The sequence below is a fragment of the Arthrobacter sp. R1-13 genome (genome assembly GCF_054161475.1).
The window spans coordinates 395,658-451,689 of record NZ_CP096420.1; the positions used below are offsets into that span (position 1 = coordinate 395,658).

Consider the following 56,032-nt stretch of genomic DNA (forward strand, 5'->3'; position numbering starts at 1 on the left):
GTCGTACTGAACACCGGCGACCGTCCCGTCCAGGTGGGCTCCCACTACCACTTTGCCGAGGCGAACAGTGCACTCGAGTTCGATCGCCAGGCGGCCCACGGACGGCGCCTGGACATTCCCGCCGGCACGGCTGCACGGTTCGAACCAGGCGACCGCCGGACTGTCCGGCTGATCGAGCTCGCAGGGCGCCGCGAGGTTTTCGGACTCAGCAACGCGGTTAACGGAACGCTCGACGCCGGCGGGCCAGCATCCGCTGCGAGAGCATCCACTGCTGGGGGAGCCGCGTGAGTTTTGAACTGTCCCGCAAGCAGTACTCGGACCTCTACGGGCCCACGACGGGCGACGCCATCCGCCTCGCAGACACAGAGCTGTTCCTGGAGATCGAGAATGACCTCACCCGCTACGGCGAGGAAGTGGTGTTCGGGGGCGGCAAGGTGATCCGGGACGGCATGGGCCAGAACGGCCAGCTCACCCGTGACGATATTGGTTCCGGCGGCGGTGTGCCGGACACCGTTATCACCAACGCGATCGTGCTGGACTACACCGGCATCTACAAGGCGGATATAGCCCTCCGGGACGGCCACATCTTCAAAATCGGTAAAGCCGGAAACCCCCAGATCACGGACGGCGTGGACATCGTCATCGGAGCGAGCACCGAGATCATCGCCGGCGAACGGAAAATCCTCACGGCCGGCGGCGTTGATTCGCACATCCACTTCATCTCCCCTGAACAGGTGCCCACGGCGCTGTGCAGCGGAGTGACCACCATGCTGGGCGGCGGAACCGGCCCGGCCGAAGGCACCAAAGCGACCACCGTAACGCCCGGCAAATGGCACATCCAGCGGATGCTCCAGGCCGCCGAGGGCCTTCCCATCAACATCGGACTTCTCGGAAAGGGACACGCGTCCGCGGTCGAACCCCTCGCTGAGCAGATCAGGGCCGGAGCGATCGGCCTCAAGGTGCATGAGGACTGGGGATCCACCACCTCCTCGATCGATACTTCCCTCAAAGTCGCCGACGAATACGACATCCAGGTGGCCATCCACACAGACACTCTCAACGAGTGCGGCTTCGTAGAGGACACCATCAGGGCAATCGACGGCCGCGTCATCCATACCTTCCACACGGAAGGCGCCGGGGGAGGGCACGCGCCGGACATTATCAAGATCGCCGGCCTCCCGAATGTGCTGCCCGCGTCCACCAACCCGACCCTGCCGTACACGCGCAACACCATCGAAGAGCACCTGGACATGCTGATGGTCTGCCACCACCTCAACCCGGACATTCCCGAGGACGTGGCCTTCGCTGATTCACGCATCCGTGCGGAAACCATCGCAGCGGAGGACGTGCTCCAGGACATGGGCATCTTTGCCATCACCTCCTCGGATTCGCAGGCCATGGGACGGGTGGGCGAGGTCATCACCCGCACCTGGCAGGTGGCCGACAAGATGAAGAAGCAGCGGGGAGTTTTGGAGGACCCCCAGAGGGACAACACTGGCGGTGTCCACGGTTCCGCCCGCAGCGACAACTTCCGCCTGAAGAGGTACGTGGCAAAATACACGATCAACCCCGCCATCGCGCACGGCATGGCGGACTCGATCGGATCCGTGGAGGAAGGAAAATTCGCTGACCTGGTCCTGTGGGATCCGGCATTCTTCGGCGTCAAACCGGAACTTGTGCTCAAGGGCGGGCAGATCGCCTACGCCCTCATGGGGGATGCAAACGCGTCCATCCCCACGCCGCAACCCCGGACCATGCGGCCCATGTTTGCCACCTTCGGCAAAGCGCTGCAGCAGTCCTCCATCACCTTCCTGTCTCAGGCCGCTATCGACGCCGGCGTACCCGAAGAGCTCGGCCTCCAGAAGGTGATCCGTCCCGTATCAGGGATCCGGAACCTCACCAAGGCCGACCTGAAGTACAACGACGCAACGCCGGACATCGAGGTGGACCCGGAGACCTACCAGGTGACGGTAGACGGGGAGAACGTCACGTGCGAACCCTCTGACGTACTGCCCATGGCCCAGCGCTACTTCCTCTTCTAGAACCCCTGGAGCTGACGTGATCATCGAGAAAGTCCTCGGCAACGTGCACGAACTGCCCGGCGGTGCGGCCGAAACCTACGCCGGCCTGCACCAGGAGAAGGTGGTGCTGCCCAGCGCCCAACTGGTTAAGCGCATCCAGAGGGTCACGACAGACCACGGCAAGGAGCTGGGCATCCGGCTGGCGGCCGGCTCCGTGGACCTTCGCGACGGCGACATCCTGCATGTGGCAGAGTCCAACATGATCGTGGTGTCGGTGCTGCCCACGGACGTCCTGGTGATCGCGCCGCGAACCATTTCCGAAATGGGCGTGGTGGCCCATTCCCTAGGAAACCGCCACCTGCAGGCCCAGTTCTTCGACTCCACCTCCGAGTACGGTGCCGAGGTCATGGTGTGCCAGTATGACCACACCGTTGAGGACTACCTCAAACACGTCGGAGTGCCTTATGACCGCCAGGAACGGGTGATGCCGGTGCCTTTCCGCCACGCTGAACACTCGCACTGATTGCATGAAAGCTACTCCCGGCTATCAGCTTGCATTGCAGCAGTTGACTGACTCCGCGTTGCCCACGGGAGCGTTTGCTCATTCATTGGGCTTTGAGACCTATATTGAGCGCGGGCTGGTGCGGGACGAGGCCAGCTTCGGGGTTTGGCTTTCTGCATTTGTGCGGCAGCAGCTTACATTCTCGGACGGCTTGGCCATCCGCCTCGTCTACGAGGATCATCCGGTTAGGGAGCTTGACTCCTTGCTGACTGCCCAGCTGTTGCCACGGCAACTGCGCGAGGCCAGCCTGAAAATGGGCGGTCGGCTGCTCGAGATTGGCGCTGAAGTGTTTCCCTCGCCGGAGCTCGAGGAGTACCGCGGGCTGGTGAGCGGCGGCCGTGCTTCCGGCCATCAGCCGCTGGCATTCGCCGTCGTCGCCCGTTCCCTCGGGGTCCCGTTGAACGAGGCGCTCGCTGCCTACCTTTTTGCTGCCGTCACGTCCCTGACGCAAAACGCCGTCCGTGCGGTGCCCTTGGGCCAGAACGCCGGGCAGCGGCTACTGCGCCAGGCGGCCGACGCCGTTGCTGCCGCCGTTGAGCGGGTGGGACAACTGACGCCGGACGATTTTGGGGCAGTAAGTCCAGGGCTGGAAATTTCGCAGATGCGGCACGAGCGGCAACGCGCACGAATGTTTATGAGTTAGTTGGATTGCACGGCTGGACTGTCAGGAGAGCAAATGTCTGAACCCATCAAGATCGGTATCGGCGGACCCGTAGGAGCCGGCAAAACGCAGCTCGTGGAGCGGCTCACGCGCCATATGAGCGCCGAGATTTCCATGGCGGCCATCACCAACGACATCTACACCATCGAGGACGCCAAGATCCTGGCGGCAAACGGCATCCTTCCGCTGGACCGGATCATCGGCGTCGAGACCGGCGGCTGCCCGCACACCGCCATCCGCGAAGACACCTCAATGAACACGGCAGCGATTGAAGAGCTCAAGGCGAGGCATCCTGACCTGCAGGTGATTTTCGTGGAATCCGGCGGCGACAACCTCTCGGCCACCTTCAGCCCGGAGCTGGTGGACTTCTCCATCTACATCATCGACGTCGCGCAGGGGGAGAAGATCCCGCGCAAAGCCGGGCAGGGCATGATCAAGTCCGACCTCTTCATCATCAACAAGACGGACCTCGCGCCGCACGTCGGCGCAGACCTGACAATCATGGAACGGGACTCCCGCGAATTCCGGGGCACCAAACCGTTCTGCTTCACCAACCTCAAAACGGACGAAGGGCTCGACGCCGTGATCGCCTGGATCCGGCGCGATGTCCTGATGCTCGATCTGGCGTCATGAGCACGACGGCGGTTGGGCTGGGTTCGAGTGTTCTCTCACCGCCGGCGGCTGATCAGCCCGAGAGGGGCCGTCTTGAACTAGTCGTCACTGACCGCAACGGACGGTCCATCGCCTCACGGCAGTTTCACGAGGGCGCTTTGAGGGTCTTGCGGCCGCATTACTTGGATGACAGCGGGCAGGTGTGTTTTGTTCTTGTGAATCCTGGTGGGGCTTACCTTGGGGCCGATCTTTATGTCATGGAGGTGGAGGTGGAGGATGCGGCCCGCCTGCTTCTGACCACGCAGTCCGCGACGAAGATCTACCGGACACCGGGATCGTTTGCTGAGCAACGGATGCGGTTGGTGCTGGGGGAAGGGGCACAGCTGGAGTTGGCTCCGGACCAGTTGATTGCCTACCGCGAGGCCAGCTACCGCCAAAACACCCGCGTAACCGTACGGCCAACATCAAGCCTGATCATGGCCGAAGTTGTCACGCCGGGATGGTCCCCGGACGGGACGGCGTTCCGGTATGAGGAGGTGCGCCTGCGAACCGAGATTACGGTAGATGCAGGGGAAGCTCGGCAGCTGCTGGCGCTGGACAACCTTCTGATCGTGCCCTCGGATGATGACGTGACCGGAACGGGGTTTATGGAGGGCTACAGTCACGTGGGTTCGCTGCTGGTGGTGGACCGGAGAGTGGATCAGGCGCTCGCGGACGAACTGCATGAGCTGACCAGGACGCACGAGGCGTACACAGGCGTTTCGCTGACGGCCAGCGTAGCCGGAACAACCGGGCTGGTGCTGCGCTCGCTGTCCGACAGCACCGAGGAACTCCAGCGCCTGCTGCAATCGTGTACTACCCTGCTGCGCAGACGTTGGTACGGGCAGCCTCCCCTGGACCTCAGGAAATACTGATGATCGGGCCAGCCGAAGCCCGGCAGCTTTACCGCGACCGTGAGCAGTTGCCGCTGCGTACGCGGCTGGCCTGCACATTGGGTGCGGTGGCTGCGCTCCATGCGGCCGCCGTCGTGCTCCTCTTGCTGGGGGCCGCGGAAGCGCTGGCGATTGGCCTGGTCATCACTGCCTATCTTGCCGGCATCAAGCACAGCTACGACTGGGACCATCTGGCCGCTATCGACAACTCCACCCGCAAATTCGTGGCCCAAAACCAGGATCCGGTGAGTGTGGGCTTCGCTTTCAGCTTGGGCCACAGTTCCGTCGTGATGCTGGCAGGGGTATTGCTGGTGGGTGGTGCGTCCGTGATGGGCCAGTTCTTAACCGGAGGCACTGGCGAAAATCTGGTGCTCGGGCTCATCGGCAGCGGAGTTTCGGGGATTTTCCTGCTGTTGATGGGCGCGTTCAACGGCTCGGCATTTGTCGCAGCTACGCGTTCTTACCTCAAGGCCCGTTCGGGATTGACCGTCACGGCACAGGAGTTGGAGGCCAAGGGTCTGGTGGCCCGGCTGCTGGCCAAACCGCTCTCACGGGTGAAACGGCCGCGGAATGTTTATGTGATCGGCTTCCTGTTCGGATTGGGCTTCGACACCGCCACCACCATTGCGCTGCTGATGATGGCCGTTTCCGCCTCCGTTGCAGGTGTTTCCCCGTTGGCCCTGCTGGCGCTGCCACTGGCGTTCACGGCAGCGATGACGTTCTGCGACACGATCAACGGGGCGGCCATGATGCGCATGTACCGCTCTGCGATCCGCCGTCCCCTGCAGAAGCTGGGATTCAACGCAGTGATCACCGGCATCTCTGCTGCGTCCGCCCTTTTCATCGCGGCGATAACGTTGGGCGGTTTCTTCAATGCCGCCTTCGGATGGGAAGATCCGCTCACCAGATGGCTGGGGTCAGTAGATCTTGGCGACGCCGGCCTGTTGCTGATTACCATCTTGCTGGGGGTGTGGGCGGTGGCGGCGCTGCATGCTCGCTTGAAGGCCCAAAACCAGCAGGATGAAGGCGTTGGTTGGGCAAGGGGCCGGGACTAAGGTTTGTGCCTGTGCCATGGGAAACCGCAACCCCGACGTCGACGCGTGGTTTGAGAAGTACGACAACCCTCAGCGCGAACTAGTGGGCAAGATCAGGGAATTTATCCTGGCCGTGGATCTGGCGGTGACCGAAGCAATCAAATGGCAGGCACCCACCTTTATGTACAAGGGCAACATCGCCTCCTTCTTTCCCCGTTCGAAAAAGAACGTGTCTCTGATGTTCCATCTGGGTGCGACCATCCCGGATGAACTGGGCCTGCTGGAAGGTGAAGGGGACGTGTCCCGGGTAGCCCGGTCCGTCGCAGGATCTTGACCATGCCGGCCGGCGTGGATAGCGTCGCGTTCATGGGCACCGTTTTCGGCGGGATGGCAGCCAGTCTTGACGGGTATATACGCTCGGATAGCGGCGACTTGTCGTGGCTGAACGATGCAACGTCGAAGGATGAGGACTACGGCTTTGAGGCGACAACACTAAGGACAGGTGCTTATGTCATGGGCGCCACTACCTACCGTGAGGTTGCTGGAATGGGTGGCCTGGGTTCCGCTGTTCCAACCTATGTTGTCACCCACGATGACACTATGGTCACGAAGGGAAATACCCGGCTGTTCTCAGGGGATCTGGCCGAATTAGTGGCGCGGATAAAGTCCTCCATCCCGGAGGATAAAGACATTTGTCTCTTTGGCGGCGGTGAGCTGGTGTCTGAGTTCATTGAGGCGGGGTTGCTGGATGAACTGGGGATCTCAGTGGCGCCCGTCATCCTTGGTGGGGGCGTGCCTTTCTTCCGGGGGATCAGACGGTGGACGAGGCTTGAACTACTGGAATGCCGCCCATTCCCCTCCGGCATAGTCCTGCTCAACTACAGGCTGAAGCCGATTCCACAATGAGCAGGCAGATCTTGGTCTGACAGTGGTGCCACCTCGGGGAATCCTTTTCTCTTTTTTCGATTCCCGTGAAACCTTTCCGGAGTTGCCGGACAATACAGGGCATGGGGAGTTCTGAGTCCGGCGAAGAGGCCTTGTGGCTGCGAAGCCTGAACGGCGACGGCGAGGCCTTCGGAAGGGTGTTCGATCGGCACCGCGGCCGGGTCTTTCGCCATGCCTACCGCCTCTGCGGGGAACGGCACGATGCCGAGGACGTGATGTCCGCAGCCTTCCTGGAACTTTGGCGGCGCCGGGACAGCGTGCGTCTTGTTGAGGGATCAGTTCTTCCCTGGTTGCTGGTCACGACGACGAACCTGGCACGCAACAGTAGACGTTCGGTATTCCGTTACCGCAGGCTCCTCAATTCGCTCCCCAGGACCGAGGACATTTCCCACGTTACGGGCGAATCTGTCTTCCTGGACGCCATGGAGAGTGACGTGGCAAATGCCCTTCGGACGCTGAATGCCTTGGACATGCAACTGGTGAGCCTTGTGGTCTTTGAGGACTACACCCTCGCGGCTGCCGCCGCCGTGCTGAACCTGACACCAGGAGCGGCTAAGACGCGTATGCACCGGGCACGCCAGCAGATGAAGAAGGCCATCATGAGAGAAGGCAAGCCTGTGCCCGCTCCTGAGCTGGAAGGAGAGCTGTCATGAGGCAGCCAGAGTTGGATGATACGTTCAGCGACGCGCTGCGGGCGGAACTGGTCTCCCGCGTCCAGAAAACAGCCTCCCGGCCCGAGAGACGCGCCCGGCCCTGGGCTGCGGTAGGGGTGGCTGCCGGTGTCCTGTTGCTCGGCGGCATGGGGGCCGGGGCTGCAGGGCTGTTTGCACCACCCGGCCAAGAGCAGGCCAGCCCTCAAAGTGTCGTACTCGCTTCCTATAAACCAGAGGACACTTTGGCAGCTTTCAGCGCCCAAACCCCTGAAAAAGCCCCCGGCCAAATCATTGGCCATGTGCAGGACTCCGGTTGGCAACCAACCACTGAGGCGCTTGCCAGCGTGAGCGGCGTGGTTGTCAAGGGAACCGTGGCGGGTATCCGGGAAGGAAGGACGGACACGAACGCCCTTGGCTCTATTGTCGTGGTTGTAGACATCGAAAACGTGGTCCAAGGAGCGATGCCAGAGGGCAATGACGGCAGGGTCTACGTTGAACTGCCCGCCATAGGGCATCCCCATCCGTCCGACTACGCCAAAGCGCTGCCCGACGGTGCCGCCGTCGTCGCGTATCTATTGCCGGCCCCAAATTCTCATCCCCCCGCTGGCCTTCCTGACGGGCAGGACTTATTCGTTCCTGCAGGGCAGCAAGGCTTCGCCCTTCAGGTAGGGGACCACGACGTCGTGTGGCCCCTGACAGGTGCACGAGAGCCGGGGGAGATTGCCGAAACGCTCCCTGGAGGGACACTGGTTGGATAAGCCGGGCCGATAGGTTTGGTCTGTGAAGAACCCCCGAGAACTGGAAATCGATTCCCTGCCGTTCGCTCTGCTCGGTGAAGGGCCGCAATCACAGGTTGCCCCGCTCCTTCAGGGACGGATGCTCACACTGACAGCCGATGCGGGCGCAGACATGTTCCTTGACCCCGCCGGATCCGCAGGCACAGCTGATGCCGAAAGATTTGTCTCGCCGGTAAAGGGCGACTTCCAGCTCAGCGCATTCGTGAGCCCCGTGTTTGTGAGTGACTTCGACTCCGGAGTCCTGATTGGCTACCTGGATCCGTTGAACTGGTTCAAGATCTGCGCGGAGCTGGATCCGAGCGGAACAACCAGAGTGGTCTCAGTGGTGACCCGCGACGGTAAGTCCGATGACTGCGACAGCTGGCCCATCGACACGGCGGGGACCTACCTGCGGATCTCCCGTCTGGGCCCGGCGTTCGCGCTCCACGCTTCGGTCGACGGAGAACGGTGGAACATGGTCCGGTACTTCGCCATGGGAGAACCGGCACCCGAGTCCGTGAAAATCGGGTTTGTGGCGCAGTCCCCTTCAGGAGAAGGCACGACGGCGACATTCAGCCATATCGCCTTCGATGCCAAGACGATCACTCAGGTGAGGGACGGCTCGTAGCCAACTCCGGAAGCGGCGTTACCTGATTTCCTGGATCGATGAGTTCCGCTAGATGGCTGGACGCACCGTTCGAGTGGTTATCAAGAACTTGCCGCACCTGCATGTGGCAGCTGAATCCGTCGGTCAGGATGGGTGTTCCGTCCGATGTTCCCTTCAGAGCCGGGGCGAGTGATTGCTCGGCGACTGCCATGCTTACGTCGTAGTGCTGTGCTTCGAAGCCGAAGTTTCCTGCGACGCCGCAGCAGCCCGTGGCTTCCTTGACCGTGGTGATGCCCAGCGCGGCCAACGCATTGGCCTGGGTTCCGGAACCGAAGACGGCGTACTCATGGCAGTGGGTCTGGACGGTCACCGCTGCCGGGACCGACGCCGGTTGCCAGCCTGTTTTGGTCTGCTCTATGACCGCTGTGGCAAAGCTCTGAATACGGTTGGCGACACGGTGTGCCGCTTCTGTTGGAACCAGTTCCGGCAGGTCCTTGCGGAGGGCAGCCGCACAGCTGGGTTCGATGACAACTATGGGCCTGTCCGTGCCGTCGTCCAATGCCTCTGCCGTCCGCGTGAGCATCTTGCGGGCTGTGTCCAGCTGTCCTGTTGAAATCCAGGTGAGGCCGCAGCACAGGTCCGCACTGCACTCCACGGTCCGCTGGGCGTCTTCGAGTACGCGCTTGGCTGCACCGGCGACTGAAGGGCGGAAGCCGCGGGTGAAGCTGTCGATGAACAGGACTGTATCGGCTGGAGCTTTTTCGGTACCGCGGGCAGGCTCGTTCCCGATCTCCTTCAGCAACTGCGCCCGGGAGGCGAAGTCCGGCATCCTGCGATGGGTGGTGATGCCGGAGATCCGTGCAATGAGGGGCCGCAGCGGTGATGCGAGGGCAGCGTTCACCAACGGAGCGATCCGACTGGTTATTTTCAGCCAGGTGGGCAGCCAGCCCAAGGTGTAGTGGGCTATGGGCCGCAAACGGCCTTCATAGTAATGATCGAAGAACTCGGATTTGTACGTGGCCATGTCCACGCCGGCCGGGCAATCGGTGGAGCAGGCCTTGCAGGAGAGGCACAGGTCCAGGGATTCCCGCACGTCTTCTGATTTCCAGCCTTCCTTCGCGCTGGCCGATCCGCTGATCATGTCCTGGAGAACCCGCGCCCGTGCCCGGGTGGAGTCCTTTTCGTCCCGTGTCGCTCGATAGCTGGGGCACATCACCCCGCCGCCCGAAGTGGTCCTGCACCTTCCCACGCCGATGCAGGTCTGGACGGCATCCGTGAACCCCTCCCGGCCTGAGTTGGCCGGTTCCAGGGCAAAGGACGTCCGGAAACCGCGGGCAGGGGCGGCTGCAAGGGCAAGGTCGGACATTACTGGAGCAGGGTCAGTGATGATGCCCGGATTAAGGACCCCGTCCGGGTCCCAGACCGCCTTGTAGCGGCCGAAGGCTTGCAGCGCTGCCGCGCTGTACATGATGGGGAGAAGTGCGGAGCGGGCCCGGCCATCGCCGTGTTCGCCGGAGAGGGATCCGCCGTGGCGGGTTACCAGGTCAGCAGCCGCGCGGAGGAATTTATCCATAACGGCTCTCCCGGACTCGGTCCGGGGGTCAAAGGTGATCCGGACGTGTGTGCAGCCGGCGCCGAAATGCCCATACATCACGCCACGGAGCTGATGCTCGTCAAGAAGCCGGGTGAAGTCGCCAAGGTAGGCGGCCAGGTTTTCCGGTGCGACGGCTGCGTCCTCCCAGCCTGCCCAGGACTGGACTCCACCAGCGAGTCGCGAGGACAGCCCTGCTCCGTCTTCCCGGACACGCCAGAGGTTGGCCCTGTCCACAGGATCGGAGACCACAACGCCGTCAACCACGTTGCCACGCTGCTTCAGCGTCCTCAGCAGATCGTGCGCCTTGGCCCGTACCTCCGCGGGATCGCTGCCGTCCAGGTCCACGTACAGGTAAGCCGTACCATCGGGCAATGCACCGACCGAGTCGGGACCGCGCCGCTCACGCATGGTCTGCACAATGGCGTCATCGATGCCTTCAACGGCCGCGGGGTTGAACCGCAGGATCTCCATCACATCGGTGGCCGCCGCGACGACGTCGCGGTATCCAAGGCAGACAAGCAGTGCCGCGGCAGGAACATCCACCAGCTTCACGGTGGCGGAGACGATGACAGCGCAGGTACCCTCGCTTCCGGCGAGCGCCTTGGCGGCATCAAAGCCGTTCTCGGGGAGGAGGTTGGCCAGCTGGTAGCCGGAGACCTGCCGGGCGATGCGACCGAATTCTGTGCGGAGGAGTCCGAGGTTCGCGTCCCTCAGCTGCTTCAGGCCGGCATCGATGCGCGCAGCTTCCGCGACGGCGGACTCGTCAGCCTGGTCAATGGCACGCACCCCATCAGGCCCGGCAGTCACAAGATGGCCCGACGCCGTCACCAGGTCCACAGAAACGACGTGGTCTACGGTCCGGCCGTATCTGACGGAGTGGTTTCCACAGGCGTCGTTACCGATGGCTCCGGCCACCGTCACCCTGCCCATGCTTGATGGATCCGGGGCAAAAGTCAGGGCTCCGCCGGTAGCGGCCTGCACTTGTTTCTGCAGCGTGGTCAGGACCATGCCTGGCTCGACTGTGACGGTCCGGGAGTCGCGGTCCAGGTGCAGGAGCCTGGACATGTAACGGGAGAAGTCGATAACGACGCCGCTTCCGATGGCATTTCCCGCCATGCTGGTTCCACCGCCTCGGCTGGTGAGCGGGATGCCGTAGCGTCGGCAGGCGCGGATGACTGCAGCGACGTCCTGGCTGGAGCGGGGAAAGGCCACAGCCATGGGGCGCACCTTGTAGTTCGAGGCGTCATAGGAGTACTCCGACAACCTGCGGCTGCTGGCATCAACCTCGACGCCGTCCTTCTCCAGGTCTCGCACGAGGCTTTCAGTTCCGGCACGGTTCATCTGGTTCAGCTTTCGTTTTCGGGCGAGGCGGACCAGGCGGCAGGCTTACTCGCTTTGTGCTTCCTGTCGAACCAGTTTACGGATTAATAAACACCGGAGTCTGGCATTATTAGTAAGGCATTGTTTCTTCAGGTGAAAGAAGGGCAACAATGGACCTGGCAACAGTGGATGACCTCGAGTTCTTTGAACAGATTTCCCGTTCGAGGAGCCTGACTGAAGCGGCGAGAATCTGGGGAATGTCTCTGCCCTCGGTCAGCAGACGGCTGACGCAGTTGGAATCGCGGCTGGGAGTCCAGTTGGTCCGCAGGAGCACGCGCAAACTCACCCTCACGCCGGAAGGGGAACACTATGCGGCCGGGGTGCTGGCGATCCTTCAGCAAAAAACGGATCTTGACGAAGGAATGTCACCAAAACACGGCGAGCTCCGCGGCCGGATTGCTGTGCACTCCACGGTCGGCCTGGGCCGCATCCATATTGCCCCGCTGCTGGGTGCGTTTATTCGTGAGCACCCGGGTGTTTCAGTCGACCTGCAGATGTCGGCGCTTCCGCTCAACATAGCTGCGAGTCATTTTGACATCGGGATCCGTGTGGGCAGCCTGGAGGATTCCCGGCTTAAATTCACGCGCCTGGCGGAAAGCCGCAGGGTGGTCTGCGCTTCGCCGCAGTATCTCGAAACCTACGGGACCCCACAGACGACTGCTGACCTGGAACAGCACAATTGCATCGTCCTGCGGCAGGACAACAGTGATTACGCGGTGTGGCGCTTTGGGACCGACGGCCGGGAACACACTGTCCGGGTGAAGGGAAATATGGTCAGCGACGACGGCGAAGTGGTTGCCGGTTGGTGCCTCCAGGGACTCGGGTTGATGATGCGCTCCACCTGGCACGTGAACCCGATGCTTCGCCGAGGCCTGCTGCAACAGGTTCTTGCAGATGTGCCAACCCCGGCCGCGGACATTCACGCCGTCTACCCCGCCGCGGTGCATACTCCCCGGCGGGTTACCGCCCTCGTAGACCACTTGCGGAGTGGGCTCGTGGAACACCTGGAAGACGACGACGTCGGCTACCAGCCTTCGTGACCGGCGCACCTGCCGCCAGGCTCATTCAGTGGCTTCGATGAGTTCCTTGATCCGGCGGAGGCTGTTCTCAATCATGCTCGGGTCGGGCGAGGTGTCCATAGCAGGAATGTCCAGATGAAAAGTCAGTTTTGTGCCGCTTCCGTCGACGGGATCCAATGTCGCCCGGGAATGGATTTCCAACGGCCCGTTGGGCGTTTGGTCAACAATTACAGCGCCGAAGGCGCGTGCGGGCTCGAACTCAACTATGTTCATCGTGCCTTCAATGGGAGGGCCCATGCGGGTCTGGCGGCGTTGTATTTGAGTGCCCACGCCAATAGGTCCAGCTGAAACCTGCTGCAGTTCCATATGTGGATCCCAGCGTGGATGGTTGTCCACATGGTTCACCGCGAAGAAGTCAAACACGACATCTGGAGGCCTGTTGATGACAGTCGAGAGCACGAGTTTCATGACTGGTCCTGTTGACTCCGGCAAGGGTGGACAAGGGCAGTCTATGCCTAGCCTTCTCGAGGCACCACCGCTAGGCGACTGCCTCTGACTCCTTCAGCCCGGCAAGCAACTCTTCAACCGTCGGGGGATTTGCGCCGGCCCTGCGGACAGTGATGGCAGCCGCCTTGGATGCCGTGCGTCCCAGAGATTCCAGGACCTCGGATGAAAGCCCGTCCACACCGCGTGAGAGCAGCCCGTAGATCAGCGCCGCCATATAGGAGTCACCGGCACCGATAGTGTCCGCCACCACTGAGGGGACTGATGGAATGTGGAGCTGGGTTGCCGGGGTTGCCAGAAGCGAACCTTCCGAACCCTTGGTGATGACTGCCAGCCCGGCGCCCAGCTGCAGGATGCGTGCTGCCGCTTCCTCCAGCCGTTTGCGCGGGTAGAGCCATTGCGCGTCCTCGTCGCTTAGCTTGACGACGTCGGTCAGGGGAACCAGTTCCTCGAACAGGGCTGTTGCTTCGGCCTGACCGCCCAGCAAGGCCGGGCGGATGTTGGGGTCGTAGGTGATCACGCATTCCCGATGGGCCTGCTCCAGCAGGGACCGGACCGCGGCTGCGCCAGGGGCCAGGAAGGTGGCGATGGAACCGGTGTGGATCACCTTGGGGAGGTATGAGGGCGGAACGGGCTGCAGTTCCCAGCTGATGTCGAACTCGTAGCGGGCTGAGCCGTCTGCGGCGAGCGTCGCGGTTGCAGACGCCGTACGCCCCTGATGCTTGGAACCGGGCAGCAGTGCGACTCCTGCCCTGCCGAGGTGCCGTTCGATCGCAGAGCCACGTTCGTCGTCGCCGATTGACGTGAGCAGCGCGGTACTGATTCCGAGGCGTCCCAGCCCGTAGGCAACATTCGCCGGCGACCCGCCGGGGTGCTCCACCGTTCCGTCGGAAGAGGCGACAACATCAATCAGGGCTTCGCCGATAACTACGACGTCGGAGTATGCTGCGGTCCCTGCAGGGCTGGGGGAGCTGGGCATGAGGAGGCCTTTCGTGGAGCCGTCCGCGGACCTTTGGCAGGTCCGCGGACGGAGTGCAGGACGGGATGGGTGGAATCGGGCTGCCGCCGGGATCAGGCGGTGGCAGCGCCGGTCATGATGGCCACGGCGTCGGTCATGGTGTGTGACTCGGGTGTGATGGTTGCCGCGCATTTTCCGAGGCGCTGGATATGGATCCTGTCGGCCACGTCGAACACGTGCGGCATGTTGTGGCTGATCAGAATCACCGGCAGCCCCCTGTCCCGCAGGTCCCTGACGAGCTGGAGCACCTGGTTGGACTCACGGACGCCGAGTGCCGCCGTCGGCTCATCCAACACCACTACCTTGGAGCCAAAGGCCGCAGCCCTCGCCACTGCAACAGCCTGGCGCTGACCGCCGGAAAGGTTCTCCACGGGCACAGTGACATCCTGCAGTGTGGAGATTCCCAAGCGGGTGAGCTCCTCTTTGGCCTTGCGCCGCATGCCCTTGGTATCCAGCATCCGGAAGATCGTGCCGAGGGGGCCGGCCAACCGCTCCTCCCGGCCCAGGAACAGGTTGGATGCGACATCCAGCGCCGGCGATACGGCCAGGTTCTGGTACACGGTTTCAATCCCGTGAACGCGCGCATCCTGGGGCCGCTTGAAATGCACCTGCTCGCCGGAAACGAAGAGCTCACCCGAATCCGGGATCTCCGCTCCAGTGAGGCACTTGATGAGAGTTGATTTGCCCGCACCGTTGTCGCCGATGATGGCAAGGACTTCGCCGGGGTAGAGGTCCAGGCTTACACCGTCCAGGCCCACCACCCTGCCGAAGGTCTTGACCAGGTTCCTGGCCTGCATGATGGGTTGGCGCACTTTGGTGGCGGTGCTCTCGAGATCTGCGGCGGTCATGATTTCACCTTTCGGATCCACTGGTCCACGGACACCGCAACGATGATGAGGACGCCGACAGCCAGGGTTTGGTACAGCACGTCGAGCCCGGCCAAGGACAGGCCGTTGCGGAAAACGCCCACAATCAGCGCTCCGAGGAGCGATCCCCAGATGGAGCCGCGGCCACCGAACAGGCTCGTCCCGCCAATAACGACGGCGGTAATGGAGTCAAGGTTGAGGTCGACGCCGCCGTTGGGGCTCGCGGCATTGGTACGGCCGATCTGGATCCACGCGCCAACGGCGAGGACCGCGCCGGCAGCCAGATAGACACTCATCAGGACGCGATTGACGGGAATACCTGCCAGCCGTGCGGCTTCCTTGTCGTCGCCGACGGCGTACACGTGCCGCCCCCAGGCGGTCTTGCCCAGGATGAAGGCCATGGCCACGTACAGCAGCAGCATCATGACGACGCCGATGGAGATGCGCACAGGGCCAACAGGGAACGTGCTGCCCGTCCAAGTCAGCATGTCGGGCATGCTGGACCCACGGACAGTGGCGCCGTTGGAATAAAGAAGAGTGAGGGCGACGAAGATATTCAGTGTGCCCAGGGTGACGATGAAGGGCGGAAGCTTGAGCCGGGTGACCAGGAAACCGTTCAGTGCCCCGGCCCCGAGGCCCATCACCAGCCCAAGCAGAAGTGCCAGCGGGGCCGGAATTCCGCTGCCAACTGCCAGTTGGGCCACCACCATGGAGGAGAGGATCATGACGGCGCCCACTGACAGGTCGATCCCGGCAGTAAGGATGATCAGTGTCTGCGCGATAGCAAGCGTTCCCACCACCGCAACCTGCTGGGTGATCAGCGATAGGTTCTCGACGCGGAGGAACCGGTCGTTGAGGAGCCCGAATACCACCACTGCGATGAGGAGGACCACCGCCGGGCTAAGGGCAGGGTAGCGGTGGAGGACGTTCCTGATCCGGCTGAGCGTGGTCTGGCGGTCAAGGAATTCCTCAGCCAGGTCTGTGCGTCCTGTAGCAGGGGGGCCTGCGGTCTGTTGTTGCGTCATGCTTACTTGCCCCAGCAGATGTCGGTTGCCGCCGTGGTGGTGATGCTCTTGACGCCATCGGCAGGCTTGTCCGTAACCAGCTCAACGCCTGTGTTGTAGAAGTCCAGGCCTTCGGAGTTGGCCGGCTTCTTGCCTGTTTTCGCGAGTTCAACGATGGCCTTGACGCCCAGTTCTGCCATCTTTACCGGGTACTGCTGGGCAGTGGCTCCAATGACGCCGGTTTTGACGTTGTCCACGCCGGCGCAGCCACCGTCAACGGAAACGATCAGGACGTCCTTTTCCTTGCCGGCCGACTTCAGTGCTTCGAAGGCACCGGCTGCGGCAGGTTCGTTGATGGTGTACACGACGTTGATGTTCGGGTTCTTGGAGAGCAGGTTTTCCATACCCGTACGTCCGCCGTCCTCGGCGCCCTGGGTGGCCTGGCTTCCGACGATTTCGTACTCCCCGCCCTTGCCGCCGGTGTACTTGCCGGTCTTGGCTTCGTCGCCGTTCTTCTTCGCATCAGCGGTGTCTACTCCAAGGCCGGACAGGAATCCCTGGTCGCGGTTGTAGTCGACGGACACCACCTTGTCGTCAAAGAGGTCAAGCAGTGCGATGGTGGCCTTCTTGCCGCCCAGCTGAGCCGCCGTCCACTTGCCGATCAGCTCGCCTGCCGCGAAGTTGTCGGTCGCGAAGGTGATGTCAGCGGCGTCGGCGGGGTCCGGCGGCGTGTCCAGGGCGATGACGAACAGCCCGGCGTCCTTGGCCTTCTTCAGCGCGTCAACAACTGCGGGGCCGTTGGGGGTGATGAGGATGCCCTTGTCGCCCTTGGAGATGGCGTTTTCGATGGCCTGGATCTGGGTGTCCTCGTCACCGTCGGCCTTGCCGGCCGCAAGTTTCAGGTCGACGCCGTCTGCTTCGGCGGCCTTTTTGGCGCCGTCCTGCATGGAGACGAAGAAGGGGTTGCTGGTGGTCTTCACGATGAGCGAGACGCCAATTTTCTCTGAACCGTCGGTGGAAGTGGCTGTTGAGCTCCCTCCGCAGGCACTGAGGCTAAGGGTGGCGAGCGTCAGGACGGCGCCTGCGGCAAGCGTACGGATGGCGGCTGAACGCGGAGCTTTGGAACTCAACATTGAATCTCCTGGGTTTGAGGCGTGGTGTCATGACAACGTTGTCAGCCCTCATGTAATCAGGATCACAGGGTAGAGTCAAGGGAAAGTCGATGATGAAGGACGAGGTTGTGACAACGATGTCTAATCGTTACCAAGCTGAAGTGGGGAAGAGCCGGCCCACGATGCGACACGTTGCGGCGCTGGCCGGCGTCGGAATAAAGACTGTCTCGCGCGTCATGAATAACGAGCCGGGTGTCTCCGAGGCCACCCGGCTGCGCGTCGTCGGTGCGTCCCAGCAGCTGAACTACCAGTTGGACATGGCCGCAGGAAGCCTGCGCAGGTCCGGACGGCAGACCCTCTCCGTGGGGCTGCTGCTGCCGAGCGTCTCCAACCCCTTCAGCAGTGAGATCCACCGGGCCATGGAAGATGCCTTGTCAGTGCGGGGCATCGCTGTATTCGCCGCCAGCTTGGACGACGACCCCGAACGCGAAAAGGCCCTGGTGGCGGCCTTCCTGGGCAGGCGCGTGGACGGGTTGGTGCTGACGCCCATCGCCCGGAGCCAGGCCTACGTTATTCCGGAACACTCCAGGGACCTGCCCACCGTCTTCATTGACCGGGAACCAGTAGGCGTTGAGGCGGACGCCGTGGTTACAGATAACGCTGCGGGAGCCGCAAAGGCAGCAGCCCATCTGATCAGCCGGGGGCACCGGAAACTTGCTTACCTCGGAGACCGGACGGACATCCAGACGGCACGCGAACGTCGTCGGGGATTTCTGGAATCTCTGGCTGCGGCGGGCATCGCGACGTCCGCTGTTCCCATCCGCGAGGGCCTCCACGACGAGGAGTCTGCCCGGCAGGCAACACGTGAGCTGGTTGGTTCTGACGATCCCCCCACAGCCATTTTCTCGAGCCAGAACCTCGTCACTTTCGGGGCGATGCGCGGGTTGAAGGAGCTGAACGCCAACAAGAGGATCGCCTTGGTCGGGTTCGACGATTTCGCCCTGGCGGACATGATGGACCCCGGAATCACGGTGGTTGCACAGCACCCGGAAAGGATCGGGAAACTGGCTGCGGAAAGAATTCTGGCCCGTATCGACGGCGACCAGTCGGCTCCGCAAACCTACGTGGTGCCCTCCGAACTTATTGTCCGGGGGTCTGGCGAACTCGCGCCTCCGGGCTTACCGGCCCCGCATCTCTGACAAATCAACTTTGCCTCACCCAGAAACCTCCAAGGAGAACATGATGACCAAAACCCTCTATGCCGAGTTCACCGTAAAGTCCGGAAGCGAGGTGCGGGTGGCGGAAATGATGCGCGAACTCACCGAAAAAGTCCGGCAGGAGCCCGGCAACCAGCTCTTCCTGCCGTACACCCGGCAAACGAATCCACGTGAATACTTCGTCTTTGAGGTTTATGCGGACGATGCCGCGTTCCAGGAGCACATCACCGCAGACTACGGTGCAAAGTTCAACGGAGAGCTCGCTGCACACATCGAGGAGGACCGCTCCGTGCTGACCTGGCTGGACGCTGTGGACTGACCGCCTTTGAAGCTGTGTAAATAGCTTGATCTGTCCTCTAGGATCGTGTCCATGGCGACTCCGGGGGAAGAAAGAGATGACGCGGGATGCCGCGTCATCGTCGGCCTCTACGATCAATGGTTCGATGCTTCCTGGCCCCTCATCGAGATGACAGCGAAATCGGAGCGGCTGGACTTTTATGCGAGGTTTGGTCTTGGCCGGTTTTTGGGTCCATGGCGCTTGGAGCGCGCGCAGATCAGGGCGATGTACAAAACCCGGACTTTCTTCACCTCTTCTATAGCTGTCGAGGGCGCCCACCGCCTCGGCTGGAGGATCGGCGCCTTCCATCCGGAGTCAGTGCTCCTCACTCTCGAGGAAATTGGTTATCCGGTGGATTGGCTCCGCCGCTTCTGACGCGAGCAAAGCCCTTGTGAGGTGGACCGTGAGGGGAACGCTGCATCATTTCTTTGGCCCCTGGAAGGTGAACAGGGGTGACGTCACCCTTGTCTATAGAGAGCTGAAGGGCTTGGACACCTTCCACGCCCTGGTGATTGTAGGGAAGGAAGGCCTCTGGTGGACTTTCTACACCTATGCGCCGGACCGTGTACTTAGCTATCTCGAGGAGCTCAGCTACCCCATCGATCCCAGGGCTCGCAATGGACAGGGGCGGTTTTCCGTACGCTAGCGGACGAACGACTGAAAGCGGCGGGCCGGACATTGTTAGGGTGGATGGATGAAACGTTCCCTTGCCTTGCTGTCCACGATCCCGCTTCTAGTCCTCGCCGTTGGTTGCGGCCAGGTGCAGGAAGCGGCCCAGAACGCCGCCAGCTCCGCAGTGACGGAAGTGGCCAGCGCTGCCGCCGACCAAGTGAAGGGGCAGGTGTGCGCGGTCATCGAGGACGGACTTATCAGCGTTGAGGATAAGAAGCTGCTCGTCGGCCTGGTCGCTGGAGCAGAGACCGCCGGAGTGCCAGCGGACATCACAGACCCCATGAAGCAGATCGCCGAGGCCGGCGAGGAAGTTCCCGCAGCCTCCGTCAGTGAGCTAAAGAAGGCCTGCGCGGCCTAGCAAGGGCGCAATTGGAGGGCTGGGATCCACTATACGGACCCCAGCCCTCCATTTTTTTGTTTGCGGTTACCTGACTGATGTCAGTTTGGCGTCATCCAAGACAGCGGCAGGGTTGTTGTGATTCTGCCGCGGGGAACCCCGGCCATGCCTTTGCTGCTCAGCTAGAGCATGGCGGTCATCAAGATCTGCTGACCAAGGTGTGGGCTAAGCCTCCTCAGGCGGAATGAGTATGCAATATATTGCATACCAAAGCAGGGGGGATGTAATATATTGGATATCACGCAGACCGCTCCCTAGAGATGACTCCAATGAAGACTCGGACCGCCCCGCAAAACGCATCTCCCGCGCACTTCTTTTCACTGCCGCCGCTTGGGGATCGCGGATTGAAAGCCAGCTCGCACCACCGCAGCGTCGTGGGGATCCTTGGAGGGATGGGTCCTGAAGCGACGGCCGATTTCTACCTCAAACTGGTGCACGCAACTCCCGCCACACGCGATCAGGAGCATCTTCAGGTCCTGATCTGGTCCGACCCCACGATTCCTGACAGGACAGACGCGCTGCTGACGCGAGGTGAGGACCCAACACCGGCCCTCATTGCCGGAGCCAGGCTCCTGAAAGAGGCGGGGGCGGGGATGCTCGCCGTTCCCTGCAACACGGCGCATGCCTTCCTCGCGGCCGTGCAGATGGAGGTCGAAATCCCCATCATTCACATGATTGAAGAGACGGCAAAGTACGTCCGGCAGCTCTCACCAACCGTTCAAAAGGTGGGACTGCTGTCAACGACAGGAACCCAGAAGGCCGGCCTTTACCAATCCTGGCTCGACAGGGAGGGCATCTCGGTCATCACGCCCGCAGCTGACAGCCAGGAGAATCTGGTGATGAACCCCATTCGCGCCATTAAAGCGGGAAACACCAGCGCGGCCCGGCCACTATTCATCCAAGCTGCGCGGGGTCTTATCCACTCTGGGGCCCAGGCAATTATCGCCGGATGCACGGAAGTTCCCGTTGGCCTGTCGGCCGACGATATCCCGGTGCCGTTCATCGATCCCGCGGAAGTTCTCGCCGTCACGGTGGTCCGCCTTGTCCTTGCTGAGCGGTGACGCAGAGTACTGTGTCCAATATGCCGCTAGTCCACACCAGCACCGTTGACCGACCGAAGATGAGCGACGCAGCTTATGACCGGCTCCGGGATGCCATTGTCCGGGGTGAGCTCGCCCCCGGCGAGAAAATCAAAGACTCCGATCTGGCAGAAATGCTTGGACTCAGCAGGACCCCGGTGCGCGAAGCCCTCACCCGGCTCGTTGAAAGTGGGCTCATAGAGGCCAAGCCGGGTGTTTACACAAGAGTCTCGACGCTAAATCAAGACGACATTGCCGCAAACCTTGCCGTTCTCAAGGCACTCGATTCCCTGGCCATGGAATCGGCGGTTCCACGACTGACGGACCGTGACCTCCACGTGATGCGCCAGGCCAACAAGAACTTTGCCGCCGCTGTGAAAAAACAGGACGTCTCCAAGGCCCTGGCCGCGGACGACGCGTTCCATAGTGTGATCATCGATGCCGCCGGAAACCCTGTCATCAAACGCATCATCGAACAACTCCACCCGCAACTCCACAGAATCCTTTACCGGAAGTTCTCCGGCCTCCTGGGTGGGGAGGAAACCATCAATCACCACGACCAACTCATCCTCGTCTGTGAACAAGGCGACGCCGAAGCGGCGGCCACCATGTCAGGGGAACACTGGTCACACCTCGGCGATCTCATCAGGGGACTCTTCGCTTCCAACGAGCTTTCCGCGTAGCTCCGTCCGTATCTTCCCTTGAAGCCGGGGACGGAGCATGCCGGATTACAACGTCAGAGGGCCGTCATGACGTGGGTGACATGGTCATACCGGAACGTCACCGGTCCGGCGTCGTGGTTGAAGGCGATATTGGCGCCGGCGGGCGCTCCGCCAGCCCCATAATTCACGTCCCAGGACCGGTTGAGCGCTGCCTTGAACTCGTAACTTCCCGCGGGAAGATCGGGAACAACCAGTTTCCACACCAGATCAGCCGGGTCCAAAGTCAACTGGGCCTGGTCGCAGCCGGGCATCCAATCCTCGGGGCACCCCAGTTCAGAATCGAGGCTTCCGGCCACAGCCACAGCGCCGGGCTGCTGCGAGGCGTAGACGGCGCTAATGATGTGTGTGCTGTGGTCATAGCGGAACGTGACGGCACCACCTGGATGCTCCAGCACGATGTTGGCACCGTTGAGGCTGCCGCCCGCACCGTAGTTCTCATCCCAGCTGCCGTTCAGCGCGGCCTTGTAATGGTAAGTTCCCGCGGGCAGGGACGGAATGGTGAGGCGCCAGACCTTGTCGGCAGGGTCAAGAGTCATGAACGCCGCCCCACAATCGGCCTGCCAGTCCCCGGCACAGCCCATTGCCGAGTTGAGGTCGCCGGCCACGGTGACCGAATCGGGTTGCGGGATCTCGCCCACCACTACGGTCCGGACGTCGCTGGTCACTGTTCCGGCGCCGGCTGCGTCCATGGTGGCCCGGTACCTCAGCTCGGTTCCGTCTGCCAGCCCCAAGGCCGCGACGTCATCGAACACCGTGTAGACGGGGGAGGAGCTGTCGCTGCCGATGGCCGTCCAGTCCCCACCGTCGATGCTCCGCTCAAATTCCACCACATGGTCGGCCTTTTCTGGGCTGGCGACGGCGCTGACTTCAACTCTCCCCTCGACGCTGCTTCCGGCCGCGGGCCTTTGCATGCTCAGGGCCGGAGCAGGAACAGTGCCGCTCTTCACTTCGCTTGTAGACGAGTGGCCTCCGTTGTCCAGCACCACGGCGCGGTACTCCACGGCGGTTCCGGTCTCCAGCGCCGCGACGTCATGGAACACCTGATACGGGGCGGTGTCATCGGTGCCGATCCGCTCCCATCCGGCGTCGGACTTCCGTGCTTCGAAGGTGACTTCATAGAACGAGGAACCGTCGACGTCGGCCGCTATCTGAAGGCGTCCATTGTCGCCTTGCGCGGGTTTTGGCTCCTGGAGGACGACGCCGGGAGCCGCCTTTGAGTGCGGAATGCGGCCTGAGGACTGGTACACCACGGCGGACAGCGGCGGAACAGTGACGGTGAGCCGTCCGTCCGGGCTGGTCTTGGACTCTGCGGCGGCGTCTCCATAAATCTTCGTGAAGGTGCGCTTGCCAAGGTATGTAGGAACGTTGGCCGTCTGGGGCTGCTCGCTGTTGTTCAGTGCCACCACGTATTCGCGCTGATCCTCGGCACCGATCCGGGAGAAGGCGTAGATGCCCGGGCCTTTGGAGGCATAGCGGTGCTGGTGTGCGCCATCGCGGAGTGCGGGATGTTCAGTGGTCAGGGCAGCGAGTTCGCTGATTTTGCCGTACAGGGGGTGGGCGGTGTTGAAGTTGTCGGTGCTGTGGGTGGCGTCGGTGCCTAGGAGGTCGTCGTCAAGGTACTCGGGGACCTTGCTGGCGAACAGTGTCTGCCGGGCATCCTGGTCTCCACCGGGGCCCGTGAAGCCCTGTTCGTCGCCATAGTAGATCACCGGGTTGCCGCGCGAGAAGTACATTAGCTCGTGCGCGAGGCTGTCGCGGGCCACTTTTTCGGCGTCGTCCGAACCCGGGTTGTCAGCACTGATGAAGCTGCCGATCCTGCCCATGTCGTGGTTTCCGAGGAACGTGGGCAGCTGATAGACGTTGGAGTCGGCGTCCGTGTACCAGTCGTCGCCGGCGAAGAAGCTTTCCAATTGTGCGGCGTCCTGGCTGCGTGAAGCGAAGTTGCGGGCCGCTTCCTGGAAGGGGAAATCGAGGACTGCCTGCATTTTGTTCCGGGTAGTGAACTGGGAGGTGAAGCTCTTGGTGGTATCGAATACCTCGCCGAACATGAAGAACTCGTCTTTGCCTTGTTCCTTGGCGTAGGCGAGCACATCCGGACCGAAGTCCTGCCAGAACTCGTCATTGACGTGCTTCATGGTGTCGATCCGGAAGCCGTCCACGCCGAAGTCACGGATCCACGTCTTGTAGATCTCCTTCATACCGTTCACCACCGTGGGGTGTTCTGTAAACAGATCGTCCAGGCCGAAGAAGTCGCCGTAGTAGGCGTCCTCCCCGGCGAAGGTGGTGTCACCCCTGTTGTGGTACAGCGTGGGATCGTTGAGCCACGCCGGGACCTTCAGGTCTTGCTCCCCGGCCTGGAGCTCGGGGGTGTAGGGAAATGAAGTGGCCGGATCCAGTTCCGGAAACTCCCCGGTTCCGGCGTAATCCCGGTCATCGAACTCCGCCCCGGCGGCGTTGACGTACGGCTCCACGTCCTTGGAGACGTACGCTGTGCGGTCGCCTTCCTCGTAGCCGATGACGTCTGCAGTGTGGTTGGTGATGATGTCGAAGTAGAGCTTCATGCCGCGGGCATGGGCGTCGTCGATCAGAGCTTTCAATTCGGCGTTGGTGCCCAGATGCGGATCAATCTGGGTGAAGTCCGTTATCCAGTAGCCGTGATATCCGGCCGATTTGTCCTCTGGCTGCACGGCCTTGTTCTTGAAGCTGGGGGTTAGCCAGATTGAGGTTGTGCCAAGCCCTTCGATGTAGTCAATCTGTTCCCGTAGGCCCTGGAGGTCCCCGCCGTTGTAGAAGCCCTTCTTGGTCGGTTCGAACCCGGACACCATCGGGTTCGCACCAAGGCCGCCGTCGTCGTTCTGGGTATTCCCGTTGCTGAAGCGGTCCGCCATCACGAAGTAGAACCGTTCGTCTGTTACCGGCGCCCTGAGGGAGTGGATCCCCGACGGCGACTGCGGATCTTCGGATTTCGGCCCGGCATGCGCTGTGCTCATGCCGGCAGCAGCAGTAGCGGCAGCCACGAGGAAGGTCATCCCCGTACGGAAGGCTATGCCCGTCCTTTGCTCGGATACTCGGTTTGGTCTGGGCTGCAAGAAGGGCAGGGAGCGGGAAAACACAATAGGGATCCTTCCGGTTAGCGGCGCTGCTGCAGCGAAGGGCAGAGTGAGACGACGTCGTTATGGAGACCGGCTACTGAGAGCCAACTCACACTGTAAGCGCTTGCACCGACAATTTCCAGCAATTCCCTAGCCGGTTGTGGGAGCCCCTATATTCTGGCGATCAAGTCTCACGTGGCGGATCATCAGACGCAGATGAACGCCGCCAGTCAGCCGTGCGGCCAGCCGGGGATATCCGGCTGGCCGCAGTGCCAGCTGGTCTCACGCAGAAGACACTCGCGTACCAGTGGCTTATAGGAAGTTTTAGATGTTCTTGCCGGGATCTACAGCCGGACCCTCGTCGCTGGAGGTGCCCAAGTTGGCAGTTTCCGGATGGGTGCTGTGAGCGGGGATACTGGTGTCGGTGACTGTGCCGCCGTCGGACTTGTGCCCGTTCGAACCGCCGGACTTCCCGTCATCCCGGTGCATGGCCGAACTGATGACCGTCCCTGCGCGCCTGGCTGCTTCCGTCAATTGGTCAGTAACCTCCGGCGCCTTTTCCTTAACTGCCTCGGTGGCCGCCGAAACTTTGTCCTGGACGGGCTTGCTGTCCCAGATACTTGCGGCCCGCGCCTTGATTTTTTCGTAGGCGGCGCGCCCTGAGCGTGAACCGAGAACGTATCCTGCGGCCATCCCTGTTCCGAAGAGAAGCTTTTTCTTCATGATGTACTCCTGCTCTGTGAGAAGGTTTTTGTACCTGGCCCCAGCGGCTGCTATCAGCCATGCTGAGCCTTAGCGAGAAAACCGGCCCCAGGATGGTTCCTGGAGCCGGTTTCAGGCCGCACCGTGATTAGCGGTGCGAGCGCTTGGTGATCATGCCGTAGACCAGCAGTACGATGAGCGCACCACCGATGGCCAGCAGCCACGTCTGCAAGGAGAAGAACTCCTGGAGGCCGGTGCCGAAGATCATTCCGCCGATCCAGCCGCCGAGGATGGCCCCAACAACACCCAGCAGCAGCGTGATGAAGATGCCACCACCCTGACGCCCGGGGAGGACTGCCTTAGCGATGGCGCCGGCAATAAGGCCCAGAATCAGAAATGCGAAAAAACCCATTTTATCGTTCCTTCTTCTTCTTAAGGAGGCACCCGGGTTGCCGGGTGCGCTTCATCCTTCTCCCCAATAGTAATCATGCTTAGTATTTTTTTGCCAGTCAGCGCTGCCTTAGTGGCCCTGGATATCTGAGTCCACCCCCGCGTCAGGCCCGGCGTCCAGTGTTGCAATAGCCTCGAAATCCCGGTCATCGAGTTCGAAGTCGAATACCTCGAAATTTTCGCGGATACGCTGCGGATTCGCCGATTTTGGGATCGCCACTAGCCCCTGCTGAACGTGCCAACGGAGCACCACCTGCCCAGGAGTTTTGCCATGTTTTTCCGAAATGCGTGCCAGCACAGGCGCGTGAAGGAGTTCGCTGCTGGCGCCAAGGGGGCTGTAAGCGACCGCCTGGATCCCCTGCCGCGCGTTGTAGGACCGTTCGAAGGTCCTGGGGATCGCAGGATTGATTTGAAGTTGGTTGACGGCAGGTACAACCGTTGTTTCGCTGAGGAGAATATCAAGATGCGTAGGCTTGAAATTTGAGACTCCAATGGAGCGGGCTTTCCCCGTCGCCTGAAGCATTTCGAACGTCTTCCAAGTGGAGACGAACTCACCGCGTCGAGGGAGCGGCCAGTGGATGAGGAGAAGGTCCACAGAGTCCATGCCCAGCCGTTCCAGTGAACCCTCCAATCCTTCGACGGCCCGCTCTTGTCCTTGGAATTCGCCGTCGAGTTTTGTGGTCACGTAGATCTCGGAGCGGTCGATTCCGCTTCTGCGAATACCTTCGCCGACTCCCGCCTCGTTGCCGTACTTCACCGCAGTATCAATGTGCCGGTAACCGGCCTCCACGGCGGACACGACGGCGTCGGCCACCTCCTCGTCATTCAGCGGCCAGGTGCCGAACCCCAACTGGGGGATTTTGGATCCATCATTGAGCTCAATCAGGGGTGAAAGTGACATTTGAGCAGTCTCTCCTATGGCATCGCTTTTGCACACCCCCGGTTCCTTCCGGGAACCGGGGGTGAATAAACAAACCTGCGCTTCGCTGCCTACCTGCCCAGCATCTTCAGAATTGATGAAGCGTGATGTGTCAGTGTCCCGCGGGCGCTCTCCGACACGTGATCAGTCTGTTTCCGCTGGTCCAGGAAGGCTACAAATCTTTCGACTGCCGGTCCCGCCTGCTCTTCATCGCCCCGGGCAACAGCCGCTACGGCAGTTTGAAGAACTGCTGAGAGCTGCTTGGCGACGGGCCCGCTCACTTCACCGGATCCAACGAGGGCTTGGAGCCTGGACTGCAGGCCGGTGACGCTTCCCGGAGTCCACAGCGAGGGCAACGGAACCTTCGTGAAGTCCATGTCGGACGCGAAGTAGAACCCGGTGTAGGAAGGCTGGTTGTAGGTGGTGTTCTGCCGTGCTACCTCCGCGCGGTACTGAGCATCGTGCATCAGCGTGTACAACTTGTGCTGGGTGACCTCGGTGCTGAGATACATCCGGATAGCTGAACTGTCTGCCGTGCGGACCAGCAGTTCCTCGCGCCAGTCACCCAGAACGTCCGCAACGAGGGACGGGGTACCTTTGGATCCGTTGTTGGTGCGTGTGCCGACGGCGGTGAGCAAAGTCCCGCGCTTCCAGTCCACAATCGAGGGGGTCTGGCCGCCCGAGCCGTTGATGATTTGCGTTGTCATGTCCGCGGCCCACTTGATGCTCATGTTGGTGCCCGGAGTGGCAGTCGGCGACAGCTTATCGCCGTCGGCCGACTGCATCCCGATAGCCCAGTTTTCGATGCCTCGGACGGCGGGATCAACATCGCCGATCATGCCACGCCCCGTGTCCTTCCCCGAGTAGGCGCCGAAAAGCACCTCTCCTGTAGCGGCATCACGCATGGCATAGCCGTAGGGCGCCCAAGAAGCGCCTTCATGGACGGTGAAGATTTCCTTGCCGGGCCTGTCCGGATCAATGTCGGTGACGTGCATCGCGTCACCGTGGCCGAGGCGTGCCTGTTCCCCGGGCGCTGCGCTTCCCGCCGGGAGCTGGTCGAAGGAGCTGTAGAGCAGCGAGCCGTCGTCGTCGATGGTTGCGGAGCCGTAGACGATCTCGTGCTTGCCATCTCCATCCACGTCGGAGGCGCTCAGCGAATGGAACCCCTGCGTGGTCAGTTTGCCGTATTCCGGATCGGTGCCGTCGCGGCCGTGAGGGGAATCGTTGAAGGGATTCGTCATGGGAGTCCAGCCGCTGTCAATGTTCCAGACTTCACTGATGTTCCGGCCGTCCCAGGTGTAGCTGGCGAGGGTGGTGCGGGTGTAGTAGCCGCGGGCAAAAACAGCTGCTGGCTTCTTACCATCCAGATAGGCGACACCGGCGAGGAATCGGTCCACCCTGTTGCCGGGTTCAATCCGGCCCATGGCGTAATCGCCCCACATCAGGCCGTCGTCGTGGCGGTCCGGTTTGTACGCCACTGTTTGCAATTCTTTGCCTGTGGCACCGTCAAAGACCGTCAGATATTCGGGACCGGACACAATAAAGCCTTCAAAGGCCCGCAAGTTGTTCTTGGAGCTGCGGGACGGGGCGTAGACGTCCATGAAGTAGTCGGTCAGGGCCTCAGCGTCGGATTCGGAGAGCGGGTACTGGTATTTGGGTGTCGTCCCGAAGGCTTCCTCAAGCGTCGAGGGCCAGTTGCCAGCCTTCACTTCGGGGTGTTCCGTCCAGTTCTGGAACGTTTCAACCATATGGCGGTAGTAGTCGTCGGCACTCATGCGATAGTCGTCGGCATGCGAGTAGCCGGCCTCTTGGTCTGCCTTGGGAAGCGAGATGAATTGTTCTTCCTTGACCGCTCCATCCTTGAAGGACAGAGTCTTGGTGCCAGGGGCGGTCTTGAACATCATCTCGGAACGGCCGTCGCCGTCGAAGTCGTTCACCAGCAGCTGCGTGTAGTGAGCGCCGGAGCGGATGTTGACGCCGAGATCGATCCGGTGAAGGAGCGTACCGTCGGCCGTGTACGTGTCCACGTAGGTGGGCCCTGTGTAGCCCACCTGTGAAACGTCCTTGGAATTGGAGGGGTCCCATTTGACGACGTACTCATACTGCCCGTCGCCGTCGACGTCGCCCACGCTCATGTCATTCGCGGAGTAGGTGTAAATCTCACCTTTGGGCGTTATTCCATCCGCGGGCTTCTTCAGCGGCAGGTCCTTAAAGTTGCCGGCCCAGGACGTGACGTCAGCGCTGCGGTCTACTTCATGGTTTCCACTGATGGCTGCAACAGAGTATTTAGAGGTGGCTGTTCCTGCAGGATCAAGGAAGTTGGTGCTGTCGGTGACGGTGGTAATTTTTCGGCCGTCCCGGTATACGGCGAAGTCCGTTCCCGTCAGGCCTGTTGCGGACGCACCGCTTGCTTCGTGGCCGAGGAGCCGCCAACTGAGGAAGACTCCCTCGGAAGTGCCGGCAGCCACCAGGCCGCGGTCGAGGTAGTCCAGTTGCACTCCGGAGGTGGCATGTGCGGAAGGCTCGACGGCGTTCGCGGGCACTCCCGTGCAGCCCAAGGCTAAGGCGCTGGTGGCAGCAAGGACCGATAGGTATCGCTTGGACTTTTTGCTCGGATTCATCAGTGAATCCTTTCAATTCGGAATCGGGAAAACGCTTCCCCAGTACCGTAATAGCGCCCGTGCTGCGGGTCAAGGGTTGCGTGGCCTCCTGGTCTGCTGTCCCGAACCCCCGGCTGCCGTGCCTTGCCTGCTGCTCCTGACGCTCCAGCCCAGTTACTTCATTTCAGGAGCCAATTTCGACGGCGGTTTGGCCGCAACACGCCTTATGCACGCCGGTAAGTGGGCGGGAACGTCCTCGAATGAGGCGGGTCAAGCCGAGCGCGGCCCCATGCAGTCGTCGTCGGGGTCGATGGCGTGGAGGATGCGGCGGCCGATGCTGGCCAGTTGATGCTTCTGGGCCTTGGTCAGGGGGTCAATGACCAGGGCGCGCACGGCCTCCACATGGCCGGGTGCGGTCTGAACTACCTTCTCCCAGCCTTCCTCCGTAAGGATCGCGAGGGTGCAGCGGCCATCGGTCGGATCGGGCGAACGGCGGATCCAGCCACGCTTTTCCAGGCGTGCAACAACCTGGGAGAGCCGGGGAAGCGAGCCTTCACAGATCGCCGCAAGATCACTCATGCGGATGGTGCGCTCCGGAGACTCGGACAATCCGGCCATTACCTGATACTCAAAATGGCTGATATCTGCGTCACGCTGAAGCTGGGAATCCAGGGCGGACGGCAGTCTCATCATGACTGCAACGAGGGCCATCCATGCTTGCCGCTCGTCACCGTCGAGCCAGCGTGGTTCCGGTGCGATTTCCATAGAAACAAGACTATCACTTCACGCATTAACCATTTTGATGTTACTAGTTGCTTGCACGTTTAAGTTAATACGTCTAACGTTCACTTAAACATTGAAGTAATTAGAGATAGGAACCATCATGGATATCACCCTTTGGATCATCGCGTCCGTACTTGCCCTCGCCTTCCTAGCAGCTGGCGCCATGAAGCTCATCCAGCCGAAGGAAAAGCTTGCGGCCGCGGGGATGGGATGGACCGAGGACTTCAGCCCCGGGACCATCAAAGCGATCGCTGGACTGGAAATTCTTGCTGCCCTTGGCCTGATCCTGCCGGCCGCTCTGGGGATCGCGCCCATACTGGCACCCCTGGCCGCGCTGGGCCTGGTCTTGATCATGGCCGGGGCCATCATCACCCATGCGAGGCGCAGGGAATCGCAGATGGTGATCGTCAACGTCGTCCTGCTGGTACTGGCAGGCGCAGTTGCGTGGGGTCGGTTCGGCCCTTACGCTTTCGCCGCGTAGGAGCGCTCACTGAAGTCGAGGCCGGAGGCTGAGCTTAAGTCGTCGCTCGGTGATTAGCTCCCTGACTTACCAGGCGTAATCTTCCGGAGCTGTGCGATGCCCCGGGAAGATGTCGTCGAGCCGTTTGAGGGCATCAGCGTCCAGCTTCACCTCCAAAGCGCGGAGAGCGGCGTCGAACTGCTGCTGGGTACGCGGACCCACGATCGGGGACGTGACCGCCGGCTGGTGCAGGAGCCACGCGAGGGCAACGTCACCTGGTTCATGGCCAAGGTCGTCCGCAAGGTCCTCGTACTGCTGGATCTTGTCCCGGTGTTTAGCCAAAGCCTGGGCGGCGCGGCCCTGGGTGCGACGAACGCCGTCGTTCTCCTTCTTGAGAACGCCACCGAGCAGACCGCCCTGAAGCGGAGACCAGGGAATCAGTCCCAGCCCGTATTGCTGGGCAGCGGGAAGGACTTCCAGTTCCACCGCGCGGGTGAGCAGGTTGTAGATGGATTGTTCGCTGACAAGTCCCGCGTAGTTGCGGCGGGCAGCGGATTCCTGCGCCTGGGCAATGTGCCAGCCGGCGAAATTGCTGCTGCCGGCGTACAGGATCTTGCCCTGTTGTACAGCGACCTCCATTGCCTGCCAGATCTCGTCCCAAGGCGTGTCCCGGTCAACGTGGTGGAACTGGTAAATGTCGATGTAGTCGGTCTGGAGCCGTTTGAGGCTCGCATCAAGGGCACGCCGGATATTCAGGGCAGACAGCCTGGATTCATTGGGGCGGTCGGTCATGGTGCCGTAGAGCTTGGTGGCCAGCACGGTCCTTTCACGCCGCTCGCCGCCCTGTTCGAACCAGCGGCCGATGATCTCCTCCGTCCAGCCCCGGTGCTCAGCCCCACCATAGACGTTGGCCGTGTCGAAAAAATTGATGCCGGAGTCAAGCGCGGAGTCCATGATGGCATGGGAAGCGGCTTCTTCAGTCTGCGGTCCGAAGTTCATGGTGCCCAGGCACAGGCGCGAGACTTTCAGGCCTGAACGGCCAAGGTGGGTGTACTGCATAGTCAGTTCCTTACATTTGCGTGAAGGCTGCGACGGCGGGATCGGACCCCATGCGTGCCCCCGCCTCCAAGGCGGTAATGGATTCCAATTCCGCCTGGGTCAGCGGGATGGACGTGGCACCAAGGTTCTCCCGCATCCTCGCCGAGTTGGCAGACTTTGGGATGACAATGGTGCCCTGGGCGAGATGCCACGCAAGGATGATCTGTGCGGGAGTGGCCCCATGGCTGGCGGCCAGTTCTCTCACCACCTGGGCTTCAAGGTCCGCTCCCTGGCCTAAGGGGCTGTAGGCCTCGGTGGCCATTCCCAGAGAGTTGCACTTGGCTGCCAGTTCCCGCTGCTGGTACGTGGGGTGGAGTTCGATCTGGTTGAGGGCGGGAACAACGTCGGCGTGGGCAAGGAGGGTGTCGATGTGCTGCGACAGGAAGTTGGAGATGCCAATCGCCCGCGCCTGGTTGTTGGCATAGAGCTTTTCCATCGCCTGCCAGGCGCTGACGAAGAGTCCCTGGGAAGGAACCGGCCAATGGATGAGGTAGAGGTCCACGTAATCAAGGCCAAGCGCTCTAAGGCTGTTGTGGAACGCTGCCGGGGCTTCCCCCTGCTCCCCGTTGCGAAGCTTCGTGGTGACAAACAGTTCTTCGCGCGGGACGCCCGAGGCTGCTATGGCGGCACCGACGCCGGCCTCGTTTCGGTAAGCGGCCGCCGTATCGATGTGGCGGTAGCCCGCTTCCAGTGCATCCTCCACTACCCGTTGAGTCACTTCCGGCGGGACCTTGAACACGCCAAATCCAAGTTGCGGGACCCTGACTCCGTTATTGAGAGCGATGTCCGGGATGAGGATTTCCCCTGTCTCGTGGGTCTGTGGGCTGTTTGCAGATTCTGACACTGTTGGGCTCTTTCCGATCGACGGCGGTCTGAGAAAGCGTTTTCGCTCAGGCTCTGTATCGAGCCTAAACATTTTCCGCCGTCCTGTCAGCAGGATCAGGCCCCGCAAATATGCCTGGTGCGTATTTGCGGGCCTGAGCCTTTCCTGCCGTCGTCAGCCTGGATGACCCTGCCGAGAGCGGCTATCCGACAGTCGCCAGCACCTTTGAGCGCCGCGTCGGAGCCGCAGCCACCGTGAGGGCCGCGATGGCCACAACGCCACTGAGGATCAGTCCAGGACGGTACTGGGTAAGCATTTCGGCAGCACTGGATTGGACATCGGTCCCGTGCCCGCTGATGACGGCTGTGGTGACGGCGAGTACCAGCGCTGCACCAACCTGGGTGCTGGTCTGAATCAGGCCGGCAGCCAATCCCTGCTCGGAGTTCCGGATGCCGGCCGTCGCCTGGACGTTGATGGAGGGAAATGCCAGGGCAAAGCCGACGCCGAGCAGAAGGATGGAGGGAAGGATGTCGATTGCATAGTTCGGCGTAGTTCCGACGCGCAGGAACAGGATGTAGCCCAGAGTCAGCGCAGCCAGGCCAACCACAATCAGCCGGGGAGCCCCAAACCTGTCAATGAATTTGTCAGCAAATGGCGCTGTGGCGACCACCAGGAGGCCTGCGGGCAGGAGTGCCAGCGCCATGCTCAGCGGGCTCCAGCCGAGGACCGACTGCAGGAACAGGGTCACGATGAACTGGAAGCTGAGGTAGGAGCCAAAGAGGCCTACAGCACTCAGGTTGGCGCGAGCCACCCATCCTTCCTTCAAAATACTGAAGCGGATAAGGGGATGGGCAACTCTCTTTTCGATCACGGCGAAGGCTGTCAGTATCGCGGCGGAGATTGCGAACCCGGCGATAGTTGCCACAGATCCCCATCCCCGCTCCGGTGCCGATACCAACGTGTACACCAGGCCCAGCATGCCCAAAGCCAGGGTCACCGCGCCCCAAATATCGTGGCCACTGTCCTGTTCCTGATCTGCCGGGTTGTCCTTCGGGATGAATCTGAGGCCCAGAAGAACGACGGCTATAGCGACCGGTACCGAGACCAAGAACGTCCAGCGCCAGCTCATGGTGGTCATGAGTCCGCCTACCACCAAGCCCAGCGAGAATCCGCTGGCACCGAACGTGGAGAAGATGGACAGGGCGCGGTTACGCTCCCGCCCTTCGGCGAAGTTGGTGGTGATGATGGAAAAACCGGTAGGTGCTGTGAAGGCCGCAGCCAGTCCCTTGATGAAGCGGGTAGCGATCAGGAGGGTGGGATCATCCACAAGTCCGCCCAGCAGGGATGCCGCGGCGAAGACTGTGAGGGCAATCAGGAAGATACGACGGCGGCCCAGGAGGTCGGCCAGCCGGCCACCCAGGAGCAGGAGACTTCCGTAACCCAGTACATACGCCGAGACGATCCACTGCAGGGAATCGGTGCCGAGGTTGAGTTCCTGGCCTATTGAGGGCAATGCCACGCCCACCATGGAGACGTCAAGGCCGTCGAGTGCAAGAACGGTGCAGAGAACCAGAAGCAGCATCCATTGTGCACGGTTCCAGCGGGCGGGTCCGGGCTGTTCTCCAGCTGATCTTTCAAGAGTGGAAAGTGAAGTCATAACGGCCAATCTATATGACGTGTCATCTAATGACAAGGAATATTATGACGTGGACATTATTTGCCTGATCTACTAGGATGGGGCCATGGAAATGGCACAGGATCGTGAGCTGGTGGAGCAGTGGCGCAACATTCAGAGCGCCTACTTCCGCACGGCCGGGGCCATCGACCGCGAGCTTGAGGCGAAGTTCAACATCGGGCTCAATGAGTTCGAGATCTTGGACCTCGTGGCCGACAACGCCGATGCCTGTCGTATGAAGCAGCTGGGGCAGCGCACGCCCATGACCCAAAGCGCGTTGTCCAAGGTGGTTGACCGCCTGCAGAAAGCCGGCCTGATAACCCGGCACTCCTGCGAGGATGACAGGCGGTCACTGTTCCTCGAACTTACTGATGCCGGCCGCGCCTTGCATGCGGATGCCGCCGTCGCTCACCGGACCCTGCTCCAGGAAAACCTGAGTCAGCTCAGTTAACGAAGCAGCCCCCGCAGTTGTCTCCTCCGCGGGGGGTGGATTTATGGCCGATGAAGCCCGGGAGCTGCCTAGCGCTCCAAGCGGAATCCGAGCTTGATGGTCACTTGCCAATCGGCAACGGCGCCGTTTTCGAGGTGGCCCCTGATTTCTTTGACCTCAAACCAGTCCATGTTGCGCAGTGTTTTGGCAGCCTCAGCGAGGCCGTTGCGGACGGCATCATCGACGCCTTCAGTGGATGTTCCGACAATTTCAGAAATGCTATAGGTGTGGTTAGGCAACGTAGCTCCTCGTGATCCTCGTCGATACCCGGGCCGGCCGGGCCGTCTCTGCAGAGTATCGGACGGAGGCGAGTCCAGCTAGGCCTATGCCGGGGTTGCCTGGGCCTCGAGGACGTACGTTTTCAGATCGTTGAGGGTTTGCTCCATGTGGGCATCCATCGCGTCCCGGGACTGCATGGGGTCGCGGGTCTCAAGGGCATTGGCGATGTTCTGATGGTGGTCGATTGCGTGGGCCTGGATCTCAGGTACACGCGACGTCTGCGTCCGTCGCTTTTGGAGCACGCGGTGAAGGGGTTCAAAAAGCACGGCCACAAAGACGTTTTCCGAGGCGTGCAGAATCAGGTCGTGGAAGGCCAGATCGGCTTCAACGAAGGCTGCGACGTCGTTGATCTTGTGGGCGGCGCGCATGGCGGCAACATGGCGGTGAAGGGTTTGGACATCGACATCGCTGATACGCATGGCCGCCAGTTCACAGGCCCCGGATTCGAGCATCCGGCGAAGTTCGATCAGTTGGACGGCGGCTGCAGCGTCGTCCACGCCTTCTGACGCAGCGCGCAACACGGCCTCCAGGGAGGACCAGCGGCTCAAGGGGTTCACGAATGTTCCCCTCCCGCGTTCCACGCTGAGGATCCGTTGGGCTTCCAGGGTCTTCATGGCTTCGCGTACCGTCATACGGCTCACTTCATGCTTAGCGCTGAGCTCGAGTTCGCCAGGCACGCTGGTGCCTGGCGGAAACTCGCCGGCGATAATCCGGTCCAGAAGCTCGTCTGCCACCATCTCGACGAGTGATTTCCGTGCCATTTTGCCCCCTTGCGGCGTTTGCCAACGTATTGGTCAAGCCTACTTGCGTCTTTTGTGTGCCTTATGCCACACTATCAGCAGATGCAAGATGTCTGACATCTTACAAATGTCCCAACAGTAGCGATTACCCACACAATGGAGTGCAAAGTGCCCCTTGAAGCAGATGTGCTGGCTGCCTACCCGGCAGAGGTCCAGATTCCCGCTCAGCTCGTTGCCGAAGCTGTGGCCGCTTCCGCCGCTGTCACTCCGCAGGTGCTGGTGGTGCTCGACGACGATCCAACAGGCACGCAGTCGGTCTCGGACCTGCCCGTGCTGACCCGGTGGGATGCCGCCGATTTCACCTGGGCTTTCGCCCAGGGCAAGCCCGCCGTCTATGTCCTCACAAACACCCGCAGCCTGGACCCGGCCGAGGCTGCTGCCCGGAACGAGGAAATTGTCCGTAATGCCCTCCTCGCAGCGGATAAGAGCGAGTTCCCCCTCCGCGTGGGCTTCGTCAGCCGCGGAGATTCCACACTGCGCGGACATTTCCCCCTGGAACCCGACACCATCGCCGCTACGCTGGCGGCTTCCAGCGGCGAGGTTACCGACGGCGTCGTGATCGTTCCGGCTTTCCCGGATGCAGGCCGCGTGACCATCGGCGGAGTCCATTACATGCGCGGCACCGGTACCGAAGCAGGGCGGCTGACCCCTGTTTCAGAGACCGAGTTTTCCAAGGATGCCAGCTTTGCGTTCGCCAAATCTGAGCTCGCTGAGTACGTGGCCGAGAAATCGCAGGGCCGCTATCCGGCCAGCTCCGTCATTGTCCTGGACCTGAACATCATCAGGGCCGCCGGCCCGGACGGCGATCCCCAGGTTTCAGCGAAGGCCATCGCCGACGCGATCGCACCGGCCAGCGGATCGACGCCCATCGTGGCGGATATCGTGACTGAAAATGACCTCCGCGCGCTGGCCTTGGGACTGGAAGAGGCCGAACGCCGCGGCAAGAAGCTCCTCTACCGGGTAGGCCCGCCCTTCGTGCGTGCCCGCATCGGCCAGGAGATCCGCAGCGAACTCAGCGGTGAAGAGGCCTATGCAGGCAACACGCCCTCCCTTGCGGGGGGACTGATCGTGGTGGGGTCACATGTGAGTGTCACAACCCGCCAGCTCAAAGTCCTCACCGACCAGCACAGTTCGGCAAAGATCGTGGAGGTCGACGTCGAAAGGCTCCTGGGCTACGAAGCCGAGGCATACCTTGACGCCACTGTCGGCGCCGTAGCGGAGGCACTCCGGCAGGGAGACGTCATTGTTCACACCAGCCGCCTGCTCATCAAGACGGACGACGCCGCCGACAGCCTGAGGATCGCGCGGACTGTTTCCGCCGCCGTCGTTGCTCTCGTGAACCGGACCCTCAAAACCTTCCCGCCGCGCTTTGTAATCGCCAAGGGCGGCATCACCTCCTCCGACGTCGCCGCGCACGGGCTGGAAATCCGCCACGCCATTGTGCGGGGCCCCATGCTCCCAGGAATCGTCAGCCTCTGGGAACCGGTGGACGGACCTGCCAAGGGCATCCCGTACATCGTGTTTGCCGGGAACGTAGGCGATGACCAGTCCCTGGCCCAGGTCACCCGCAAACTCAGCACCACGTTTTAGTCCCACCATTCAACGGAGAACATCATGAGCGACCAGTACACCGTCACCGTCCTTGGCCTCGGAGCCATGGGCCTGCCAATGGCCACCCGCCTCGCATCAGAACTGACCGTCCACGGCTTCGACATCGCGGAGGCGCGCCTGCAGCTTGCTGCCGAGGCCGGAGTCCACACTTTCACAACGGCCAAGGAAGCTGCACAGGAAACCGATGCCCTGCTGCTCGCCGTCCGCAACGGCGAACAGCTCAATGACGTTCTCTTCGGCGAGAACGGCGTGGCCTCCGTGCTGAAGCCGGGCGCCGTAGTGATCCTGACCAGCACCGTCGGCACTGAAGCCATTCCTGCAACTGTCGAGCGGCTTGCCGAATTCGGCGTGGCGCTGGTAGACGCGCCCCTCTCCGGCGGCCCCAAGCGTGCCGGCGAGGGCGATCTGCTGATCGTCGTGGGCGCCGACCCCGCAGCCTACGAAGCTGCCCGCCCGGTCCTGGAACTCCTCGCCTCAACCTTGACTGTTGTCGGTGACAAGCCAGGTGACGGCCAGGCCCTCAAGACCGTCAACCAGCTGCTCTGCGGAGTGCACATCGCGGCCGCTGCAGAGGCCATGGCCCTGGCCGATGCCCTTGGCCTGGACCAAGCCAAGACCCTGGCGGCACTCGAGGCCGGGGCAGCGGGTTCCTTTATGCTTTCCAACCGCGGCCCCCGCATCCTCGAGGCCTACACCGAGGAAGGTGCCGAAGTGCTGAGCCGCCTGGACATTTTCGTCAAGGATATGGGCATCGTGGGCAAGGCCACCCGCGCCGCTGGACTCGCAGCTCCCGTCGCCGCCGCTGCAGAACAGCTGTACCTCCTGGGCCAGGCCCAAGGCCTCGCCGCCGCAGATGATTCTGCCGTCATCAAAGTTGTCGCGCCCACCAAGCGCACTGTCTAGGTCCAAGACCCAAAGGTCCTGACCCCCTAAGATCCGGCGACGGCGGTCCCCCTCCGCCGTCGCTGTTCCACCCACAATCAGCAAGTTCCCCGTATCCCCACCGCCGGTCTGGAAGTAGGCTGGCTTGTCAAAGGAGACACACCATGAGCGCACTCGCTCTCCTGGCCATAGCAGTAGCCGGCGTTGTCCTGCTGCTCGTGGCCGTGATCAAGTTCAAGATCCCAGCCTTCCTGGCGCTGCTGGTAGTCAGCGTCGCTGTGGCGCTGGTAGCCGGAATCCCGCTGCAGGACATCATCAAGACGGTCACGGAAGGCATGGGCGGAACGCTCGGATACGTCGCCATCCTCGTGGGCCTTGGCGCCATGCTGGGCAAGATGATTGAAATTTCCGGTGGAGCGCAGGCCCTGGCCGGCAAGTTCACCTCCATACTTGGTCCGCGCCGCGTGATTGCTGCCCTCACCGCGGCAGCTTTCCTGCTGGCCATCCCGGTATTCTTCGACGTCGGATTCATCATCCTGATCCCCATCATCTACGGCTTCTCTAAGGCAGCCGGAGTCAACCCGGTCAAGATCGGCCTCCCCGTCGGCGCCATCATGCTGGCCATCCACGTTGTTGTCCCCCCGCACCCCGGAGTAGTGGGCGGCGCCGGAATCCTCAAGGCGGACATCGGCTGGGTCACCATCATCGGCCTGCTGATCTGCATCCCCGTCGGCGTCTTGGGCTACTTCATTGCCCGCAAGCTGAATCGCCGCGAATTCACGATGCTGCCTGCCACGGCCGAGCAGTTCCGCCTCTTCGGTTCCGGCAAGTCCGAGGTGGAACAGGATGCAGCAGGCGGCGGCTCCAGTGTTGCAACCAAGACCCACGTCAAGGCGCCTCCGAGCCCTGCCATGATTATCACGTTGATCGTCCTCCCCATCCTCATGATCATGGTGGGAACGGTGGGGGCAGTCATCCTGCCCAAGGACAGCTTCGCGTCAAGCCTTGTTGCCTTTATTGGCGCCCCGCTCATCGCCCTGCTGACGGCCTTGGGCATGGCGTACTACTTCCTGGGCATTCGCCGCGGCTGGTCATCACAGCACACCGGTGAAGTCATGGACTCCGCCCTGGCTCCCACTGCCATCGTTATCCTCGTCACCGGCGCTGGAGGCGTCTTCGGTAAGGTCCTGACTGTCTCCGGCATCGGCAAGGCACTGGCCGAAGGCCTGCAGACCGCTGGTCTTCCGGTAATCCTGATGGCCTTCGTCCTGGCTGCCATCCTCCGCGCTTCCCAGGGTTCAGCCACCGTTGCGATCATCACAACGTCTGGCCTCCTGGCAGCGTCCGTGGCCGACGGCGGATTCTCACCGTTGCAGACCGCCCTGATTCTCCTTGCCATCGGCTTCGGAGCCTTCGGCCTGAGCCACGTGAACGACTCCGGCTTCTGGATTGTCACCCGGTACCTGGGGTTGTCGGTGGCCGATGGGCTCAAGACCTGGACCGTGCTCACCACCATTCTGGGCGTCGCAGGTTTCATCCTCACCTACCTGGTATGGATCCTGGCGGGAGGTCTTAGCGTCTGATGCGCACCCGACTCGATCACCTGGTTGTTTCAGCGTTGCAGAAGGGCGCAGCAATTCCCGCCTTCACCTGCTACGACTTCACCACCGCACTGGCAGTGGTGGCCGCGGCCGAGGAGGCAGGATGCGGAACCATTCTGCTCGTGGCACCCAAGACGGCTGCCACCCCGGACGGCCTCCGGCTGATAGCCGCACTGCGAGGTGTTGCTGACTCCGCTGCGGTGCCGGTGGCTGTCCAGCTGGATCACGCCACGGACGTCCAGGTGATCGTCGACGCCGTCAAGGCAGGGGCGGATTCCGTCCTTGTGGACGGTTCAGCACTTCCTTACGAGGACAACATTGCGCTGGTCAGGGAGGTCCGGGCAGTCCTGGATGCCCAAGGCCGGGCCGAGGTTGTCATGGAAGCCGAACTTGGCGGACTCGCGGGCGATGAGGACAGGGCGTTTGGAGTCGAAGACCTATCCGCCGCGAATAGGATGGCCGGGCTCACCGATTCCGCTCAAGTGGAGGACTTCGTGGCCCGCTCGGGCGCCCAGCTCCTCGCTGTCGCCGTCGGGAACGTCCATGGGAAGTACATCGGCGAACCGGAACTGCGCTGGGACGTGCTGCAGGACATTGCCGTACGCACCCATATACCGCTCGTGCTGCACGGTGCGTCAGGCATTCCCGCTGAGGAGCTGGTGAAGGCTTCTGCCATGAACGTGGGCAAGGTCAACTTCAACACTGAACTCCGCACGGGGGTGCTTGCAACGCTGGAGGCGAACACCAGTGATTATCGGGCGGATGGAGAGAACCTCCAAGGCCTGCTAAGGCTATGGAACCAGTCAGCCAAGGACTTCGCGGCCGGAACACTGGCCACGCTGACACGCTGAAATCCGCCTCGCCGGCGGAGTTGAAATCAAAGGCGGGACAATCAAATATTTGAGGGGGGCTAGGATCAGCTAAATGATCCTGGCCTCCCTTATCTTCGCGACCATTGCAGCCCTTCTCCATGTCTACATCTTCACTATGGAGTCCCTTACGTGGACCCAGCCGGCAACCTGGAAGCGCTTCAGCATCACCTCCCAGGCTGACGCCGACACCACCAGGTTTCTCGCCTACAACCAAGGCTTCTACAATCTCTTCCTGGCCATTGGGGCATTCGCAGGCATCGCAGCCGTTGCCCTCGGCCAGCCCGTTGTGGGGTGGACCTTGATTTTCAGCAGTTGCGGGTCCATGCTGCTGGCCGCCCTCGTGCTGGCCCTAAGCGGGCGAAAGTATCTCCGCGCGGCCACAACACAGGGCGCAACGCCTTTCCTCGCCGTCGTGCTGGGAATCCTGGCCCTGCTGACTGCCTGAGACTGACAGTGCGGGTATCGGCGCTGGGCGCGGCGCTGCTGGTCCTTAACCCGCCCCGGGCGGAGAATGAGAGTAAGCAGTCGGGTTCTGAACCCGTGTTCATAGGGGAGCTCAATGGGCCTTCCAAGTGGGAAGCCGCAGGCCGGGGATCCGGGGGAAACGCCGCCACGTGACCTGGTGATCGATCTTGCCCGCTTCTTCTGCCTGGTACTGGTAGTGGTAAGCCACACCATGATGGTTAGCCCGGTCCTTCATCCCGATGGCACGGTGACCTCCGAAAACACCTTGGGAAACCAGGACTGGTTCGAACCCGTCATCTGGATCTTTATGGTCATGCCGCTCTTTTTCGTGGCCGGTGGCATCACCGGGCTCCAGTCCTGGCGCCGGCTGCGTAACCGCGGCGGAACGGGCCTCGAATTCGCCCAGGCCCGGTTGTTGCGTCTCATCCGCCCCGCGGCGGCCCTGCTGGCGGTGATGTTCACGGGCCTCTGGACCGCCCTGCTGCTCGGAGTGCATCCACAGGTGATCCAGCTTCTTGCCACGGGGGCGGGCATGCCGCTGTGGTTTCTGGCTGCCTACCTCGCCACGCAATTGAGCATCCCCGTCCTGGCCAGGCTGCATGAGCGCTCAGCATGGCTCACGCTCGGCGGCCTCGCGGCACTGGTGGTGACCGTCGATTGCTTCCGCGGCGTCCTGCCGCTCCTGGCCTACGCCAACATGGTGTTCCTTTGGTGCACAGTGCAGCAATTGGGATTCGTCATTGCCGACGGCCATGTCAGGAGACTGAGCCGTTCAATGCTGGTGGCCTTCATCGGCCTGAGCAATCTTCTCCTTGCCGTTCTGGCCGGGTTGGGCCTTTACTCGGGGAACATGCTGGTGAACCTGAACCCGCCGAACCTGACCCTGTTGCTGCTGGGTATTTCTCAGGCGGCTGCTCTTGAACTCTTCCGGCCCGGGCTCAGTTCGGTGGCTTCTGCAGCTTGGGTGCACAAGGTCCTGGCTGTTGCCGGCCGGCGGTCCATGACCGTCTACCTGTGGCACCTGCCCGTTCTTGCCGCCATGTCGGGCTTGTGGCTCCTGACGGATTTCCCTAAACCGGCGGGCGGAACGGCTGAGTGGTGGTGGTCCCGTTCAGTGGTGCTCTTGGGGTTGATCACGTTGCTGCTTCCGGTACTGGCGGTTTTTGGGCGGCTGGAGGATCGTCCGACGGCGCCCGTCCACGCCCGTCGTCGGCCCGCCGCGGCGGTGGTGACCGCCGCCGTCGTCGTCTTCATCCCGGTGACTGATGCTGCGTTCAACGGCCTCAATTTGGGACTTCTTGGTGGGGGAGCGGCCTGTTTTACCCTCGCCGCGCTCCTACTTGGCCGGGTTCCCGCCCGGGTGCCGGAAGCGAAGGGGACCGGCCGCTCGGAAACGGCATTGCCACCGCCGCCATTTAGTGCCAATGTCGAACCATGACGGAGAACATGGTATCCACCGAGGACACGTTCAGCCCGGACGTTTCAACCCTTCGCAACGACGCCCTGCACCGCTATGAGCTGCGGGTGGGCGGCAAACTCGCGGTTCAGACCCGCTTCATCGACCGCCCCGGTCACATCGACTTCATCCAGACTGAAACAGCCGAGGAGTTCAAAGGAAAAGGTCACTCCAAGGTACTGGCTCACTTCGCCCTGGACGACGTCCTGGCTTCCGGAAAACGGATCATTCCACACGACCCCTTCATCGCCGGCTACCTACGGAAACACGAAGCCTACGAACTTTTCATCGACTGGCCCGAGACACCGGCTGGCACCGGGTAATCCGTTCTTTGCCTAGGGTGTGAAATGCGTTGACGGCGCGGAGGCTGCAACGCTCTTCACCAGGTCCTCGGCAACCAGACGAAGCTTCTTGTTCCGCCCGCTCGATGCCTTTGCCAGGATTCTCAGCGCCTCCTCCTGAGTGCAGCGGTTCTGCGCCATGATGATTCCTGCGGCGAGGTCGATGGCTGTCCGCGACTCCATTGCCGCCCGCAGATCATCGGCCAGCTGCTGCCGCGTTCCGATTCGCACAGCGAGTCTCAGCGATTTTTCGGCGTGACGGGCAAAGGTTTCGGCGAGGCCGATGGCCGTGGCGTCGAAGGCATCGGGCACAGGCGCAAAAACATTGAGAGCGGCAGCGGCGCCCTCATCCAGCCCCAAGGGGACTCCGAGCACGCTGAACTGTCCAATTGCTGAGATGGTGGATCCGTATTCGGGCCAGCGCATGTCAGTTCGTGTGTCCCGTACGAGCACCGTGGTCCCGGTATTCATCGCGTGAAGGCAGGGGCCTTCGCCGAAATTATGCTGGATCTCGTCGCAGGCGCGGGAAGCCTCGCTGCTCCAGCCCGCAGTGGCGGTCCGGTGCCGCCTTTGCAGGGTGATGGCGCAAGTGACGTCCAGACCAATCGACTCGGAGAGGGAGGCAGCCGACAATTCACACAGTTCCGCGAGGAAGCTGCTCACGTCAGGGCTGTCAATGACAAGGTCCTGAAGACGTTCAGCCACTGAGGTATCAACCGCCATGTCGTCCATTAGCCAATTCTAGTTCCACTGGATGAAATGCACCGTAAGAATCAGGCCCTGACTTGTGACCCACAATACAAGCCTCATAGGGTGTAAGGGAGTTATGCAGTTGGCTCTTGGATGTTCTCTTGAAGTATCAGGTGGAGAAACCCGTGAACCACAAACTGCGTGTCACCGTTCGCGTTGATATTGACCCCGGACACGTAACCCTCGTCTCTACAGGTTGCCTTACACGGTTAAACTATCCGGTCCTGTTGCACATCATGCGTCGCGCCCAACAGCTTGCCAGCCGCTCTTCCATCCAGGTGGATCTGACCCAGGCCTCCCATCTCGATCTCGAAGTACTGGAGTACCTTCGGCACATGGAGGGCAGGGAAACAGAACTGAACCACAGCAGCGACGGGGATGACACCCCGTCCGCTCCCCATCCATTCCAGCTGACGCTGATCGAGCCCATAGAGCTGCCGGTCTGCCTTGTCCACGCAGGCATGGCCGGGGAGCGGATGGCCGGACTCGACGGCGAAATTCTTCCCGGGCTTGGCAGTGACAACATGTTGTCGCTTAATGAAGCCGCCTTCGGTGCGGTTTCCGGAAGCTCCCATGTAGGTCATGCAAAGCCTGCCTCGGAGGGCGGAGCAGACCTCTCCTTCTACCTCGAGGGCACTCTCGAACCCGCGTCGACGGTGGCCGCCATGTCGGACGAAAGCCTGGCGGAGCTGGCCGACACCCTGTACCGGCACCTGGACACCCGCAAGCCACTCTTCGGCGCCCATACTTGGTATGACTTTGCTGCCGACGAGTTGCAGCGGCGGCATGCAGAGGGCTCGGACGCCCCGCCGCAAGACGAGCTCGCCATGGGCTAGAGCAGTACGGGCTCGGCCGGGCCTGTTCGCTCTCCCTATTTTGGTGCAGAGTTCGAGTTCTCCTAGGCGAAGCAGGACGCCGGCAACAAGTGGACGCTGTTGTGCAAGAGGAGCGCCACCCAGGACACCGCAGGAAGCTAACGCGGACTTGCTGTCAGGGCAGGCCGTCCTGCTGCGTATGCCTCGAGGAGCTGCGACAGCGCGGCCAGCACGTCATCAGGGGTGCCACTGGCATCGAGTTTAAGAAAGTCCTGGTATTCCGGGAGCGAACGATAGGCCGCATCAAGGCCGCTCAGCTCCTCGAGCGATTCCGTGTCAGTGCCGCGCGCCAGGACTCTCCCGAGTGCCTGCTCCGGATCAACAACCAGGTGGACCACCATGTCCGGTTTCGGAAGCCTGCGTAGGAGGCAGGGCAGGAAGCGGCCGCGGGGAAGCCCTTTTGCCTGGCGTAGCGCCAGCTGGCAATACAGATGCCGGTCCATGACCACCAGGCCGGGCTGGTTCTGTGCACGTGCATGGGAAACCAGCACATTGAAGGTGCGGATAATGGTTTCAACAGCGTCAGCCAGGCGTGCATGGAAGCGGAGCCCAAATCTGGCTGCGAGCAGTGACATCCGGCGCCGGCCAGCATAATTGCTCAGCAGCAGCGCTCCTCGATCCCGAGCCAGGGCTTGGGCGGCGGTGGTCTTTCCTGAGCCGTCAATTCCTGTCAGCACAATCAGCAAGCGGTTTCCCTCCGTCATGAGTCATTAACCCTAACTTCCCGGCCGGCCCGAATGGGTGTGATGTCGCAGGTCTCACACTCACCCTGCTGGCACCTGCCGTGGCCGAAGCGGAATTCTGCCCTGATTTCTCCCGGCATAAAAGTCAATGACGGCTAAAGTACCCGCATTCCATTGTGTGAAATGAATTACATCACATGAGTTTGACGTAAAGGGGAACCTAAGTAAGGCTTACCTTGCCCTGCCACCCAACAATGCGATCAAAGGAAGACCACTGTGACGTTGCCGTCCCCTCTGGATGAAATGCCTGCCGACGTTCCGGCCAAGCCCGCTCAGGACTTTGGTTCCCGCCTCGAGTTGGCGCTTTCAGCCACAAATCAGCTCTTCAACGCCCGCAATTCGCCCCGGTATGTGGCCCAGGTCCTGCAGGGAGTCAACGCAGTCGCCACCAAACTGGACCGCACCACGCGGCCATTCACGGGCGTCCAGCCCGGCGAGTTGAAGCTGAGGGTGGACGGGGTGAACCTGGAACAGCCTCTCCCGGATACCGCTGCCGCCCTTGAGGAGTTGGAAGCGCTTTACCTGAGGGATGCGATCTACTTCCACGACGCCAAATACGCCGCACACCTTAATTGCCCCGTCGTGATTCCGGCGCTGGTCGGTGAAGCTGTTCTGTCCGCGGTGAATTCCTCCATGGATACCTGGGACCAAAGCGCAGGGGCCACCATGATTGAACGCCGCCTCATCGACTGGGCTGCTGAACGATTGCAGCTGGGACCTGCAGCGGATGGAATCTTCACCTCCGGAGGCAGCCAGTCCAACTTCCAGGCGCTTCTGATCGCCCGCAACCATGCAGCAGCCGAGCTTCGGCGTAACGCCGAGGGCGACGGAACCACAGCCCCGCGCCTTCCCGCTTTGCTCGACAAGATGCGGATTTTCACTTCGGCGGACAGCCACTTCAGCATCCGGAAGTCAGCTTCGATGCTGGGCCTCGGGTACGACGCCGTCGTGTCCGTTCCGTGCGATTCCGAACACCGCATGGATCCCACGGCTTTGGCCTCGGCTTTGGCGGAAGCGCACGACGCCGGACTGGTCCCCATGGCTGTTGTGGCCACTGCGGGGACAACTGATTTTGGCGCTGTTGACCCCTTGGCCGAACTCGCCGCGCTGGCCCGCGCCTACGGAGCCTGGTTCCACATTGACGCAGCCTACGGTGGCGGACTGATGGTGTCGGGCGCCTACCGCCAGCTTCTGGATGGAACAGGCCTCGCCGATTCGGTCACCGTTGACTTCCACAAAACGTTCTTTCAGCCGGTAAGTTCAAGTGCTCTCCTGCTTCGTGAGGCGTCCATGCTGGGCCACGTGACCTACTACGCCGATTACCTCAACCCGGAAAGCGCCGCACGCGCCGAAATTCCCAACCAGGTTGATAAGAGCATCCAGACCACGCGACGGTTCGATGCCCTCAAGCTGTGGCTCACCCTGCGGATCATGGGAGCGGACGCTGTCGGTGCGCTCTTTGACGAGGCGATAGACCTTGCTGCCCGGGTGGGGGAGGTGCTGGCGGAGGATCCCGATTTTGAACTGGCGGCCAAACCCCAACTCAGCACTCTTGTATTCCGCTACCGGCCGCTCCTCGCCGATGGTTCGCGCCTCCAGGAAGATACGGCTGACGTCCTCAACCCGGCCATCCGTTCAGCTGTGTTCGCATCGGGCAAGGCCGTGGTGGCCGGTACAACGGTGGCCGGCAGTCACTACCTGAAGTTCACTCTTCTCAACGCAGAGGCCACCCTTGAGGACATCGTGGAAATCATCAACCTGCTACGGAACACCGGTGAAAGCCTCCTGCCGGAGGTGCCCGCTGCCAACTTAGATGAATTGACGGCAGGGGTGCGCGCATGAACACGTCAGCCTCCGAAGTCATGAACCACAGCAATCCAACAGGACGCGTCTACGATTTCGCCGGGATCGGCGTCGGGCCCTTCAACCTGGGACTGGCCGCCCTGAGCGAGCCTGTTGATGGGCTCGACGGAGTGTTTCTCGAGCGCCGGGAGTCCTTCGATTGGCATCCGGGAATGATGCTCGAGCCCGCGCACTTGCAGGTACCGTTCATGGCAGACCTCGTGACGCTGGCCGATCCGACGTCGCAGTTTTCCTTCCTGAACTTCCTGAAGCAGACCGGACGTCTCTACCGCTTCTATATCAGGGAAAACTTCTACCCGCTGCGCGCGGAGTACAACCAGTACTGCCAATGGGTTGCCGGGCAGCTCGAGGCTGTACGGTTTGGCACTGATGTCCGGGAGATCACGTACGACGACGGCGTTTACACACTGTCGCTGAACGGTCCCCAAGGGCCCGAGGTGCTCCGGGCACGGCGGCTGGTGCTGGGGACTGGCACGTCACCTTATGTGCCGGAGTCCTGTGCAGGGGTGGTTGATGCCGGCGGACTTGTCAGCCACAACGCGGACTACCTGTTGAGGAAGAGTGAGCTGCAGTCCAAGGCCAGCATCACCATTGTGGGCAGCGGGCAGAGTGCGGCAGAAATCTACTACGAGCTGCTGCAGGAAATCGACGTCTATGGGTACCAGCTCAACTGGGTCACTCGGTCCGGCCGATTCTTCCCGCTCGAATACACCAAGCTCACACTGGAAATGACGTCGCCGGAGTATGTGGATTACTTCCACGAGCTTCCGGAGGAGCAGCGGGACGGGCTGATCAAGAGCCAGAAGAACCTCTACAAGGGCATCAACTCCGACCTCATCGACGCCATCTACGATCTCCTCTACACCAAGAGCCTGTCCGGGCTGGTGGATACACAGCTGCTGACTCATTCCGCGCTCACCGCGGCATCATGGGACACCTCCGCCGCATCGCACACTCTGCAGTTGCGGCACGAGGAGCAGGGCCGGGACTACACGCTGGAGACCGAGGCCGTGGTTCTCGCTACCGGCTACAGCTACCGCGAGCCAGGGTTCCTTGCCGGCATCCAGGACCGGATCGAACGCGACTCCCGCGGCCGGTTCGCGGTGGACCGCAACTACAGCACCGGCGTCGAACCCGCCGAAATCTTTGTCCAGAACGCGGAGCTCCACACACATGGCTTTGTGACCCCTGACCTCGGCATGGCCGCGTACCGCAACTCCTGCATTTTGCGGGAGATGACCGGCACTGAGGTGTACCCGGTGGAGCGGAGCATCGCGTTCCAGCAGTTCGGTGCCCCGGGACAAGACGTGTCAGGGCAGGGAGCCGCAGCTGAGCACGCGGCAGGTTCGCGTGCAGCGCGTCTGCCGGATGCATTGGCGGTCCGGGGATGAGTCTCACTTTCCGTTGCCTCGATGCTGTCCACGACGCTCCATTGCTTCACAGCTGGGTCACCAAGCCCTATGCCTCATTCTGGGGAATGCTGACAGCCACCCTCGACGACGTTGTGGAGGAATACTCCAGAATCCAGTCGAGCGGCCATCACCATGCGCTGCTGGGGCTCGACGGCGATGAGCCCGCCTTCCTTATGGAGGAATACCAGCCGGAAGCATCACCCCTTGCAGCCGTATACGCAGTGCAACCCGGTGACATCGGCATGCACCTTCTGGTGGCACCGCCCCCGGGTCAGCCGCAATCCGGCTACACCACTGCTGTCATGACGGCGGTATTGGAGCACCTGTTCCAGAAGCCCGGCATTGAGCGCGTGGTTGTTGAGCCGGATGCGGGAAACACCAAGATCCACGCCCTTAATGAGCGGCTGGGCTTCCAACCAGCAGGTGTCGTGGACCTTCCGGATAAGCAGGCGCTGCTGAGCTTCTGCACCCGCGCGGACTTCCACGCCGCGCGAGACCTCATCGAACACGACCTCCAGGGAGCCACCTTATGAGCACCATTGAACTCGAATCCGTACTGGCGGCAGGACATTCGGCCGCTCACCTTAAACCGGAACTGTGGGCAAAGGCCAACCGTCACCTGGTCCGCAAAGCGCTCGCCGAATTTTCGCATGAAAGAATCCTGTCCCCGGAGAAGGTCGCTCCTGCCATTGGTGCGGACGCCAAGGGAGCGGGGACGGCGCACTCCTACCGTCTCGTCAGCGACGACGGCCTTGCTGAGTACAGGTTTACGGCACGGCGACTGGAACTGGAGCACTGGTCCATTGACGGCACCACCATCGCCTGCACACGGAATGGCACTGAAGCAACCGTTGATGCCCTGACTTTCATCACCGAATTCCGGGAGACACTGGGTATCCGGGAAGAGATGCTGCCGGTGTATCTGGAGGAAATCAGCAGCACGCTCGCCAGCCATGCCTTCAAGCAATGGATCGGGCAGCCTTCCTCGGCCGAGCTTGCTGTTGGGGTCACGGGCGGAGCAAATCCGAGCATCGACTTCCAAACCATTGAGCGGAGCATGACCGAGGGGCACCCCTGCTTCGTGGCCAACAATGGCCGCCTTGGATTCGGCATTGCGGATTTCCGTGCATTTGCGCCGGAAGCTGGAGCGCCCGTTCAGCTCGACTGGATCGCGGTGCACCGAACCAAAGCGGTCTTCACGTCCAGCGAAGGGTTAGACTACCGCGAGCACCTCGAGGCGGAACTGGGCAGCGATGCCGCATTTTTCGACGCCGAACTCCGAAGCCAGGGCCTCGAACCGTCCAGCTACTTCCTGATGCCGGTGCACCCCTGGCAGTGGGAAAACAAACTGACCGTGACCTTCGCTGCCGAAATAGCGCAACAGCACATTGTGCATCTCGGGATCGGGGCCGATGCCTATCAGGCCCAGCAGTCCATCAGGACCTTTTTTAACACAACTGAGCCGGAAAAATGCTATGTCAAAACGGCCATCTCCGTGCTGAACATGGGCTTCATGAGGGGTCTCTCGCCGTATTACATGAAAGCGACCCCTGCCATCAATGACTGGTTGCAGGAACTGATCACCGGCGACGAGGCCCTCCAATCGCGGGGGCTGGCCGTGATCAGGGAAGTGGCGGCCATGGGCTACCACAATGGCTACTACGAGGCCGCCTCGGCCAAGGGCTCGCCCTACCGAAAGATGCTCTCGGCGCTGTGGAGGGAAAGTCCGCTTCCCTTGCTCAAGGACGGCCAGCAGTTGACCACTATGGCTTCGCTCCTTCACGTGGACAGCTCAGGAAAACCCTTCGTTTCTGCCCTTATCGGGCGATCCGGGCTTGCGCCGTCGGACTGGCTGCGCCGCTACTTCGAGGCCTATCTCATCCCGCTGGTGCACTGCCTCTTCCGCTACGAGCTGGCATTCATGCCGCACGGCGAAAACGTCATCCTGGTGCTTGAGGACGGGGTTCCGGTCCGCGCCATTATGAAGGACATAGCTGAGGAGATTGTGGTGATGGGGGAGAGGATGGAACTGCCGGAGGAGTTAAGCCGGGTCAAGGCTGACGTCCCCGACGGCGAGAAGGTCCTGGCAATCTTCACCGACGTGTTCGACTGCATCTTCAGGTTCCTCAGCGCTCTCCTGGAGGAAGATTCCGTGATGAGCCAGGAGACGTTCTGGCGCACCGCAGCCGAGGCCATCCGCGACTATCAGGCGGAGCATCCCGAACTCGCGGACCAGTTCTCCAAGCATGACCTCTTTGCGGATGACTTTCAGTTCTCCTGTCTGAACCGCCTCCAATTGCGGAACAACCAGCAGATGCTGGACATCTCTGATCCTTCAGGCGGACTCCAGATGGCGGGGCGCCTGAGGAATCCGCTGGCCACCTTCGCCGGCTGACCAGCCGCATCCACCCAGGAACGAGCCGGGCTGTTCAGGACCAGTGGTCCTTGGCCCGGCTCGGTCCCTGCCGCAAGTTAAGCCACCCGGTTAGTCTGGGACCATGGGCATGCCAACAGGAACAACAGCATTGATCACCGGCGCCACTGCTGGCCTGGGCGCGGAGTTTGCCCGCCAGTTGGCCGAACAAGGACATCACCTCGTACTGGTGGCACGGGACAGGGAACGGCTGGATGCTTCCGCTGGGGAGCTGGAGAACCTGTACAGCATCTCGACAGAGGTGATCGTGGCAGATCTTACGGACGACGGCGGGGTGGCAGCCGTCGTCGAACGCCTGTCCGACGACGAGCATCCGGTGGAGATCCTGGTCAACAACGCAGGGTTCGGGCTGCTCAAGTCATTCGAAGAGAATGACATCGAGGAGGAGAAGAGGCACCTGAAACTGCTGGTGGAGACGCCGATGGTGCTTAGCCATGCTGCTTTGAAAGCAATGCTGAAACGCGGCTCCGGAAAGATCATCAACGTGGCCAGCGTGGCCGCGTTCCTCCCTCGGGGAACCTACTCCGCAGCCAAAGGCTGGCTCGTCGCCTTCAGCCGCTGGGCCAACCTCGCCTATTCCCCGCAGGGCGTCACCGTCACGGCCGTTTGCCCTGGCCTGACCCATACTGAGTTCCACGACCGGATGGACATGGACAAGTCCGTGGCCCCTCCGTGGATGTGGCTGCACCCCGACCGGGTAGTCCGTGAAGGCCTTGCCGCGAGCGAGCACGGGAAGGCGGTTTGGATCCCCTCAAAGAGATACAGGGTCATGATGGCGGCGGCACAAATGTTGCCGGCGCGGCTGACGACGGGACCCCCTCGCAGGGCAAGATAGGGGCCACGGTGGAACGTGATATGCAGTTCTTCCGAAAACCCCTATACTGACGTCTGCCGCAATAAGCGGGGGGAGCGGTTATGCCGCCTTGATTGAAAGGCGGCAGCGTGCACAGCAACGCGTCGCGACGCATATTGGCGTCAATTTTATGTGGATGTTTAGCCTTAGTTGGCTTGGCGGGAGCGGGCGCTCCCGCCGCCGCGGACGGGTGGACCTTTTATCTTGAGGGACAGGTCTCTGCTCCTCCCGGCACCCGCATGAACCAACTCCGCGTCGCGCACTCAGACATTGACTCGCCCTCAGCGTGGGGAGAAGTCCCCGTTGATACAAGTGGACGCTTCCGGCTTCCCTACAGTTACGGTGTCGGACATACAGCCCTTCGAGTATTGCCCGGGGAAACCGGTCTGGCGGATACCTGGTTCGGGGATGCTCCGCGGCTGCAGGATGCAACCAAAATTTCGCTGCAGAGCAGGCATTACAGGGGCTTGAACATCACCATGGCCCCGGGCGCCATAATTTCCGGATCTGTATCGGTTCCTGCTGGCTTCGACGCTTCAAAACTCACGGTGGTCGCTGAAAGTACGCACATCACCGCCGTCCTTGAGAGAGCCGAAACGGAGCTGAAGAAATCGGTGCCTGTCTCGGTTGATGGAACTTTCCAGATCAAGGGCCTTTCTGCAAATGACTACAAGGTCCGGGTGGAGCCCGGTGAATCGGGTTTGTTGACCACTTGGTACGGCGGGGCCACCGAGGATGCCGCCGCCACTTCGGTGAGTTTGACTGAAGGTGAAACAAGAAGCGGCCTCGCCATTGATCTGAAAAAGCCTGCCTCAATCAGCGGGACAGTGGCCTTTCCCAGCGGTGTGGCCCCAGGTCCCGGAAATGTATCGGCCTCTTCGTCCCTGGGCAGCACCGTTTCCAGCGCGGCCTTCGACTCCAGCGGTATTTTTACCCTGACTCAACTGCCCCCGGGGCCGCTGACGCTCCGGTTCGGGTCCATGGATCCTGCCCTTGCCGGCACTACCTGGCATCCTGGGACTTTCGAGCGTGCAACGGCGGAAACGATCGTCCTGGCTGAAGGGGAACAGCGCACCGGTGTAGCGGCAACCATGCTCCAGGCGGGCTCTATTAGCGGCCACGTCGACGGAGGTAGGGCAGATCACAGGGTCCAATTGATTGACTCTCTTGGAAACATGCTCCAGCAGGCGCCAGTTAACTCCGCGGGAGATTACGTTGTCGCTAAGGTTGCCCCCGGCAGTTACAAAGTGCGTTTCACAGATACGAATCCTCTTCCCTCCGGACAGGTCGCACCCCAGTTCTATCCGGGAGTCGCCAATAGGGAGGCTGGTGCTGCAGTTGTAGTGACTGCAGGCTCCGCCACGGGCGGTATCGACTTCCAAGTCACACCCGGCGCGTCCATTTCAGGAACGGTGCTTGGTGAAACAGCTGTTCCGGTGTACGGAGCCATTGTCCGAGCCAGTCCCGTGAACGGCGGGCAAGACAGGGAAAGGCTGACTGACTACAAAGGGCGATTTCTGCTCCAAGGACTGCCGGACGGGGAATTCATCCTCAAAATAGTCGCTCGGCCGGAGATTATCCAAGGTGTCAGCTGGAGAACCATCTACTCCGGAAATGCGACTGAACGCAGCAAGGCTCAGGTGATAAGAATCCAAAGCGGACAGGCTGTTGACGTTGGAATATTGTCATTCGAGAGAATGGGGAATCCGTCTGAGGCGGCGGGAAAGTTCCATGCCGTGACGCCTACTCGAGTGCTCGATTCTCGCCAAACCTTGGGCCGACTCATCAATCGTGGAACCCAGGTGATTGACGTTGGAGGCCGCTATGGCATACCGGCCGACGTCAGTGCCGTCGCTGTAAACGTCACAGTCACTGAACCTTATGGGGGTGGCGTGGCATCCGCCACCGGCCTTGGCGCCATTGTCGACAGCACCTCCACCGTCAACTATGGCGACAGGGAGACAGTGCCGAATTATTCAGTGGTCCCCGTAATTGACGGGAAGATTGTCATCGGGATCGATTCTGGGTCAACCGGCTCGGCCCACGTGATCGCTGATATCGCCGGGTACTTTACCGGGGGCGGTTCGGCAGCTCTGCCGGGCACGTATTCGCCGCTGAGGCCATTCCGGGCGGTGGACAGCCGCAGCACAGGCGGTGTCGCGGGCGGTCAGACGCTGAACGTTCAGGTTGCAGGCGCTGGCGGGGTTCCCGCCGGTGCTGCCGCCGTCGTCGTAAACATCACCGCGGCCCGCTTTGGCTTTGACAGCCTGAATTACGGGCACCTCACGGCGTTTGCCAGCGGAACCAGCCGGCCGGGCACTTCCAACGTGAACTACGAACCCTTCAAGGACGTGCCGAATATGGCGGTGGTTCCTGTGGGTGCCGATGGCAAGATCAGCATCGCCAACACCTCGCCGGGAAGGACCGGGGTTGTGGTTGACGTGATGGGGTACTTCCTTCCGGGAGCCAGCACTGTTGAGGGAAGCTATCAGGCAATGGTGCCCACCCGGTTGAAGGACTCGCGCCTGGAGGCAGGGCCGGTGCATGCGTGGAGGGATGTGAGTATTCCGATTGGCGGGGCCCATGGCATTCCTGCCGGTGCGAAGGCTGCCATGGTGAACCTGACCGTCACCCAGCCCTCGGCTCCGGGCCATCTCACTGCCTACCCGTCCCGTACTGCGCTGCCGGGGGTCTCCAACGTGAACTTTACAAAGGGTCTGACGGTGGCCAACTTCGCCATCGTCCCCATCGGGGCGGACGGAAGGATCACCGTGCGCAACTCATCGACCGGGCCGATTCACCTGGTGGTGGACGTGTTTGGCTACGTCAGATAGCTGAATCCATCAGTGCTCCCTACAACCTCCGTGCGCTCCGGTTAACGCTGCAGGCCCGCTTTGCGTGCTTCCCCCAAGTGGGAGCACGCAAAGCGGGCCTAACAGTTTTTGATCAGACGCCTTTTGATCAGACGCCGACCGGGACCTTCTCCGGCTCCTGCTCTGATGCCGGAGGATCGAACGGCATGTCATCCAGGTCGATCAGCGGGTTCTCGTCCTGAGTGGCAACCAGTTCCCTGGCTTCAGCCGCCGTGTCCACGCTGGGCATAGACCCGGGCAGGGGACGCTGAGCGGACTCCTTCAGGAAGTAAATTGCTACCGCACCGATGGCCGAGGTGGCCATCAGATAGTACGCCGGCATCATGTCGTCGCCGGTGCCCTTGATGAGTGCTGCGACGATGAAGGGCGTGGTCCCACCGAAAATGGCCACAGCGAAGTTGTACGCGATTCCCATGGCTCCATATCGGCTGGCGGTGGGGAACTGCGCCGGGAGAGCTGAGGCGAGGTTGGCCACGTAGAACGCCACCGGGAAAGCGATCAGGGACAGGCCAGCGAGTGTCGACCAAGCTTCTCCGATTCCGATCAGCAGAAACGCCGGGGTAGCCAGGACTACTGTGCTGAGGGCGCCGATCCACAGAACCGGACGGCGTCCAATGCGGTCGGACAGCTTCCCCGTCAGCGGAATGCACAGGCTCATGATCACCAGGACCGGAATGGTCAGCAGCGTCCCGTGGACCGGGTCATAGCCCTTGGACTCCGTGAGGTAAGTGGGCATGTAGGAGGTCAGTGCATAACCGGCGGTGTTTGCGGCGGCAACCAGGATCATGGCAATTATGAGCGAGCGCCAGTAGGCCTTGATGATGCCTACAGGACCCTTGGCAGCGTCAACATCACCTGCTGCGGCATCCTTGCCCAAGGCTTCCTGGGCATCAAGGGTGGCCTGGAACTGGGGAGATTCCTCGATCTTGTTCCGGAAGTAAATGGCGATGAGACCCAACGGACCGGCCACCAGGAACGGTATCCTCCAGCCCCATTCCTCCATGGTGGATTGACCAAGAGTCAGTTGCAGGACCGAAACCAGCGCAGCGCCCATGGCAAAGCCCAGGTAGCTGCCCAGGTCAAGGAAGCTCGCGAAGAATCCGCGG

Annotated in this window: 56 protein-coding genes (2 of these 56 only partly in view); 36 read left to right on the forward strand and 20 right to left on the reverse strand. The window is 61.6% G+C overall.

The genetic code is table 11. From position 1 onward, the window contains the following. From M1D88_RS01930 to M1D88_RS01985, 12 genes are all read left to right on the forward strand, one after another. Window positions 1–288, forward strand: partial view of an urease subunit beta gene (locus M1D88_RS01930; RefSeq protein ID WP_458112942.1) — the 3' portion only. It extends 72 nt beyond the left edge of the window; 288 of the gene's 360 nt are visible here — the last part of the coding sequence; its start codon lies beyond the left edge, outside the window; the stop codon is at window positions 286–288. After that, window positions 285–2,042, forward strand: coding sequence for an urease subunit alpha (gene ureC, locus M1D88_RS01935; protein ID WP_458112943.1), 1,758 nt, complete (start codon window positions 285–287; stop codon window positions 2,040–2,042). The genes M1D88_RS01930 and ureC overlap by 4 nt, the downstream gene beginning before the upstream one ends. 16 nt (window positions 2,043–2,058) lie before the next feature. Further along, a complete protein-coding gene (gene ureE, locus M1D88_RS01940) occupies window positions 2,059–2,544 on the forward strand; it encodes an urease accessory protein UreE (protein WP_458112944.1) in 486 nt (161 codons plus the stop codon). 4 nt (window positions 2,545–2,548) lie between these two features. Further along, window positions 2,549–3,226 (forward strand): urease accessory protein UreF, encoded by a 678-nt coding sequence (locus tag M1D88_RS01945; RefSeq protein ID WP_458112945.1) that lies wholly within the window; start codon window positions 2,549–2,551, stop codon window positions 3,224–3,226. Window positions 3,227–3,259: 33 nt separating this feature from the next. Next, a complete protein-coding gene (gene ureG / locus M1D88_RS01950; protein ID WP_458112946.1) occupies window positions 3,260–3,877 on the forward strand; it encodes an urease accessory protein UreG in 618 nt (205 codons plus the stop codon). Next, window positions 3,874–4,770 (forward strand): urease accessory protein UreD, encoded by an 897-nt coding sequence (locus M1D88_RS01955; RefSeq protein WP_458112947.1) that lies wholly within the window; start codon window positions 3,874–3,876, stop codon window positions 4,768–4,770. The genes ureG and M1D88_RS01955 overlap by 4 nt, the downstream gene beginning before the upstream one ends. After that, window positions 4,770–5,843, forward strand: coding sequence for a HoxN/HupN/NixA family nickel/cobalt transporter (locus tag M1D88_RS01960; RefSeq protein ID WP_458112948.1), 1,074 nt, complete (start codon window positions 4,770–4,772; stop codon window positions 5,841–5,843). The genes M1D88_RS01955 and M1D88_RS01960 overlap by 1 nt, the downstream gene beginning before the upstream one ends. Window positions 5,844–5,859: 16 nt before the next feature. Next, window positions 5,860–6,156: a DUF1801 domain-containing protein gene (locus tag M1D88_RS01965; protein WP_458112949.1), complete on the forward strand. Its 297-nt coding sequence runs from the start codon at window positions 5,860–5,862 to the stop codon at window positions 6,154–6,156. A gap of 2 nt (window positions 6,157–6,158) precedes the next feature. Then, window positions 6,159–6,728 (forward strand): dihydrofolate reductase family protein, encoded by a 570-nt coding sequence (locus M1D88_RS01970; protein WP_458112950.1) that lies wholly within the window; start codon window positions 6,159–6,161, stop codon window positions 6,726–6,728. Window positions 6,729–6,829: 101 nt separating this feature from the next. After that, entirely contained in the window at window positions 6,830–7,420 is a 591-nt protein-coding gene (locus tag M1D88_RS01975; RefSeq protein WP_458112951.1) for an RNA polymerase sigma factor, read from the forward strand. After that, window positions 7,417–8,178 carry a hypothetical protein gene (locus M1D88_RS01980; protein ID WP_458112952.1) on the forward strand — a complete coding sequence of 254 codons (762 nt, stop codon included), beginning with the start codon at window positions 7,417–7,419 and terminating at the stop codon, window positions 8,176–8,178. Before M1D88_RS01975 ends, M1D88_RS01980 begins: the two co-directional genes overlap by 4 nt. A 22-nt stretch (window positions 8,179–8,200) precedes the next feature. Continuing rightward, window positions 8,201–8,824 carry a DUF1349 domain-containing protein gene (locus tag M1D88_RS01985; RefSeq protein WP_458112953.1) on the forward strand — a complete coding sequence of 208 codons (624 nt, stop codon included), beginning with the start codon at window positions 8,201–8,203 and terminating at the stop codon, window positions 8,822–8,824. Here the strand turns inward: M1D88_RS01985 and M1D88_RS01990 are convergent. Continuing rightward, window positions 8,799–11,738 (reverse strand): FAD-binding and (Fe-S)-binding domain-containing protein, encoded by a 2,940-nt coding sequence (locus tag M1D88_RS01990; protein WP_458112954.1) that lies wholly within the window; start codon window positions 11,736–11,738, stop codon window positions 8,799–8,801. The genes M1D88_RS01985 and M1D88_RS01990 overlap by 26 nt on opposite strands. Window positions 11,739–11,887: 149 nt before the next feature. On the opposite strand from M1D88_RS01990, the gene M1D88_RS01995 reads away from it, so the two are divergent. Beyond that, window positions 11,888–12,817, forward strand: coding sequence for a LysR family transcriptional regulator (locus tag M1D88_RS01995; RefSeq protein WP_458112955.1), 930 nt, complete (start codon window positions 11,888–11,890; stop codon window positions 12,815–12,817). Window positions 12,818–12,838: 21 nt separating this feature from the next. Here M1D88_RS01995 and M1D88_RS02000 read toward each other — a convergent pair whose 3' ends face one another. The 5 genes from M1D88_RS02000 to M1D88_RS02020 all read right to left on the reverse strand — a co-directional run bounded on the left by M1D88_RS02000 (window position 12,839) and on the right by M1D88_RS02020 (window position 17,321). Further along, the gene (locus M1D88_RS02000; protein WP_458112956.1) at window positions 12,839–13,264 is read right to left on the reverse strand and encodes an SRPBCC family protein; all 426 of its coding nucleotides are present in this window, start codon (window positions 13,262–13,264) and stop codon (window positions 12,839–12,841) included. 70 nt (window positions 13,265–13,334) lie between these two features. Further along, window positions 13,335–14,279, reverse strand: a complete 945-nt coding sequence (locus tag M1D88_RS02005; protein WP_458112957.1) for a carbohydrate kinase family protein — start codon at window positions 14,277–14,279, stop codon at window positions 13,335–13,337. Between the two features lie 92 nt (window positions 14,280–14,371). Then, a complete protein-coding gene (locus tag M1D88_RS02010; RefSeq protein ID WP_458112958.1) occupies window positions 14,372–15,166 on the reverse strand; it encodes an ATP-binding cassette domain-containing protein in 795 nt (264 codons plus the stop codon). After that, window positions 15,163–16,209, reverse strand: a complete 1,047-nt coding sequence (locus M1D88_RS02015; protein WP_458112959.1) for an ABC transporter permease — start codon at window positions 16,207–16,209, stop codon at window positions 15,163–15,165. Before M1D88_RS02015 ends, M1D88_RS02010 begins: the two co-directional genes overlap by 4 nt. Before the next feature lie 2 nt (window positions 16,210–16,211). After that, window positions 16,212–17,321: a substrate-binding domain-containing protein gene (locus M1D88_RS02020; RefSeq protein WP_458112960.1), complete on the reverse strand. Its 1,110-nt coding sequence runs from the start codon at window positions 17,319–17,321 to the stop codon at window positions 16,212–16,214. Between the two features lie 161 nt (window positions 17,322–17,482). On the opposite strand from M1D88_RS02020, the gene M1D88_RS02025 reads away from it, so the two are divergent. The 7 genes from M1D88_RS02025 to M1D88_RS02055 all read left to right on the forward strand — a co-directional run bounded on the left by M1D88_RS02025 (window position 17,483) and on the right by M1D88_RS02055 (window position 21,685). Then, a complete protein-coding gene (locus M1D88_RS02025) occupies window positions 17,483–18,499 on the forward strand; it encodes a LacI family DNA-binding transcriptional regulator (protein WP_458114604.1) in 1,017 nt (338 codons plus the stop codon). Window positions 18,500–18,539: 40 nt separating this feature from the next. Beyond that, complete coding sequence (locus M1D88_RS02030; protein WP_458112961.1) at window positions 18,540–18,836, forward strand: putative quinol monooxygenase; 297 nt, start codon at window positions 18,540–18,542, stop codon at window positions 18,834–18,836. Window positions 18,837–18,887: 51 nt separating this feature from the next. After that, complete coding sequence (locus M1D88_RS02035; protein ID WP_458112962.1) at window positions 18,888–19,229, forward strand: hypothetical protein; 342 nt, start codon at window positions 18,888–18,890, stop codon at window positions 19,227–19,229. Between the two features lie 28 nt (window positions 19,230–19,257). Next, complete coding sequence (locus tag M1D88_RS02040) at window positions 19,258–19,500, forward strand: hypothetical protein (protein WP_458112963.1); 243 nt, start codon at window positions 19,258–19,260, stop codon at window positions 19,498–19,500. 48 nt (window positions 19,501–19,548) lie between these two features. Then, complete coding sequence (locus tag M1D88_RS02045) at window positions 19,549–19,884, forward strand: hypothetical protein (RefSeq protein WP_458112964.1); 336 nt, start codon at window positions 19,549–19,551, stop codon at window positions 19,882–19,884. Between the two features lie 308 nt (window positions 19,885–20,192). Further along, complete coding sequence (gene cuyB, locus M1D88_RS02050) at window positions 20,193–20,984, forward strand: cysteate racemase (protein ID WP_458112965.1); 792 nt, start codon at window positions 20,193–20,195, stop codon at window positions 20,982–20,984. Between the two features lie 59 nt (window positions 20,985–21,043). Continuing rightward, complete coding sequence (locus tag M1D88_RS02055; RefSeq protein ID WP_458112966.1) at window positions 21,044–21,685, forward strand: GntR family transcriptional regulator; 642 nt, start codon at window positions 21,044–21,046, stop codon at window positions 21,683–21,685. 53 nt (window positions 21,686–21,738) lie between these two features. On the opposite strand, the gene M1D88_RS02060 is transcribed toward M1D88_RS02055, so the two are convergent. The 6 genes from M1D88_RS02060 to M1D88_RS02085 all read right to left on the reverse strand — a co-directional run bounded on the left by M1D88_RS02060 (window position 21,739) and on the right by M1D88_RS02085 (window position 30,252). Next, window positions 21,739–24,753 carry an alpha-amylase family glycosyl hydrolase gene (locus tag M1D88_RS02060; protein ID WP_458112967.1) on the reverse strand — a complete coding sequence of 1,005 codons (3,015 nt, stop codon included), beginning with the start codon at window positions 24,751–24,753 and terminating at the stop codon, window positions 21,739–21,741. Between the two features lie 387 nt (window positions 24,754–25,140). Continuing rightward, the gene (locus M1D88_RS02065) at window positions 25,141–25,539 is read right to left on the reverse strand and encodes a YtxH domain-containing protein (RefSeq protein ID WP_458112968.1); all 399 of its coding nucleotides are present in this window, start codon (window positions 25,537–25,539) and stop codon (window positions 25,141–25,143) included. A gap of 127 nt (window positions 25,540–25,666) precedes the next feature. Next, the gene (locus tag M1D88_RS02070) at window positions 25,667–25,930 is read right to left on the reverse strand and encodes a GlsB/YeaQ/YmgE family stress response membrane protein (RefSeq protein WP_309105793.1); all 264 of its coding nucleotides are present in this window, start codon (window positions 25,928–25,930) and stop codon (window positions 25,667–25,669) included. Between the two features lie 108 nt (window positions 25,931–26,038). Further along, window positions 26,039–26,869 (reverse strand): aldo/keto reductase, encoded by an 831-nt coding sequence (locus M1D88_RS02075; protein ID WP_458112969.1) that lies wholly within the window; start codon window positions 26,867–26,869, stop codon window positions 26,039–26,041. Window positions 26,870–26,958: 89 nt separating this feature from the next. Next, window positions 26,959–29,508: a rhamnogalacturonan lyase gene (locus M1D88_RS02080; protein ID WP_458112970.1), complete on the reverse strand. Its 2,550-nt coding sequence runs from the start codon at window positions 29,506–29,508 to the stop codon at window positions 26,959–26,961. Between the two features lie 249 nt (window positions 29,509–29,757). Further along, complete coding sequence (locus tag M1D88_RS02085; RefSeq protein ID WP_458112971.1) at window positions 29,758–30,252, reverse strand: MarR family winged helix-turn-helix transcriptional regulator; 495 nt, start codon at window positions 30,250–30,252, stop codon at window positions 29,758–29,760. Between the two features lie 118 nt (window positions 30,253–30,370). Here M1D88_RS02085 and M1D88_RS02090 point away from each other — a divergent pair, with 118 nt between their 5' ends. Next, window positions 30,371–30,751 (forward strand): DoxX family protein, encoded by a 381-nt coding sequence (locus M1D88_RS02090; RefSeq protein WP_458112972.1) that lies wholly within the window; start codon window positions 30,371–30,373, stop codon window positions 30,749–30,751. 66 nt (window positions 30,752–30,817) lie between these two features. Here M1D88_RS02090 and M1D88_RS02095 read toward each other — a convergent pair whose 3' ends face one another. From M1D88_RS02095 to M1D88_RS02105, 3 genes are all read right to left on the reverse strand, one after another. Further along, window positions 30,818–31,789, reverse strand: coding sequence for an aldo/keto reductase (locus M1D88_RS02095; RefSeq protein ID WP_458112973.1), 972 nt, complete (start codon window positions 31,787–31,789; stop codon window positions 30,818–30,820). A 10-nt stretch (window positions 31,790–31,799) separates the two neighbouring features. Continuing rightward, the gene (locus M1D88_RS02100; RefSeq protein WP_458114605.1) at window positions 31,800–32,621 is read right to left on the reverse strand and encodes an aldo/keto reductase; all 822 of its coding nucleotides are present in this window, start codon (window positions 32,619–32,621) and stop codon (window positions 31,800–31,802) included. A 232-nt stretch (window positions 32,622–32,853) separates the two neighbouring features. Further along, window positions 32,854–34,308 carry an MFS transporter gene (locus M1D88_RS02105; protein WP_458112974.1) on the reverse strand — a complete coding sequence of 485 codons (1,455 nt, stop codon included), beginning with the start codon at window positions 34,306–34,308 and terminating at the stop codon, window positions 32,854–32,856. Window positions 34,309–34,393: 85 nt separating this feature from the next. Here M1D88_RS02105 and M1D88_RS02110 point away from each other — a divergent pair, with 85 nt between their 5' ends. Next, on the forward strand, window positions 34,394–34,777 hold the full coding sequence (locus tag M1D88_RS02110) for a MarR family winged helix-turn-helix transcriptional regulator (RefSeq protein ID WP_458112975.1): 384 nt from the start codon (window positions 34,394–34,396) through the stop codon (window positions 34,775–34,777). Between the two features lie 68 nt (window positions 34,778–34,845). On the opposite strand, the gene M1D88_RS02115 is transcribed toward M1D88_RS02110, so the two are convergent. Continuing rightward, a complete protein-coding gene (locus M1D88_RS02115) occupies window positions 34,846–35,055 on the reverse strand; it encodes a dodecin (protein WP_309105782.1) in 210 nt (69 codons plus the stop codon). 84 nt (window positions 35,056–35,139) lie between these two features. Beyond that, window positions 35,140–35,856 carry a FadR/GntR family transcriptional regulator gene (locus M1D88_RS02120; RefSeq protein WP_458112976.1) on the reverse strand — a complete coding sequence of 239 codons (717 nt, stop codon included), beginning with the start codon at window positions 35,854–35,856 and terminating at the stop codon, window positions 35,140–35,142. Between the two features lie 147 nt (window positions 35,857–36,003). Here M1D88_RS02120 and M1D88_RS02125 point away from each other — a divergent pair, with 147 nt between their 5' ends. The 7 genes from M1D88_RS02125 (at window position 36,004) to M1D88_RS02155 (ending at window position 43,105) form a co-directional block, all read left to right on the forward strand. Further along, window positions 36,004–37,485 carry a four-carbon acid sugar kinase family protein gene (locus M1D88_RS02125; RefSeq protein ID WP_458112977.1) on the forward strand — a complete coding sequence of 494 codons (1,482 nt, stop codon included), beginning with the start codon at window positions 36,004–36,006 and terminating at the stop codon, window positions 37,483–37,485. A 24-nt stretch (window positions 37,486–37,509) separates the two neighbouring features. Next, window positions 37,510–38,409: an NAD(P)-dependent oxidoreductase gene (locus M1D88_RS02130; RefSeq protein ID WP_458112978.1), complete on the forward strand. Its 900-nt coding sequence runs from the start codon at window positions 37,510–37,512 to the stop codon at window positions 38,407–38,409. A 143-nt stretch (window positions 38,410–38,552) separates the two neighbouring features. Next, window positions 38,553–39,971, forward strand: coding sequence for a GntP family transporter (locus M1D88_RS02135; protein WP_458112979.1), 1,419 nt, complete (start codon window positions 38,553–38,555; stop codon window positions 39,969–39,971). Further along, window positions 39,971–40,840 carry a class II fructose-bisphosphate aldolase gene (locus M1D88_RS02140; RefSeq protein ID WP_458112980.1) on the forward strand — a complete coding sequence of 290 codons (870 nt, stop codon included), beginning with the start codon at window positions 39,971–39,973 and terminating at the stop codon, window positions 40,838–40,840. The genes M1D88_RS02135 and M1D88_RS02140 overlap by 1 nt, the downstream gene beginning before the upstream one ends. A 73-nt stretch (window positions 40,841–40,913) precedes the next feature. After that, entirely contained in the window at window positions 40,914–41,306 is a 393-nt protein-coding gene (locus tag M1D88_RS02145; protein ID WP_458112981.1) for a DUF1304 domain-containing protein, read from the forward strand. A gap of 114 nt (window positions 41,307–41,420) precedes the next feature. Next, a complete protein-coding gene (locus M1D88_RS02150; RefSeq protein ID WP_458112982.1) occupies window positions 41,421–42,764 on the forward strand; it encodes an acyltransferase family protein in 1,344 nt (447 codons plus the stop codon). Further along, window positions 42,761–43,105 carry a GNAT family N-acetyltransferase gene (locus tag M1D88_RS02155; protein WP_309105774.1) on the forward strand — a complete coding sequence of 115 codons (345 nt, stop codon included), beginning with the start codon at window positions 42,761–42,763 and terminating at the stop codon, window positions 43,103–43,105. Before M1D88_RS02150 ends, M1D88_RS02155 begins: the two co-directional genes overlap by 4 nt. 12 nt (window positions 43,106–43,117) lie before the next feature. Here the strand turns inward: M1D88_RS02155 and M1D88_RS02160 are convergent, their stop codons facing one another. After that, window positions 43,118–43,855: a GAF and ANTAR domain-containing protein gene (locus M1D88_RS02160; RefSeq protein ID WP_458112983.1), complete on the reverse strand. Its 738-nt coding sequence runs from the start codon at window positions 43,853–43,855 to the stop codon at window positions 43,118–43,120. 143 nt (window positions 43,856–43,998) lie between these two features. Here M1D88_RS02160 and M1D88_RS02165 point away from each other — a divergent pair, with 143 nt between their 5' ends. Further along, window positions 43,999–44,709: a hypothetical protein gene (locus M1D88_RS02165; protein ID WP_458112984.1), complete on the forward strand. Its 711-nt coding sequence runs from the start codon at window positions 43,999–44,001 to the stop codon at window positions 44,707–44,709. Window positions 44,710–44,846: 137 nt separating this feature from the next. Here the strand turns inward: M1D88_RS02165 and M1D88_RS02170 are convergent, their stop codons facing one another. Continuing rightward, window positions 44,847–45,434 carry a dTMP kinase gene (locus M1D88_RS02170; protein WP_458114606.1) on the reverse strand — a complete coding sequence of 196 codons (588 nt, stop codon included), beginning with the start codon at window positions 45,432–45,434 and terminating at the stop codon, window positions 44,847–44,849. A 300-nt stretch (window positions 45,435–45,734) separates the two neighbouring features. On the opposite strand from M1D88_RS02170, the gene M1D88_RS02175 reads away from it, so the two are divergent. From M1D88_RS02175 to M1D88_RS02200, 6 genes are all read left to right on the forward strand, one after another. After that, the gene (locus M1D88_RS02175) at window positions 45,735–47,333 is read left to right on the forward strand and encodes a pyridoxal phosphate-dependent decarboxylase family protein (RefSeq protein ID WP_458114607.1); all 1,599 of its coding nucleotides are present in this window, start codon (window positions 45,735–45,737) and stop codon (window positions 47,331–47,333) included. Next, window positions 47,330–48,745 carry a lysine N(6)-hydroxylase/L-ornithine N(5)-oxygenase family protein gene (locus M1D88_RS02180; RefSeq protein ID WP_458112985.1) on the forward strand — a complete coding sequence of 472 codons (1,416 nt, stop codon included), beginning with the start codon at window positions 47,330–47,332 and terminating at the stop codon, window positions 48,743–48,745. Before M1D88_RS02175 ends, M1D88_RS02180 begins: the two co-directional genes overlap by 4 nt. After that, window positions 48,742–49,299, forward strand: coding sequence for a GNAT family N-acetyltransferase (locus M1D88_RS02185; protein ID WP_458112986.1), 558 nt, complete (start codon window positions 48,742–48,744; stop codon window positions 49,297–49,299). Before M1D88_RS02180 ends, M1D88_RS02185 begins: the two co-directional genes overlap by 4 nt. Continuing rightward, the gene (locus tag M1D88_RS02190) at window positions 49,296–51,161 is read left to right on the forward strand and encodes an IucA/IucC family protein (protein WP_458112987.1); all 1,866 of its coding nucleotides are present in this window, start codon (window positions 49,296–49,298) and stop codon (window positions 51,159–51,161) included. Before M1D88_RS02185 ends, M1D88_RS02190 begins: the two co-directional genes overlap by 4 nt. Window positions 51,162–51,264: 103 nt before the next feature. Continuing rightward, window positions 51,265–52,035, forward strand: coding sequence for an SDR family NAD(P)-dependent oxidoreductase (locus M1D88_RS02195; RefSeq protein WP_458112988.1), 771 nt, complete (start codon window positions 51,265–51,267; stop codon window positions 52,033–52,035). 257 nt (window positions 52,036–52,292) lie between these two features. Further along, entirely contained in the window at window positions 52,293–54,887 is a 2,595-nt protein-coding gene (locus M1D88_RS02200; protein WP_458112989.1) for a carboxypeptidase-like regulatory domain-containing protein, read from the forward strand. Window positions 54,888–55,014: 127 nt separating this feature from the next. Here the strand turns inward: M1D88_RS02200 and M1D88_RS02205 are convergent, their stop codons facing one another. Further along, window positions 55,015–56,032 carry the 3' portion of an MFS transporter gene (locus M1D88_RS02205; RefSeq protein ID WP_458114608.1) on the reverse strand. The gene runs 563 nt beyond the window's last position, so 1,018 of the gene's 1,581 nt are visible here — the last part of the coding sequence; its start codon lies off the right edge, out of view; it ends in the stop codon at window positions 55,015–55,017.

Excerpts from the sequence above, each read along its gene's own strand:
- M1D88_RS01945 (WP_458112945.1), top strand. The coding sequence starts at position 2,549 with ATGAAAGCTACTCCCGGCTATCAGCTTGCATTGCAGCAGTTGACTGAC.
- ureG (WP_458112946.1), top strand. The coding sequence starts at position 3,260 with ATGTCTGAACCCATCAAGATCGGTATCGGCGGACCCGTAGGAGCCGGC.
- M1D88_RS01955 (WP_458112947.1), top strand. The coding sequence starts at position 3,874 with ATGAGCACGACGGCGGTTGGGCTGGGTTCGAGTGTTCTCTCACCGCCG.
- M1D88_RS01960 (WP_458112948.1), top strand. The coding sequence starts at position 4,770 with ATGATCGGGCCAGCCGAAGCCCGGCAGCTTTACCGCGACCGTGAGCAG.
- M1D88_RS01965 (WP_458112949.1), top strand. The coding sequence starts at position 5,860 with ATGGGAAACCGCAACCCCGACGTCGACGCGTGGTTTGAGAAGTACGAC.
- M1D88_RS01970 (WP_458112950.1), top strand. The coding sequence starts at position 6,159 with ATGCCGGCCGGCGTGGATAGCGTCGCGTTCATGGGCACCGTTTTCGGC.
- M1D88_RS01975 (WP_458112951.1), top strand. The coding sequence starts at position 6,830 with ATGGGGAGTTCTGAGTCCGGCGAAGAGGCCTTGTGGCTGCGAAGCCTG.
- M1D88_RS01980 (WP_458112952.1), top strand. The coding sequence starts at position 7,417 with ATGAGGCAGCCAGAGTTGGATGATACGTTCAGCGACGCGCTGCGGGCG.
- M1D88_RS01990 (WP_458112954.1), bottom strand. The coding sequence starts at position 11,738 with ATGAACCGTGCCGGAACTGAAAGCCTCGTGCGAGACCTGGAGAAGGAC.
- M1D88_RS01995 (WP_458112955.1), top strand. The coding sequence starts at position 11,888 with ATGGACCTGGCAACAGTGGATGACCTCGAGTTCTTTGAACAGATTTCC.
- M1D88_RS02000 (WP_458112956.1), bottom strand. The coding sequence starts at position 13,264 with ATGAAACTCGTGCTCTCGACTGTCATCAACAGGCCTCCAGATGTCGTG.
- M1D88_RS02005 (WP_458112957.1), bottom strand. The coding sequence starts at position 14,279 with ATGCCCAGCTCCCCCAGCCCTGCAGGGACCGCAGCATACTCCGACGTC.
- M1D88_RS02010 (WP_458112958.1), bottom strand. The coding sequence starts at position 15,166 with ATGACCGCCGCAGATCTCGAGAGCACCGCCACCAAAGTGCGCCAACCC.
- M1D88_RS02015 (WP_458112959.1), bottom strand. The coding sequence starts at position 16,209 with ATGACGCAACAACAGACCGCAGGCCCCCCTGCTACAGGACGCACAGAC.
- M1D88_RS02020 (WP_458112960.1), bottom strand. The coding sequence starts at position 17,321 with ATGTTGAGTTCCAAAGCTCCGCGTTCAGCCGCCATCCGTACGCTTGCC.
- M1D88_RS02025 (WP_458114604.1), top strand. The coding sequence starts at position 17,483 with ATGCGACACGTTGCGGCGCTGGCCGGCGTCGGAATAAAGACTGTCTCG.
- M1D88_RS02030 (WP_458112961.1), top strand. The coding sequence starts at position 18,540 with ATGATGACCAAAACCCTCTATGCCGAGTTCACCGTAAAGTCCGGAAGC.
- M1D88_RS02035 (WP_458112962.1), top strand. The coding sequence starts at position 18,888 with ATGGCGACTCCGGGGGAAGAAAGAGATGACGCGGGATGCCGCGTCATC.
- M1D88_RS02045 (WP_458112964.1), top strand. The coding sequence starts at position 19,549 with ATGAAACGTTCCCTTGCCTTGCTGTCCACGATCCCGCTTCTAGTCCTC.
- cuyB (WP_458112965.1), top strand. The coding sequence starts at position 20,193 with ATGAAGACTCGGACCGCCCCGCAAAACGCATCTCCCGCGCACTTCTTT.
- M1D88_RS02055 (WP_458112966.1), top strand. The coding sequence starts at position 21,044 with ATGAGCGACGCAGCTTATGACCGGCTCCGGGATGCCATTGTCCGGGGT.
- M1D88_RS02060 (WP_458112967.1), bottom strand. The coding sequence starts at position 24,753 with ATGACCTTCCTCGTGGCTGCCGCTACTGCTGCTGCCGGCATGAGCACA.
- M1D88_RS02065 (WP_458112968.1), bottom strand. The coding sequence starts at position 25,539 with ATGAAGAAAAAGCTTCTCTTCGGAACAGGGATGGCCGCAGGATACGTT.
- M1D88_RS02070 (WP_309105793.1), bottom strand. The coding sequence starts at position 25,930 with ATGGGTTTTTTCGCATTTCTGATTCTGGGCCTTATTGCCGGCGCCATC.
- M1D88_RS02075 (WP_458112969.1), bottom strand. The coding sequence starts at position 26,869 with ATGTCACTTTCACCCCTGATTGAGCTCAATGATGGATCCAAAATCCCC.
- M1D88_RS02080 (WP_458112970.1), bottom strand. The coding sequence starts at position 29,508 with ATGAATCCGAGCAAAAAGTCCAAGCGATACCTATCGGTCCTTGCTGCC.
- M1D88_RS02085 (WP_458112971.1), bottom strand. The coding sequence starts at position 30,252 with ATGGAAATCGCACCGGAACCACGCTGGCTCGACGGTGACGAGCGGCAA.
- M1D88_RS02090 (WP_458112972.1), top strand. The coding sequence starts at position 30,371 with ATGGATATCACCCTTTGGATCATCGCGTCCGTACTTGCCCTCGCCTTC.
- M1D88_RS02095 (WP_458112973.1), bottom strand. The coding sequence starts at position 31,789 with ATGCAGTACACCCACCTTGGCCGTTCAGGCCTGAAAGTCTCGCGCCTG.
- M1D88_RS02105 (WP_458112974.1), bottom strand. The coding sequence starts at position 34,308 with ATGACTTCACTTTCCACTCTTGAAAGATCAGCTGGAGAACAGCCCGGA.
- M1D88_RS02110 (WP_458112975.1), top strand. The coding sequence starts at position 34,394 with ATGGAAATGGCACAGGATCGTGAGCTGGTGGAGCAGTGGCGCAACATT.
- M1D88_RS02120 (WP_458112976.1), bottom strand. The coding sequence starts at position 35,856 with ATGGCACGGAAATCACTCGTCGAGATGGTGGCAGACGAGCTTCTGGAC.
- M1D88_RS02130 (WP_458112978.1), top strand. The coding sequence starts at position 37,510 with ATGAGCGACCAGTACACCGTCACCGTCCTTGGCCTCGGAGCCATGGGC.
- M1D88_RS02135 (WP_458112979.1), top strand. The coding sequence starts at position 38,553 with ATGAGCGCACTCGCTCTCCTGGCCATAGCAGTAGCCGGCGTTGTCCTG.
- M1D88_RS02140 (WP_458112980.1), top strand. The coding sequence starts at position 39,971 with ATGCGCACCCGACTCGATCACCTGGTTGTTTCAGCGTTGCAGAAGGGC.
- M1D88_RS02145 (WP_458112981.1), top strand. The coding sequence starts at position 40,914 with ATGATCCTGGCCTCCCTTATCTTCGCGACCATTGCAGCCCTTCTCCAT.
- M1D88_RS02150 (WP_458112982.1), top strand. The coding sequence starts at position 41,421 with ATGGGCCTTCCAAGTGGGAAGCCGCAGGCCGGGGATCCGGGGGAAACG.
- M1D88_RS02155 (WP_309105774.1), top strand. The coding sequence starts at position 42,761 with ATGACGGAGAACATGGTATCCACCGAGGACACGTTCAGCCCGGACGTT.
- M1D88_RS02160 (WP_458112983.1), bottom strand. The coding sequence starts at position 43,855 with ATGGACGACATGGCGGTTGATACCTCAGTGGCTGAACGTCTTCAGGAC.
- M1D88_RS02175 (WP_458114607.1), top strand. The coding sequence starts at position 45,735 with ATGCCTGCCGACGTTCCGGCCAAGCCCGCTCAGGACTTTGGTTCCCGC.
- M1D88_RS02180 (WP_458112985.1), top strand. The coding sequence starts at position 47,330 with ATGAACACGTCAGCCTCCGAAGTCATGAACCACAGCAATCCAACAGGA.
- M1D88_RS02185 (WP_458112986.1), top strand. The coding sequence starts at position 48,742 with ATGAGTCTCACTTTCCGTTGCCTCGATGCTGTCCACGACGCTCCATTG.
- M1D88_RS02190 (WP_458112987.1), top strand. The coding sequence starts at position 49,296 with ATGAGCACCATTGAACTCGAATCCGTACTGGCGGCAGGACATTCGGCC.
- M1D88_RS02195 (WP_458112988.1), top strand. The coding sequence starts at position 51,265 with ATGGGCATGCCAACAGGAACAACAGCATTGATCACCGGCGCCACTGCT.
- M1D88_RS02200 (WP_458112989.1), top strand. The coding sequence starts at position 52,293 with ATGAACCAACTCCGCGTCGCGCACTCAGACATTGACTCGCCCTCAGCG.